Raw genomic sequence first — 43,864 nt, 5'->3', positions numbered from 1 at the left:
ACAGGCGGTGGAGCGGGCTTTTATTGAGTATATTATTTAGGGTGGATGGCTATAAACGTGGGCTTGCAAAAACACCGAACGCACCGCCAGTAACCCCACCCCGGCCCTCCCCCACGGGGGAGGGGGCAGTTCGGCGCAAGCCCCGCTGTTTGATGCGCAATCACGGTGGGGCAAGCCCCACCCTACGACGGCTACCACAAACGCCGTCTGTTTACATACACCTGAGCGCTCTTGATGTATGTAAACGTGGGCTTGCAAGAACACCGTGCGCACCGCCAGTAACCCCACCCCTGCCACCGCCGATGCGGCATGGTTATCCATTTTTATTCATTCATCCAAACCCGGTCTTCTCGCATGAAATCTTTTCCCGCGTGGCTGAAATGGCTGCTGCCGCCCGTCTTGCTGGCGGCGCTTTGTTTGTATGCGGCCTGGCTTTTTTTGCCGAAAGGCTCTGGCGTGGGCGCGGTGCTTGCCGCGCTCGCCCATCCTTCCGCCGCCGATTTGTCGCTCGATCAGCGCGTGGTGCTGGCGGTGCGGCTGCCACGTATTTTGACCGCGCTCCTGGTCGGCGCGGTGATGGCGGTCAGCGGCCTGCTCCTGCAAACGATGACGCGCAATCCGCTCGCCTCGCCCTCGCTGCTTTCCATCAATGCCGGTGGGTATCCGGGCGGCGGTTGGCAGATGGTTTGCAGGTTTGGTTTCCGGTTTACATACACTTTGAGTGCTCAGGTGTATGTAAGTGGTGATAGGCAGTGGGACAAGTTCCGGCTTGCAATGTTTGGCAGACGACGCTGCCTTGATGTGAAATCGCTGACGCCCCTCCCCAGCCCTCCCCCGCTGCGGGCTTCGCCCTGCAGGGGAGGGGGCAGTCCGGCGGGCATTCGGGCAGCGGCGGACGGGTTTTGGTTTCCGGTTTACATACACATTGAGCGCTCAGGTGTATGTAAATGGCTTTCTGTAAAACACCGTGCGTGCCGCCAGTAACCCCACCCCGCTCTCCCCCACAGGGGGAGGGGGCAGTCCGGTGAGGGTTTGGGTTTACGGCAAATCGTCAATCGGTTTTTGTGCGCGCGGCATCAGGTCTTCGTGTTTGACGCCCATGTGATCGACGATGGCGCTGGCGACGAAGATGGAGGAGTAGGTGCCGAAGACGATGCCGATGATCATCGCGGTGGAGAATCCGGTGAGGATGGTGCCGCCGAAGAGGGCGAGGGCGATGACCGAGAGCAGGGTGGTGAAGCTCGTCACCATCGTCCGTGCCAGCGTCTGGTTGATGGAGGTGTCGATGACGTCGCGCGGGGTGACGGCGGGCAGTTTGCGGAAGTTTTCGCGGATGCGGTCATAGACGACCACGGTGTCGTTCACCGAGTAACCGAGGATGGCGAGTAGCGCCGCCAGCACGTTGAGGTCAAACGGCCAGTGCATCAGCGAGAAGATGCCGGCGGTGATGATGACGTCGTGCAGCTGCGCCAGTACCGCACCGATGGCGAATTTCCACTCGAAGCGCAGGCCGAGGTAGATGATCATGCCGATGCAGGCGAGGCCGATGGCGAGCAGGCCTTTGCTGACGAGTTCTTCTTTGTACTGGCCGCCGACTTTGGATTGTCCGGTGAGTTTGGCGTCCGGCGCGTCGGCTTGTAGTGCGGCGACCATGTCGCTCATGGTCTGGTCGATGTTGGCGCCTTCTTGTTCGGCGAAGCGGATTTGTACGTCGCGCGAGGAGCCGTATTGGACGACGCCCGCGTCCGGCACGATTTTTTCGGCGACGCTGCGCACGTGGTTGATGTCCGCCGATTGGGCGTATTGCATTTCGATGGTCGCGCCACCGGTGAATTCGAGGCCGAAGTTGAAGCCGCGGAAGGTGATGAGCAGGATGGCTGCGATGGTGAGGATGGCCGAGAGCCAGAGGCCGTCCCGGCTGTATTTCATGAAGTGGATGTAGGGCAGTTTGATGTGCATGGCGGTGTTCTCAGAGGTTTATCTTCGGGTTGGCTTTGCGCAGGGTGAAGTATTCGACCAGCGCGCGGGTGACGAAGATGGCGGTGAACATGGTGGTGAGGATGCCGAGCGAGAGGGTGACGGCAAAGCCTTTGATGGGGCCTGCGCCGAAGCTGAACAGCAGCACCGCGACAATCAGCGTGGTGATGTTGGCATCGACAATGGTGGAGAGCGCGTTGGCAAAGCCCATGCGCACCGCTTGGTGGATTTCGATGTGTTCGTGCACTTCTTCGCGGATGCGTTCGTAGATGAGGACGTTGGCATCAACCGCCATGCCCAGCGTCAGCACAATCCCGGCGATGCCGGGCAGGGTCAGCGTCGCGCCCAACAGCGACATCAGCGCCACCAGCAGGATGAGGTTGACGACGAGGGCGATGTTGGCGTACAGCCCCAGTTTGCGGTAGTAGGCGAGCATGAAGATGATGATGAGGGCGAGGCCGAGCAGCGAGGCGTTGATGCCCTGGTCGATGTTCTTTTTCCCGGCGTTCGGGCCGATGGTGCGTTCTTCGATGATGTACACCGGGGCGACGAGCGAGCCGGCGCGCAGGGTCGCCGCCAGTTTTTGTGCGCGCGAGTACGGGGTGATGCCGGTGATTTGGAAGCGGTCGGCGAACTGGCTCTGGATGGTGGCGGAGTTGACCACGGTTTCGCGTTTTTCGACGGTGGTGACGGGTTTGCCGTTTTCGTCGTTTTTGGTAACGGGGATGTATTCGACGTAGATGGTCGCCATCGGTTTTTTCAGGTTTTCGCGGGTGACTTCGGCCATTTGCGCGCCTCCGGCGGAGTCGAGGACGACGTCCACCGCGATGCCCTGCTGGCCATTGCCGGCGGCGGCATCGACGATGTGTTCGCCGCTCATCACCACTTTGCGTTTGAGGAGGATGGGGTTGCCGTCTTCAAAGTACGCGAGTTTGCTGCCGAAGGGCGCGCGTTTCATCCGCACTGCCTGGGCGAGGTCGCCCTGTTCGTCCACGATGTAGAACTCCAGCGTCGCGGTGGAGCCGAGCATTTCTTTGGCTTTGGCAACGTCCTGGATGCCGGGGAGCTGGATGAGCAGGCGGTCGTCGCCGACAACCTGAATGGAGGGTTCGGCGACGCCGAGGCTGTTGACCCGGCTTGCCATGCGCATCCGGTTCTGGTCGGCGGCGCGGCGTTTGAGTTCGCTGATGCCTTGTTCGCTGTATTGCAGGCGGACGCGGTACTGGCCGTTTTCTTCGAGGTTTACTTGTTCGAGGTTTTGCGGCAGGACTTTGCGCAGTTCGTCCAGCGCGCGCTCGCGGTCGGCGTCGCTGCCATAGCTGATGAGCGCGCCGCCGTTGGCCGCGGCTTCGGCGCCGAGCAGCGGGATGTTGTTTTTTTCGCTGGTGGCGGTGGCGAGGTCAATGAGTTCGGCGGATTTGCGGGTGAAGAGTTCGTTGCTGTCCACTTGCAGCAGGAAGGAGATGCCGCCGCGAAGGTCAAGGCCGAGGTTCATCGGCGCAAGGCCAATGCTTTGCAGCCAAGTCGGGGTGTTCGGCAGGAGGTTGACCGAGACGGCGTTGTCCGGGTATTTGCTGGTGAGCAGGTCGCGTGCCTGGATTTGCACGTCGGTCTGCGGGAAGAAGAGGTTGAGGTTTTCGCCCTGGACTTTCCAGCGCTCAGGGGCGATGTTGGCGTCGCGCAGCTGGTTGGTGATTTCTTGCGCGGCGGCGGTTGCCGCTTCCGGCGAGGCGAATTGCATTTGTACGGTCGGGCTTTTGCCGTACCAGTTCGGCAGGGCAAGCAGCGCACCCAAGAGGGTGACGGCGATGATGAGGGCGTATTTCCAGCCGGCGAAGGCTTTGTTCATGGTGGTGTCCGGGTTTCGGGGGGCTGTAAGTGAAAAAGGCTGCCCTGCGGCAGCCTGTGGGCGGGTTCAGGCTTTGTCGGCGCTGTCGTCTTCCGCTTTGTCGCCGTCTTCGGCGGGCTTGTCCAGTTTGACGTTTTTGTCGTCGTTGGCGGCCTTGTTGCTGCCCAGCGTCGCCTTGAGCGAGCCTTTCGGCAGGACTTGTACCACCACGCCGCGCTGGATGCGGATGATGGTGTTTTTCGCAATTTCGAGGTCAATGGCGAAGTTGTCCAGGTCGATGATGCGTCCCATGATGCCGCCGTTGGTCATCACTTCGTCGCCTTTTTTCAGGTTGGTAATCAGCTGTTGGTGCTCTTTCATTTTCTTTTGCTGCGGGCGGAACATGAAGAACCACATCACGCCAAAGAGCAGCACCATCATGATGATGGAGGTCATGCCGCCGCCTGCTTGCGGGGCGGCCTGTTGGGCGTAAGCGTCCTGGATGAAAAACATGGTTGTTTCCTCTCAAGTTTAAGGGTTAATGGAAGCGCGGCATTATATAGCGCCGCTGTTGCGCATGGCATAAAAATCGGCGGCAAAGCCCGCGAACTGCCCGGCTTCTATCGCCGCGCGCATGGTGTGTATCAGGCGGATGTAGTAGCGCAGGTTGTGGATGGTGTTCAGGCGCGCGCCGAGCATTTCGTTGCATTTGTCGAGGTGGTGCAGATACGCCCGGCTGTAATGGCGGCAGGTGTAGCAATCACAACCCTCTTCCACCGGACGCAGGTCGCGCTTGTACTGGCTGTTGCGCAGCTTGAGCGTGCCGAAGCGGGTGAAAAGGTAGGCGTTGCGGGCGTTGCGCGTCGGCATGACGCAGTCAAACATATCAACGCCACGGCGCACGCCTTCGACGATGTCTTCCGGTTTGCCGACGCCCATCAGGTAACGCGGCTTGGTCGCGGGCAGGTGCGGCAGGGTGTGCTCCAGCGTCGCATTGCGCAGCTCAACCGGTTCGCCGACCGCCAGCCCGCCGATGGCGTAACCGGGCAAATCCAGCGCGACCAGGCCGTCTGCCGATTCGCGCCGCAAATCGGGGTAAACGCCGCCCTGGACGATGCCAAAGAGATGGTTCGGATTGTCCGCGTGCGCCGCCTTCGAGCGTGCCGCCCAGCGCAGCGACAGGCGCATGGATTTCGCCGCCTCATCATGTGTCGCCGGGTAGGGCGTGCATTCATCGAGCTGCATGACGATGTTGGAATTGAGCGCGCGCTGCACCTGCATCGAGCGCTCCGGCGAGAGGAACACCTCGCTACCATCGACCGGCGAGCGGAAGCGTGCACCTTCTTCGCTCAGCTTGCGGATTTTGGCGAGGCTGAACACCTGAAAGCCGCCGGAATCGGTGAGAATTGGCTTGTCCCAGTGCATGAACTGGTGCAGCCCGCCGTGGGCGGCGACGATGTCCTCGCCGGGACGCAGCATCAGGTGGAAGGTGTTGCCGAGGATGATTTCCGCGCCGAGCGCGTCCAGCTCCTCCGGGGAAAGCCCCTTGACCGTGCCGAGGGTGCCGACCGGCATGAACACCGGCGTTTCCACCGTCTGCCCGTTCGGGAAAGTAATGCGGCCGCGCCGCGCGCTGCCGTCTTGAGTAATAAGCTGATATTGCATGACAAAAAAGGAAGGCTTGCGCCTTCCTTGAGATGCGTGGCGGCAGGATTACTGCTCGATGCCCATGGCCTGCAACGTTTCGCGGGTGACACCGCCCACGCCGAGGTTGTGCTTGCGCTGATAGGCTTCCAGCGCCTTCATCGTGCCGGGGCCAAGCGAACCGTCAACGCTGACCTTGTAGCCTTCCTTCTTCAGCGCGCTTTGTACCGCTTCGATGGTCTTGCTGTTCACGGTGTCATTACACAGCACGCTTTCCCAGCGCACCTGCGCATCGGCGACCTTCTCGAACTTGGTCACTTCCGCATATTCGGCCGGAATTTCCTTCTCGCGCTGTTCGGCTTCTTTCACCAGCTTCTTCACCTTGACCGTCTTGTATTCGGCAGGCACTTCGATTTCGCGGGTGGTTTCCTCGCTCACCAGTTTTTGCTTCTTCACCGTTTCAAACTTGGCTTCGACCTGGGTCGGGTTCAGGCGGGCTTCTTCCTGCACGGTTTGCTTGGTGATGGTTTCCATCTGCGCCGGGACTTCCACCATGCGCAGCGCTTCGCCAGCGGAGGAGAAGGTACGCGCCGGGCCTTCGCTGCGCGCGGTCATGTACGCCGGTTTGGCGACCACTTCTTCCTTCACTTCGGCATATTGCGGCGGCACGACTTCCTGCGTGGTCATCGCCGGTTCGACTTCAATCTGCTCCTCGACGGTTTCAAAGACGGCGGGGACGATTTCCAGTTTCTTGCTGGCGGGCTTGATCACGACCTGCTCTTCCGTCCACTCGTATTCGGCGGGAACAATCTCGTAGGATTTGGCGGCATCCTTGATGACGACCTGCTCGGTGCGCGGCTCGAACTTGGCCGGAACCACGACCAGCGCCTGGCATTCGCCCGGCTTCACTTGCGGCACGGTCAGGGCGACGCTGTCGGCGGGGGCAGAGGCGGCCGCTTCCTGCGCTTGGGCGGCGTTGTCATCTTGTGCCTGCGCCAGGGCGGCGATTGCGACGGAAGTCAGCAGCACAGAAATCTTGCGTTTCATCATTCAAAATCTCCTGAGTTACGAGGATTCACATAAAAAATTGACGTTTTGAACAAGTTAGCCGTCCAAAAATCGTCACATACTTTAGCGCAACCCGCCGACGGTCGGCAAACGATTCCTGCAAAAAAATGCGGGATTTGCGCGATGCGGGAGCGATGCGACCATTTGCGTCAGTCGGCGACTTCGACCAGCGTCACCTGAATGCCACGCTTGTCCAGTGCCTCGACAAAGGCGGGGTCGGCATCGCTGTCGGTGATGAGATGGCTGATTTGCGCCAGTTCGCCGGAAACAAAGGTGCTGTCGCGTCCCAGCTTGCGGCTTTCCACCACCACCAGCACCTTTTCCGTGGCGCGGCGCAGCATCATTTCATTGATGGCGACTTCATCGACATTGGACGTGGTCAGCCCGGCCTGCAGGCTCACCCCGCTGAATCCCATAATCGCCTTTTGCGCCGTCACTTTTTCCAGATTGCGCAGCGCGAACTCGCCGGTCAGCGCTTCTTTCGGGAATTGGGCATGGCCGCCGGAGAGAATCAGCTTGATGCGCGGGTCAAGGTCAAGATGTATCGCCTTGCCGTTGTTGGTGATGGTGGTGATGCGCCGCTCCTTGACGTAATCCAGCGTCAGCAGCGCGGTGGAGGATGAATTGATGAAAATGGTGTCGCCTTCGTGGATGCAGGCGGCGGCACGCGCGGCAATGGCGTGTTTGCAGCGCTCCTGCCGCGGGCTTTCGCGGCGCACGGTTTCGGCCAGCGCCGCCCCGCCGTAAAAGCGCTTCAGAAAACCGCGCCGCGCCAGCGCGTCCAGGTCGCGGCGGATGGTGAGGGTGGAGACGTTCTGCGCGTCCGCCAAGTCCTGCACCTTGCATTCCGGGTTCGCCGCCAGCGTTTCCAGGATTTTCTGGCGGCGTGCTTCCACAAAGGCCATCGAGCGTTTCATTTGAGTCGTTCATCCTTGTTTATGTATGAGGTGTGGTTATTGTAGCGCCAGAGGCGCGAAACATTCAATCAGTTCATAAAATCTGCCGCTTACCGCGTAAAAGCGGTGGTTTCGTACAAAACATTCGCACTTGTCGCTGTTTTTATGTCCGTTTTGGATTTTTTATATTGCACTTTGAACATCTTTGGCGTTACCATACGCTGGTGCGGACGGAAACCGTTTCCGTTTGCCAGCCCTTCACGTCCACCGGAGTTCATCCATGAGTAAAGTTAGTGAAATCACAAGAGAAAGCTGGATTCTCAGCACGTTCCCCGAATGGGGTACCTGGCTCAACGAAGAAATCGAGCAGGAGGTCGTCCCCGCAGGCAACTTTGCCATGTGGTGGCTCGGATGCGTCGGCATCTGGCTGAAGACGCCGGGCAACGCCAACATCTGCATGGACTTGTGGTGCAGCCGCGGCAAAAGCACGAAGAAAGTGAAAGACATGGTGCGCGGCCACCAGATGGCGAACATGGCCGGGGTGCGCAAATTGCAGCCGAACCTGCGCGCGCAGCCGATGGTGCTGGACCCGTTTGCGATTAACGAAGTCGATGCCATCCTCGCCTCGCACTTCCATAGCGACCACATTGACGTCAATGTCGCCGCCGCCATCGTCAATAATCCCAAGCTGAACCACGTCAAATTCATCGGCCCGTGGCATTGCACCGAACTGTGGAAAAAATGGGGCGTGCCGGAAGACCGCCTCGTCACCGTCAAACCGGGCGATGTTGTCAAAATCAAGGATATGGAAATCCACGCGCTCGATTCATTCGACCGCACCTGTTTGGTAACGCTGCCGGTCGAAGGTGCGGAAGCACAAGGCGGCGAGCTGAAAGGCCTTTGCCCCAGCGATGAAGAAATGGGGCGCAAGGCGGTCAATTACGTCTTCAAAACGCCGGGCGGCACCATTTACCACGGCGCCGATTCGCACTATTCCATCTATTTCGCCAAACACGGCAAGGATTACGACATTGACGTCGCCCTCAACAATTACGGCGAAAACCCGGTGGGCATTGCCGACAAGATGACTTCTATTGATTTGCTGCGCATGGCGGAAGCATTGCGCACCAAAGTCATCATTCCGGTGCATCACGATATTTGGACGAATTTCATGGCAAGCACCGATGAAATTCTCGCCCTGTACCGGATGCGCAAAGACCGCCTGCAATACAAATTCAAACCCTTTATTTGGGAAGTGGGCGGCAAATACGTCTATCCGCGCGACAAGGATTTGACCGAATACCACCACCCGCGCGGCTTTGATGATTGCTTCGAGCAGGAGCAAAACATCCAGTTCCGCTCCATGCTCTAAGGAGGCACCATGTTACTGAGCAAAATGCTGGATGCGGGACACGTCAATTTTGAAACCCGCTTCCCCGACTGGCAAAGCGCCATTCATGGCGGCTGTAAACCGCTGGTTGCCGACGGTACCGTGGATGCGAGTTACGCCGATGAAATCATCGCCTGCATTGAAAAATACGGCCCCTATATCGTCATTGCGCCGGACATTGCCATGCCGCACTCGCAGGAAAATGCCAAGGGCGTACACAAAACCGCGATTTCTTTCATGAAAGTGGCGGAAACCGTCGCCTTTGACGCCAATGACCGCGAAAAAGACGCGCGCCTGTTCTTTACCCTCGCCTCGCAGGATCACGAACAGCATCTGGAGAATATGTCGGCACTCGCCACCATGCTCGACAATGACGCGCTGATTGGCGAATTGTTGCAGGCGCAGAATCACGACGATTTGCGCGTCATTGCGGCGAAATACGGTATCTAGGAGGCCACATGGAATTTTTCTATGCCATTTGGGGATTCTTTTCCAAAAACGTCTTGCAACAACCGGCCTTCTTTATCGGCCTGATTGTCCTCGTCGGCTATATCCTGCTGAAAAAACCCTGGTATGAATCCCTTGCCGGATTTATTAAAGCCAGCGTCGGTTATCTCATTCTGACCGCGGGGGCGACTGGCCTCGTTTCCAGTTTCAAGCCAATTATCGGCGGATTGAAAGAACGCTTTAACGTTTCCGCCAGCATGATGGATCCCTACGCCGGGCAGGCGGCGATTGAAGATGCGCTCGGTCATATTCAGCGCTCATTCAGCTCCGTCTTGACGCTGCTGCTGCTCGCCTTTGTCTTCAACATTCTCGTTGTCCGCTTCCAGCGCATTACCAAAATGCGGGCGCTGTTCACCACCGGACACGTTCAGGTGCAACAATCCGCCACCGCCTTCTGGCTGCTTTTGGTCTGCTTCCCCGAACTGGGCGACACCGGACTGCTGCTGATGATGTCGCTGGCGCTTGGTCTCTACTGGGCGGTCGGCTCCAACCTGACCATCGCCCCGTCGCAACGCCTCACTGATGGTGCCGGTTTCTGCATCGGCCACCAGCAAATGTTTGGCGTGGCGCTCTTCAGCAAACTTTCCGAAATCTTCTTCAAACCCAAGCCGGGACAGGAAACGAAGAAACTGGAAGACATCAAGCTGCCGGGCTGGCTCTCCATCTTCAACGAGAACATGGTCGCCACCACCATCCTCATGACCTTCTTCTTTGGCGTCATCCTTGCCGCCCTCGGTCAGCAGTTCGTGCTGGAGCACAGCTCCCAATATCTCTCCAAAAACATGGAGCAAAAAGAGTATTTGGGACTGCTTGCCGCCGGCCTCGTCTTTGACTACAAGGAAGGTACGCCATTCTTCACCTACATCCTGCTGACGGCGATGAAATTCACCGTTTACCTCTCCATCCTGCAACTGGGGGTACGCACCTTCGTCGCCGAGCTGACCGAATCCTTCCACGGTATTTCCGGCCGCTGGCTGCCCGGCGCGGTACCGGCGATTGACTGCGCCGCCACTTACGGCTTTGGCTCGCAGAACGCCATCACCCTCGGCTTCATGTTCGGTGCGCTCGGCCAGTTCCTTGCTCTCGGTGTCCTCCTGGCGATGAACAGCCCGACCGTCATCATCGCCGGATTTATCCCGATGTTCTTCGATAACGCCACCATCGGCCTCTACGCCAACCGCCACGGCGGCTACAAGGCAGCGCTCATCATGCCGTTTTTCTCCGGCCTGATGCAGGTCTTCGGCACCGCCTTTGTCGTCAGCTATGCCATCTACGCCTACAACGGCATGAATGTCGGCCTCGAAGGCGGCTACCTCGGCATGTGGGACTGGGCAATTCTCTGGCCGGGATTCACCTTCCTCATGAAGAACCTGCACTACATCGGCTTCGCCATCGTCATCCTCGTGCTGATTGCCATCCCGCAAATCCAGTACCGCTGCAACCGCGAAGGCTACTTCCTGATGACGGAAGACTACGAAGCCTACAAGGCCAAATTCCCGGAAAGCCACTAACGGCTGTTTATAATTGAAAAATCTCCCTCCCCTGCAGGGCGAAGCCCGCAGCGGGGGAGGGTCGGGGAGGGGGTGAGCGATATTATTGACGCGCTGAAATTCCAGTTTTTCAGTCGTTTACTGCCCTCACCCCAACCCCTCTCTCGCTGCGCGAGCTGTCCCAGTCTCAGAGGGAGAGGGGCTTATCCGCCGAATTGTAAACACACCCTAAGGGCAGCCCCCGCGCGGGGCGGGCAACCCCAACCGATTCACTGACAACAGGAGCAAACCATGAAAGTCCTCGTCTCATGCGCCAACGGCGCCGGCACCAGCCTGATGATGAAAATGAAAGTGCAGCAGGCGCTGAAAGACCTCAACGTCAACGTGGAAAAAATCCACCACTGCTCGATTTCCGAAGGCAAATCCTCGGCGAAACAGTTTGACGTCGTCTTCTGCTCGGCCAACTTCGTCGATATGTTCAAGGATGCCGCCGCCGCAGGCGTGACCGTCATCGGCATGAAGAACATCCTCTCCGTTGATGAAGCCAAAACCCGGATGCAGGAAGCCGGGCTGGTCTGATTCGTATCTGGAGTCTGTTGGCAAAACAGAAATCCCCCTCCCCTGCGAAGCGGGGAGGGGCGGACTTCCCGCGAAAAATGCGACTGCATTTTCGCGGGTGTCCGGGGAGGGGGTGTGAAGCGCCGCGCAGCGGCCGCCAAAAAGCGGAACAGCAATTTACGAGCTGTATCGCTACCCCCTCCCCCGCTGCGGGTGCTGGCGCACCCTGCAGGGGAGGGGGCTTTCCGGTTCAGGCGACACGGCTTGGATGTTGAAACAGGCACCGTCGCACGCCACGTTTCTTTTCAAATTCACACAAAAACACAAAAAACCACAGCCGCCGTTGTTCTGTCCTCACACCATTCCTATAATGCCCGCTTTCCGTTCATAAACCGCAGAGGAATCCCGCCATGCAACTCACCTACGACGCACTCAAGGCCGAATTCAAGCGCGTGCTGCTCGCGCGCAAACTCCGGGAGGACACCGCCGAGGCGGTCGCCACCCTCTTTGCCGATACCACCCTCTCCGGCATTTACTCGCACGGCGTCAACCGCTTTCCCCGCTTCATCTACCAGCTTGACCAGGGGCATATCCACCCCGAAGCCGAGCCGGAAAAAGTGCTGTCGCTGGGCGCGATAGAGCAATGGGACGCGCATCAGGCGATTGGTAACCTCACCGCGGTGAAAATGATGGACCGCGCCATCGCCCTTGCCGATACACACGGCATCGGCGTGGTCGCCCTGAAAAACGCCAACCACTGGATGCGCGGCGGCAGCTACGGTCTGCAAGCGGCACAAAAGGGCTACGTTGGCATCTGCTGGACCAACTCGCTCGCGGTGATGCCGCCGTGGGGCGGCAAGGAACCGCGCATCGGCACCAATCCGCTGGTGATTGCCGTGCCGGGCAACCCGCCGACCTACGTCGATATGTCCTGTTCGATGTTCTCCTACGGCAAGCTGGAAGTTACGCGGCTGGCGGGCAAACAGACGCCGATAGACGCCGGTTTTGATGACGACGGCAACCTCACCCGCGACCCCGCCACCGTCGAGAAAAACCGCCGCCTGCTGCCGATGGGCTACTGGAAAGGCTCCGGCCTCTCCATCGTGCTGGACATGGTCGCCACCCTGCTCTCCGGAGGGTTGTCGGTTGCCGAAGTGAGCGAGGATTTGGACGACGAATACCGCGTTTCGCAAGTCTTCATCGCCATCGAAGTGGATCGCCTTATTGACGGCAAGACGCGCGACGAAAAACTGCGCCGCATCACCGACTACGTCCTCTCGGCCACGCCGTCGCAGGAAGGCGTGCCGGTACGTCTGCCCGGCCACAACCTCGAAAAAACCATCGCCGAACACCGCAAAAACGGCATTCCGGTCGATGACAGCGTCTGGCAAAAAATCCTGGCGCTGTAAGCGGAGCCTGCCATGAAAGCGCTCGCCAACATCAACAAACTGCTGGAAATCTTCGTCGTCTTCAATCTGGCGCTGATGAGCTTCCTCATCTTCCTCAACGTCATCCTGCGCTACACCCTGAACTCCGGCCTGACCTTCACCGAAGAAGCCTCGCGCTATATGTTCGTCTGGCTGACCTTCATGGGCGCGGTACTCGCCTTCAACGGCGACGAACACGTCTCCGTCCAATTCCTCGTCGCCAAACTGCCGGTGAAACTGCGCGCGTGGTGGACGGTCGCGACCGACATCATCCTCCTCGCCTGCTGCCTGCTGCTCTTCCTCGGCTGCTGCAAACTGACCGCGCAGAACATGAGTAACCTCTCGCCCATCACCGGCATCCCCACTGGCATGAACTTCCTCGCCGCCGCCATCATGAGCGGCCTGCTGCAAATCCTGCTGCTGGTGCGCATCGGCGTCAAAACCTCCGCCATTCTCCGGGGGCACATCGCATGATTATCGCCACCTTCCTCGTTGTCCTCCTCGCCGCCATCCTCGCGGGCATCCCGGTCGCCTTCGCCCTCATCCTCTGCGGCATCGCGATGATGCTGCACCTCGGCGAGTTCAACACCCAAATCCTCGCCGAAAACCTCATCAGCGGCGCCGACAGCTTCTCGCTGATGGCCATCCCCTTCTTCATCCTTGCCGGGGAAATCATGAACGCGGGCGGACTGTCGCGCCGCATCGTGGACCTGCCGATGAAACTGGTCGGCCACAAACGCGGCGGCCTCGGCTACGTCGCCATCATGGCGGCGATGATCATGGCGAGCCTCTCCGGCTCGGCGGTCGCCGACACCGCCGCCGTCGCCGCCATGCTCATCCCGATGATGAAAACCACCGGCTACCCGGAAGAACGCTCCGCCGGGCTGATTGGTGCGGCGGGCATCATCGCTCCCATCATCCCGCCGTCCATCCCCTTCATCATCTTTGGCGTGACCAGCGGCGTCTCCATCACCAAACTGTTCATGGCGGGCATCATCCCCGGCGTCATGATGGGCGTCTTCCTCGCCCTGCTCTGGGGCTGGCAGGCCAAACACCTTGACATCCACACCTTCCCCAAGGCGAGCCGCCGCGAACTCGCCGCCTCCTTCAAAAACGGCATCTGGGCGCTGCTGTTGCCGGTCATCATCATCGGCGGCTTCCGCCTCGGCGTCTTCACCCCGACCGAGGCGGGCGCGGTGGCGGCGTTCTACGCGCTCTTCGTCTCCACCATCATCTACCGCGAGCTCAAACTGCCGCAGCTCTACGACATCCTGCTGGCGAGCGCCAAAACCACCGCCGTAGTAATGATGCTGGTCGCCGCCGCAGGCATCTCCGGCTACCTCATTACCATCGCCGAACTGCCGCAGATGATTACCGAACTGCTTGAGCCGCTGCTGGATTCGCCGCGCCTCCTGCTCGCCGTCATCATGATTGCCGTCTTCATCATCGGCATGGTGATGGATCTGACGCCGACCGTGCTCATCCTCACCCCGGTGCTGATGCCGCTGGTGCAAGAAGCGGGCATTGACCCGGTGTACTTCGGCGTGATGTTTATCCTGAACACCTCCATCGGCCTCATCACCCCGCCGGTCGGCAACGTGCTCAACGTCATCACCGGCGTCACCAAATTGCCGTTTGACCGCGCCGCGCGCGGAATGCTGCCCTACGTCGGAATGCTGCTGCTCCTGCTCATCCTCTTCCTCATCTTCCCGCAACTGGTGATTGCGCCCTACCGCTTCATCATGAGCTGACCCCATCCCTCAACACAACAAGGCAAACCCCATGAAAAACAAACTGCTCTCCGCCCTCATCGCCGCTGCCGCCTTAGGCGTTGGCCTCGCCCACGCCGCCACCAGCCTCCGCTTCGGCTACGAAGCGCCGCGCAGCGACACCCAACACATCGCCGCGAAAAAATTCGCCGACATCGTCAAAGAAAAAAGCGGTGGCGAGCTGAAAATCTCGCTCTTTCCCGACAGCACCCTCGGCAACGCGCAGGCGATGATTAGCGGCGTGCGCGGCGGCTCGATTGACATCGAAATGTCCGGCTCGCCCAACTTCACCGGCCTCGCCTCCAACCTCAACATCATCGACATCCCCTTCATCTTCCGCGACAAGGCGCACGCCTACCGCGTCTTGGACGGCGACATCGGCCAGGGGCTGATGAAAGAACTCGAAGACAAAGGCCTGAAAGGATTGGGCTTCTGGGAAGTCGGCTTCCGCGCCGTCTCCAACTCCAAACACCCGGTGAAAACCCCGGACGACATCAAGGGGCTGAAAATCCGCACCAACCAGAACCCGATGTACGTCAAAGCCTTTGAACTCCTGGGCGCCAACCCGGTACCGATGCCGCTCTCCGAACTCTACACCGCGCTCGAAACCCGCACCGTGGACGCGCAAGAGCACCCGATCGGCATCCTCTACTCGGTCAAACTCTACGAAGTACAAAAACACCTGAGCCTGACCAACCACGGCTACACCCCGCTCTTGGTGGTGATGAACAAGGCCAAATTCGACAGCCTGCCCGCTGAGCAACAACAAATCCTGCTCGATGCGGCGAAAGAAGCGGGCGCCTACCAGCGCGAGCTTAACGCCGAAAAAGAAGCGGCAATGCTGGAAGAAATGGAAAAAGCGGGACTGGAAATCGTGCGCGACATCGACACCGCCCCGTTCCGCGCCATCATCGAACAGCCGGTACGCCAATTCTTCATCGAAAAAAACGGCGACGAACTGCTGAAAAAAGTGGACGCACTCGCCGAAGAGAAAAAATAACCTCACAAAAACGTAGGGTGGGGCTTGCCCCACCACGCTTTGCGCCATGCAGGGGCGCTCAGGCGAAGCCCTGACTGCTCGCACTGGCACATTACCCCCGCCAACGTAGGGGCGGTTAGGGCGAAGCCCGTAACCGCCCGCATAACCGGGTTATCCCCGCCACCTGCCCCCCACCCGCGAGAACCCCATGAAGCACCACATCCTCATCGCCGCACCAATACGCCAACGCTTTATCGACAAAAACGGCGACAGCGGCAGTGCCCTGCTGCAACAAGTGGACGCACGCGCCAAAGAGAACCCATAAGGAGCGCCCATGACCTGCTGGCTTGGCATTGACTGCGGCGGCACCTTCATCAAGGCGGGGCTGTTCCGCGAAGACGGCAGCGAAATCGCCGTGGTGCGGCGCAATCTGCCCGTGCTCAGCCCGCAACCGGGCTGGGCGGAACGCGACCCGGAAACCCTCTGGCAAACCTGCGCTGCCGTTATCCGCGAAGCCATCGCCACGACCGACCCGGCGACCATCGCGGGCATCGGCATCTCCGCCCAGGGCAAAGGCCTCTTTACCCTTGACCGCGACGGCGCGCCGCTTGGCAACGGCATCCTCTCCTCCGACCAGCGCGCGCTGCCAGTAGTCAAACGCTGGCAGGCGGAAGGTATCCCCGCCCGCCTCTACCCCGAAACCCGACAAACGCTGTGGACGGGGCATCCCGTCTCTATCCTGCGCGCGCTGAAAGAACAGGCGCCTGCGCGCTACCAGCGCATCGGCAGCATCCTCATGTCGCACGACTACCTGCGCTACCGCCTGACTGGCGCCATTGCCTGCGAAGAAACCAACATCTCCGAATCCAACCTCTACCACTTCGGCGAAGGGCGCTACCAGCCCGCACTCGCCGACACCCTCGGCATCGCCGAAATCGTCCCCACCCTGCCGCCCATCGTCGGCGCGAGCGCCATCGCCGGACACATCAGCGCGCAAGCGGCGGCAGCAACCGGCCTGCGCGCGGGAACCCCCGTCGTCGGCGGCCTCTTTGACGTCGTCTCCACCGCGCTCTGCGCCGGACTGCACGACGAAACCATGCTCAACGTCGTCCTCGGCACCTGGTCGGTGGTAACAGGCTTCACCGACCACATCGACGACAGCCAAACCATCCCCTTCGTCTATGGCAAATCGGCCACGCCCGGCCAGTACATCGTGCATGAAGCCAGCCCGACCTCGGCGGCAAACCTCGAATGGATCACCGCCCTCCTTGGCGAACACGACTACCGCGCCATCAACGACAGCATCGCCGCCCTGCCGCCCGCCGCCAGCAGCGTCTATTTCGTCCCCTTCCTCTACGGCAGCAACGCCGGACTGGGAATGCAGGCGGGACTGTACGGCCTGCAATCCTTCCACGGCCGCGCCCATATCTACCAGGCGGTGTACGAAGGCGTCATCTACAGCCTGATGCACCACCTGGAGCGGATGCGGCAACGCTTCCCGGCGGCGCGCGTGCTGCGCGTCACCGGCGGCCCCGCCAAATCGGCGGTATGGATGCAAATGCTGGCAGACATCAGCGGCAATACCGTCGAAACGCCGCGCATCGCAGAAACCGGCTGCCTCGGCGCCGCGCTGGTGGCGATGGTCGGCACCGGCGCCTATCCCGACTGCCCCGCCGCCTGCGCCGCGCTCAAACCGCCGCTGGACAGCTACCGCCCCAATCCCGCGCTGGCCGACGCCTACGCCACCAAATACCGCCATTACCGCGAGCTGATAGCGCAACTGCGCGCCTTCAACGACACCCTTCACCCCTAAACCCCCGAAAGGAGCCAACCATGAGCAAACCGCTGTTACAAATCGCCCTCGACCAAACCAGCCTCGCCGAGGCGCTCGAAGTCGCCGCCGTCGCCGCGCCGCACGTGGACATCATCGAAGCAGGCACCATCCTCTGCCTCAGCGAAGGCAAAACCGCCGTCGAAACCCTGCGCCAGCGCTACCCCAAGCACATCATCGTCGCCGACTACAAAACCGCCGACGCCGGCTCAACGCTGGCCGACATCGCCTTCACCGCCGGCGCCGACTGGTTCACCGTGATGTGCGCCGCCTCGCTCGCCACCATCGAAAAAGCGCACGAAGTCGCCGTCGCCCGTGGCAAAGAAGTGCAAATTGAGCTGTTCGGCAACTGGACGCTGGACGACGCCAAAGCCTGGGTCAAAATGGGCGTCAAACAGGCCATCTACCACCGCAGCCGCGACGCGCAGGCGAGCGGCCAAACCTGGGGCGAAAAAGACCTGCAACTGTTGCGCGCCCTTTCTGACCTCGGTCTGGAACTCTCCATCACCGGCGGCATCGTCCCCGAAGAAGTCGGTATCTTCAAAGACATCAACGCTAAATGCTTCATCGCCGGGCGCGCACTCGCCAACCCGCAAACCGGGCCCGCGACCGCCAAAGCCTTCCACGAAGCCTTCGCCCGTTACTGGGGCTAAACCATGCGCCAGCACAAACTCGGCATCTACGAAAAAGCCCTGCCCGGCAACTTAAGCTGGGCAGAGCGGCTGGCGCTCGCCAAAGCCTGCGGCTACGACTTCGTTGAAATCTCCATTGACGAAACCGACGCCCGCCTCGCCCGCCTCGACTGGAGCAAGGCAGAACGCCTCGACCTCGTCCGCGCCTGCCTCGACACCGGCATCACCGTCCCCTCGATGTGCCTCTCCGGCCACCGCCGCTACCCCTTCGGCAGCCACGACCCCGCCATCCGCGACGAAGCCCGCCGCGTCATGGAAAAAGCCATCCGGCTCGCGGTGGACTGCGGCATCCGCACCATCCAGCTCGCCGGCTACGACGTCTATTACGAAGCGCAGGACGACGGCACCATCGAACGCTTCAGCGAAGGAATGCAATGGGCGACCGCGCTCGCTGCCAGCAACGGCGTCATGCTCGCGGTGGAAATCATGGACACCGCCTTCATGAACAGCATCAGCCGCTGGAAACAATGGGACGAACTTGTCGCCTCGCCGTGGTTCACCGTCTATCCCGACGTCGGCAATCTGAGCGCCTGGGGCAACGACGTCCCGGCAGAGCTCGCGCGCGGCATCGACCGCATCGCCGCCATCCACCTGAAAGACACCTACCCCGTCACCGCGACCAGCAAAGGCCAGTTCCGCGACGTCCCCTTCGGCGACGGCTGCGTCGATTTCGTCAAAGTCTTTGAGACCCTCGCCCGCTTGAACTACCGCGGCGCCTTCCTCATCGAAATGTGGACGGAAAAAGCCGCTGAGCCTGTCGCCGAAATCATCCACGCCCGCCGCTGGATGGAAGAACAAATGCAAAAAGGAGGATTCCCATGCTAGAAACCCTGAAAGACGAAGTCCTTGCCGCCAACCTCGACCTGCCGCGCTACGGCCTCGTCACCTTCACCTGGGGCAACGTCAGCGGCATCGACCGCGAACGCGGCCTCATCGTCATCAAACCCTCCGGCGTCGAATACGATGTCATGACCGCCGCCGACATGGTCGTGGTCGATTTGGCCAGCGGCAAAACCGTTGAAGGCAACAAAAAACCCTCCTCCGACACCCCGACCCATCTCGAACTCTACCGCCGCTTCGCGGACATCGGCGGCATCGTCCACACCCACTCGCGCCACGCCACCATCTGGTCGCAGGCGGGCAGCGACCTGCCCGCGCTCGGCACCACCCACGGCGACTACTTCTACGGCGCCATCCCCGCCACCCGCCGCATGACGCCAGAAGAAATCGCGGGCGAGTACGAACTCGAAACCGGCAAAGTCATCGTCGAAACCTTTGCCAAACGCGGCATTGACCCGAAAGCCGTTCCCGCCGTACTTGTCCACTCGCACGGCCCGTTTGCCTGGGGCAAAGACCCGCACAACGCGGTACACAACGCCGTCGTCCTCGAAGAAGTCGCCTACATGAACCTCTTTACCTGCCAGCTCAACCCGCGCATCCCGCCGATGCAGCAAGAGCTGCTGGACAAACACTACCTGCGCAAACACGGCAAGAACGCCTACTACGGCCAATAAACCGGGGTTTCGCCCACTAAAAAAGCGCCACAACGGCGCTTTTTCGTTGAACTATCCTTTGATTTGTAGCCATCCACCGAAAGCCTCATACGGTGGATGGCTATATTTTGGAATCAAAGAAAGTAGGGTGGGGCTTGCCCCACCGTAAAGAGACAGGCTGCGCTTCAGCGCGCCGTCCATCTGAACAAACAAGAAATTCTTTTAACGGTGCGCCAAGGCGCACCCTATCGCTAAAATTATGAGGCAGCACAAGACGATAGTTCGTAGGTTGGGTTAAGGGCTGTTTACAATTTAGGCCTCCCTCCTTCGCAGGGCGAAGCCCGCAGCGGGCGGGTTCCGTGCGTAGGGTGTGTGGCGGCGTAGCCGACACGCACGCGGGAATTTGACATCGGCAAACGCGTGCGTGCCTGCGGCACACACCCTACAAACTAATGATGTAGCTCGCAAAATCGTCGCCACGCAACCGCATTGGCTTGGGCGTGTTTACGGCTGAATGGTAAACAGGCCTTAACCAAACCTGCTAATGAAATCATCATGTTATGGCCAATTGTAAACAGCCCCTAGTGTGTATGTAAACGTGGTTTGGCGCGTTTACATACAGGGTAGCGCCTAAGGTGTATGTATATTTGTGGCGGATGCGGTTCGGCGGGCGGCGGCAAGGAGTGCGATGCCAAAGGCGAGGGCGGTCGCATCCACCAGCGGCAGGAGGCGCGGGGTGAAGGGCAACAGTCCGGCGGCGGCGAGCAGGGTGCTGGCCGGGATGGCGCAGAGCAGGACGGCCGCGCTGCGCATCAGCGGGATGCGGCTGGCGGCGCCTTTTGGGTGGGCATAGGCGATGGCAGCGAGGAAGGGCAGGTAGTAGCTCGTCCAGGCGAGGGTTTCGCGGGCGACGGGCAACGGCAGGCGGGCGGTGAGCAGGATGAGGGCGATGCCGCTGATGCTGCCGTAGGTGCAGCCTTCGGTCAGCGCGGCGAGAATGCGGACATCGCGCCGCGCGCCGCCGCGGGCGCGTTTGTCCAGCCAGAGGCGGTTGCCGCTGTAGAAGAGCAGCGCGCCGCCGAGGCCGAGGGCGAAGTAAAGCCAGCGCAGCGGGTAGCCGCCGTAGTTGCCAAAGTGCAGCTCGTGCAGGATGTCGCGCGCGCGGGCGTAGTGGTTGCCGCCGTGGTTGCGGTAGCGCAGCGCGCCGCTGTAGGGATGCAGCGCAAGGTAGAGCTGGCGGCCACCGCCGGGTTGTTCGCCGACGACGACCGCCAGCGCCTGTTCGCGGTCGGCGAGGCTGTCGAAGGCGAGGAAGCGTACTTGCAGGTCGGGGATTTCGTGTTGTGCGGCGGCGATGAGGGCTTGCGGCGGCAGGAGGGGGCGCGTGTCGTCGATGGTGTGGTTTTTGACGGCAGGCGGCGGCGGGGCAAGCGGTTGCAGGAGCGCCGAGAGGGGGGCGGCGTAGATGAAGAGGATGGTGGTGATGGCGATGATGAGGTGAAAGGGCAGGGCAGTCAGGCCAAGGAGGTTGTGGATGTCGAGCCAGGCGCGGCGGCGGCTGTGGTTGAGGCGCAGGGCGAGGCATTGTTGGCCAAGTTTCGGCAGGGCGAGGAGGGTGCCGCTGATGAGTGCCAGCAGGTAGAGGATGGCGACGATGCCCATGCTGTATTCGCCAGCGATGGTGGGGATGCCCGCAGTGCGGTGCAGTTCGTCAAGGACGTGTCCGGCGGCGGTAGCCGGGCGGGTGTGGCTGTGCAGGGTGCCGTCGGCGTCAAGGTAAGCCCAGGTTTCGCTGTCGCCGGTTTCCCAGTGCAACGGCGCGGGAGCGTTTTCGTCGGTGTGCAGGTAGAGGAGGAAGCTGGAGGTGTGTTCGGGGTGCTCTGCCATATGCTGCATCAGGCGCGCGAGCGCTGCCATGTCGGCGGCGGGGCGGATTTCTGCCGCGGGCGGGCTTGCCCAGCGGCTGATGTCTTCGCTGAAGACGGTCAGGCTGCCGCTGATGAAGCTGATGGTGAGGAGGATGGCGCTGCTGATGCCGACCCAGCTGTGCAGGGCGAGCTGGTGTTTCAGGGTGTGGGCGGGGATTTTCATGCGGTGAGGGCGTAGTGCAGCGCGGCGATGAGGTTGGCGTAGAGGAGGACGCGCCAAGCGCTTTTGCCGTTGCGCAGGAGATAGGTGCCGCCGAGGATGGCGAGCCAGCTGATGGTGAGGAGGTAGGTGTAGTAGCCGTGGGCGTCGCTGTACTGTGTGGCCGGGCTGTGGCGCAGGTAGGGCGCCCAGATGAGGGCGGCGAGCGGCAGGCCAAGGAGGAGGGCGGCGGCGGTTTTTTGAATCCAGTCCGGGCGCGGGTCGCCGCTGTTGAGGCAGGCGAGCCAGCGGGTTTTGTCGCGGCGGTGGGTGCGGGGGGACTGGTGGCGCGCGAGTAGTTGGGGGAGGAGGGGGTGGATAGAGAGGAACGCCATGTAGGCGGCGAGGGTGATCGGGATGGCGTAGCCGCCGTGTTGGCTGGCGAGAAGGAGAAACCCGCTTGCTGCTGCGCGCCAGGCGATGTCCCATGCGTAGCGGGTAGGCAGGCGGCGCTGTGAGGGGGCGCCGTGGTAGCTGTAGGCGGCGGCGATAAGGATGAGGAGGTAGGCGAGGGCGGTGATTGGCATGGGGATGGAAAAGGCGCGGCTGTTGCCGCGCCTGTGGTTTGGGCGGGTTCAGAACTCGTAGCGGAAGGTCGCCATGATGCTGCGCGGTGCGCCGTAGGAGAGCATATTCGGCACGGTGCGGTATTCCTGGTTGAAGAGGTTGTTGGCGTGCAGGCCGATACGCAGCTTTTTCATCGGGCGGTATTGCGCCATGAGATCCACGGTGGTGTAGGCTTTTTGTTGGCTGGCGGCGATGCCTACTTCGCCCGGGATTTCCGGCTCGGCGTAGATTTTGCTTTGCCAGTTCAGCCCGCCGCCCACGGTCCATTGGTCGTTGATGTCGTAGCTGGTAAAGGCTTTGATGAGGTGCAGCGGCACGTCGGTTTTCAGGCGCTGGCCGTTTTTGCCGTCGATTTTGGTGCGGGTGTAGGAGGCGTCCATATGCCAGGCGGGCAGCGGCTCGCCGGAGAGGGTCAGCTCCCAACCGCGTCCTTTGGTGTCGTCTTCGGCGCGGTAGTAGTCGCTGCCGTCCGCGTGTTCGCCCGCCTTAACGGCGAGGTTGTCCTTGCGCACTTCATAGATGGCGGCGGAGGCGTTGAGGCGGTCTTCAAACCAGGCGCCCTTGACGCCCAGTTCGTAGGTCGCGCCTTTTTCCGGGTCAAGCGCGTTGTGGTTGATGTCTTCGTTGTCCTGCGGGCGGAAGATGGTGCTGTAGCTGGCGTAGGCGGTGAGGTTTTGGTTGAAGTCGTAGGTGAGGCCGAGGTAGGGGGTCAGCACGCCGTTTTCTTTGCGCACGCGCGGGATGTAGTCGTTGCGGAAGTCGTAGCCGGTGCGTTTCCAGTGGGTCAGGCGCGCGCCGGCAAGGACTGCCCAGTCGTCGGTGAGGTGGATGCGGGTCGCGCCGTAGAGCGAGCTGGTTTGTTTTTTATTGGTGCCGTAGCCGAGTTGTTCGTTTTCCGGGCGCGCCACGTTACCGTCGCGGATGAAGCGGTAGAGGTCGGGGATGTTGCCTTCGCCGACGTAGGTGTCGTATTTGGCGTTTTTGCCGTCGCGGTAGGCGTTGTGGCTCACGCCAATTTGCATTTCGTGCTGGCGGCCAAAGAGCGGGTATTTGCCGTCGAGGTGCAGGTCGAAGCTGTGTTCTTTCGGGTGGAATTGTTCTTTGAGGGCGACGAGCGCGGTGCTGCCGTCGACGTTGATGGTGGATGTGCCGCCCATGCCGTAGTGGTTGTGGGCTTTGCCGAAGCGGTAGCTGTAGGCGGCGCTCAGGGTCCAGTCGTCGTTGAAGTGGTGCTCCAGGCGGGTGAAGATTTCGTTTTTGCGGCGTTTGCCGTATGACCATTGCGCGGCAAGGTTGTCGCGCGCGCCGAGCGGGGTCAGGCGGTAGCCGCTGTCTTCGTCGCCGTAGTAGGCGGTGAAGGAGCCGGTGGCGGAGTGTTTGCTGTGGATGTCGCTCCATTGCAGGCCGACGGTCGCCACCGTCTGCGGGGTGATGTCGTATTCGAGGATGCCGTAGAGGGTTTTGCCGTCCTGGCGCGCGCGCCGCTGCCACAGTCCGCCCCGGTCGTACACGGCGACCATGCGCCCGCGCAGGGTGCCGTTGTCGTTCAGGCTGCCGCCGCCGTCCAGCACGGTGCGGTAATGTCCCCATGAGCCCGCGCCCGCGTCGATGCTGAAGCGCGGTTCGGCGGTCGGGCGTTTGCGCTGCATCTGGATGTTGCCGCCCGGGTCGCCGAGGCCGTTGCGCAGGCCGGTCGAGCCGCGCACCACGCTCATGGATTCGTAGATGGCGCTGTCCGTGTTGTGCAGCGAGAGGCCGTAGCCGGAGCCGTCGCCGCTGGCATCCAGCCCGTCGATGTTGACGTTGTCTATCGCGTAGCCGCGCGAGATGTAGTAGTGGTAGCCGTCGGCGCTGTTGCCGTATTTCTGGAAGTAGATGCCGGGGGTGTGGGCAATGGCGTCGCTGACGCTGTTGAGCTGCTGTTCTTCCATGCGCTTCTGCGTGATGACCGAGATGGATTGCGGTGTTTCGCGCAGGGAGAGGTCAAGCCCTGTGGCCGAGATGCTGGCGGGGATGGTGTAGTTGGTTTCTTGCGAACGCTCGGCGCTGATGACGACGGGTTTCAGCGTTTCGTCCTGCTGCGCGATGGCCAGCGGGCTGGCGGCGGCAAGGGCGACCAGGCTGGCCAGTTGGCAGCGCAGGGTTTTGGGGTGTTGCGGCATATTGGCTCCCATATAAATGTTAAGTTAATTGCGAATAAATCTTAACATTTCCGTAGGCGGACTGCCGGGCTCTGACCAGGCAGCCCAATCCGCGCATCCTGCCGAAGCAGCAGACAACAAAAAGCCGGTCATCATGACCGGCTTTTTTGCACCGCGCGCTTTCAGAAATTGAAAAACGCCTCGTGTTCGCCGCTCGCCGTCTTGCTGACAAGCGCCGCTTTCAGCACGGCGATGACTGCCTCATCGGCGGCAGGCACGGCTTCCTTCAGCTTGTACAGGGTGATGCGTGCCGACGGCAACGGTTCCGGTTGCAGCAGGAAGCGGAAATAGCGCCCGCCCGCGCGCAGGTAGTAGTGCCAGAGGAAATCGCGCGGCGCGCTACCGGCGGCGGGAGTCGCCCACAGGGCGGCGTCGCGGTCGGCATCCGCCCACCATTCCTCAGGCAGGGCATCCAGCGGGAAAGGCAGGCTGCCGCTGGCAATGGCGGCTTGCAGATGGGCGTGGTCGGCGGCTTCAGGCGGGGTTTTGCGGAAGGTCATGGCAGTCTCCGGTGGCTTAAAGGAGGCGGCAGTATAACGCGCCCGCCGCTTTCCGTATCTCGCCGCGCCGCCATTACGGCACAATATGCGCCGTCAGCGCTGCAAAGGAGTCAAATATGCTGTTTTCTGATCTCGCAAGGTATTTCCGGGATTTGTTCTTTGAACGCAAAAGCGTGCTTAAAGATATACGGTTTTCTGTTCGTCTGAAAGACGGGCCAACGAATCCGCGCAATTATCCGAAAAATTATTATCCGATGGTGGAATGGTGCACCATTAACGACGACCGTATTACGGCCATTCCGCCTGCCATTGCGTTATTCAGCAATGTGGAAGAACTCTATATCCGCGGGAGAAATATCACGACCCTGCCGCCGGAAATCGGGCAACTGACGAAGCTGCAGCGACTTCACATCAAGAATACGCAAATCACCACGCTTCCTGCCGAGGTAGTCTGTCTTTCCCGCCTGGAAGAATTGCATTTGGACAATAACCGTCTCGATACCCTGCCCGCACATTTTTCCATGTTGAAATCTTTGGAAGAGCTGTCGCTATGCGGCAATGCCTTTACAGCACTGCCCGATGCGATAGGTCATTTGCCACACCTGCAAGCGCTCCATTTGGATAATAATCCGCAATTAAAAACTTTGCCCGCTGCCATAGGGGAACTCCACCACCTGAAGAAGCTGACACTCTCTCATAGCCAACTGGAATCCCTGCCCGCTACATTCGCTGCCTTGCAAGCGCTGGAAATACTGGATTTATCTCATGGAAAATTTACATCTTTCCCGGAAGAAATTGGCAAGCTGCCGGGATTAAGATCTCTGGATTTTTCCTGTAATAATTTGTGCGAATTTCCGCAGTCTATTTTGGCATTAAGCAAATTGGTAAAACTTGACCTGGGATATACCCAAATTGCCTCGTTGCCTCCCGGAATTGCGCAACTACAAAATCTGGATACTCTCTCGCTAGGCGGAAATCAAATTACCGAGTTTCCGCCGGAAAGCGGGGCACTAGAAAATAATTTGCGCTATCTCGATGTTAGCGGTAATCCGCTGCGCAGCTTGCCAGAATCCTTTCTAAAAAAGAGTCTTCGCCGTACCTGTTGGGCGGATGACGATCCGTAATTAAAAATAATCGGCTTTAGTCCCGAAACTTAAAACCATACCCCGCCGCGCCACGAATGGGGCACAATACGCGCCCGTTTGAACCCGCACATTCCCATGCCCACACCCACCGCGCCACAAGAGGCGCAAACCGCGAAAGTCGTCCTCCTCGGCGTCCTCGGCAACATCATCCTCGCCCTGGTCAAGGGCGTCGCCGGTGTCGCCGGCCATTCCTACGCGCTGATAGCCGATGCCATCGAATCGACCACCGACGTTTTCTCCTCGCTCTTGCTCTATCTCGGCCTGCGCGTCGCCAACCAGCCGCCGGACGCCAACCACCCCTACGGCCACGGCCGCGCCGAATCGCTCGCCACCTTCATCACCGTCGCCTTCCTCCTCGCCTCGGCGGGCATCATCGCCTACAAAAGCATCGCCCACATCATCACCCCGCATAAAAACCCAGCGCCGTTTACCCTCGTCGTCCTCATCGCCGTGGTCGCCATCAAGGAAGGGCTGTTCCGCTACTACCAGCGCAAAAGCGGCGAAACGGCGAGCGGCGCGCTGGAAGCGGAGGCGTGGCACCACCGCAGCGACGCGCTGACCTCGTTTGCCGCCTTCCTCGGCATCAGTGTCTCGCTGGTCATGGGCAAGGGCTGGGAAAGCGCGGACGACTGGGCGGCGCTGGTCGCGGCCGCCATCATCACCTACAACGCCTGGCGCATCTTCCGCCCGGCGCTGGCCGACATCATGGACGAAGACCGCTTCGGCGAACTGCGCCAGCGCATCGAAGCCACGGCCACCGCCGAGCCGGGCGTGCACGCGGTGCAGGAATGCCTGGTGCGCAAACTGGGCAGCGAATACCACATTGACCTGCATCTGCTCGTCGGCAAGGGGCAGACGATTGAGAGTTTGTGCGAGCTGAAACGCCGCCTGCGCGCCCGCCTGCACGCGCAGGAAGCGCGGCTCTGCCGCATTTTTATCGAATGCGACTGCTGCGAGCGTTGCCCGCACCGCGAGGCATAAATCATGCACTGGCTTGTCCTCACCCTGTTCGCCGCCTTCATGCAGGCGTGGCGCAACGCCTTCCAGAAGCAGCTCAGCCAACACGCGCCGGTGCTGGGCGTGACGCTGGCGCGTTTCCTCTTCGCCTGGCCGCTGGCGCTCCTCTGGCTTGGTCACTATTACCTGCAAGACGCCACCCTGCCGCGACCCGCCTTCACCCCGGCGTGGTGCGGTTACATCGGCGGCGCGGCCAGCGCGCAAATCGCGGCGACGGCGCTGCTGGTGCAACTGTTCCGCCGGAAAAATTACGCCATCGGCGTCGGCCTGGCGCGTAGCGAAGCCATCCTCGCCGCCATCCTCGGCGTCGCCTGCTTCAGCACGCATTTGAGCGCGGCGGGCTGGCTCGGCGTCCTCACCGGCGCGGTTGCCGTCTTCATCCTGAGCGGCGCCAGCCTGCGCCAGCTTTCCGCGCACGTCCTCGCGCTCGGCCTCGGCAGCGGCCTCTGTTTCGCCCTGACCTCGCTCTGGATACGGCAGGCGGCACTTGCCCTGCCGTTGCCCGCCCTGCCCGCCGCTGCGTGGGTACTGGCGAGTGTTCTCATCCTGCAAACCGTGCTGCTCCTCGGCTGGCTCATCGCCCGCGACCGCGCCGCGCTGCGCCAACTCCTTGCGCAGCGCAAACTGGCACTCGCCACCAGCACCGCCTCTTTTTTCGGCTCTCTCGGCTGGTTCAGCGCGATGCGCCTGCAAGACGTCGCCATCGTCAAAACCGTCGGCCAAATCGAAGTGCTGTTCATGCTCGCCATCTCCATCTGCTACTTCCGGGAAAAACTGCAAAAACAGGACGGCCTCGGCCTCGCACTGATTGTCATCGCCGCGCTGCTGGTGGTGTGGGCATGAGCCGCCCGCCGCGCACAACAAAATAAAAAATACCGAATATCAAACGGGTAGAATCCAAGCTCCAACACAACCTAACCGGAGTATCCATGAAAAAAACCCTGCTCACCCTCGCCCTCTGCGCCGCCGTAATCGCCCAGGCGCATGACCACGGCGCTGCCAAAGCCGACGCAAAGACCCTTACCGTTGAAATCAAGCTGCTGGACGGCGGCAAGGCGGCGGGCAAAGTCACCGTCAGCGAAAGCAACTACGGCCTCGTCTTCACCCCGGCGCTGCACGGCCTCACCCCCGGCCTGCACGGCTTCCACATCCACGAACACCCCAGCTGCGACGCGGGCGAAAAAGACGGCAAAACCGTTTTGGGACTTGCCGCCGGCGGCCATTGGGATCCGAAAAAAACCGACCGCCACGGCCAGCCGTGGGAAGACGACACCCACCTCGGCAACCTGCCGGTGCTGTATGTGGACGGCGACGGCAACGCCAGCGTGCCGGTACTCGCGCCACGGCTGAAATCGCTCGACGAAATCAAGGGGCATTCGCTCATCATCCACGCGGGCGGCGACAACTACGCCGAACACCCCGCGCCGCTCGGCGGTGGTGGCGCCCGCCTCGCCTGCGGCATCATTCAGTAACCGCCCACGAAAAACCCCGCCGCAGCGGGGTTTTCTTTTTACAACGCCGCCAGCAGTTGCCGTGCCGCCGGAACGTGCAGGCGTATCAAATAAACAGCTTCATCGCGGCAACCACTGCGCCGACCACTACGGCAAAGAAAGATGCCCCGGTGACGAAGGGGTAGAAAAATGTTTCCATCCCGATTTTGCGCGGCGTTTCCCGCGTCTGTTCCGTTTCCGTCTTCATCTTGTTTATTTCCGCGTGCATCAAATACACCTCGGCGCGGATTTTCTGAATTTCGGCCATCAGTCGGCTTTGCTCAAGCTGTTCGCGTGCTTCTGCGGTTGCGGTAGTCATTTTTTTGGCTCCTTGTTTTTGGATGATGTCGGGTTGCTGATGGTATAGCCGTTCACTGAAAGTTTCAGACAAGGCGCGCCGCTGAAGACAGTACACGGTTGTACGGCGCGGGTTTCCCCAAAAAATGGCTCCGCCATTTTTTAGGGTGCCCGGTTAGCGGCGCAACACCGTATGAGGCTTTCGGTGGACGGCTATAGTCGATGACCAGGCTGGACGCAGTATAAATACAAGTATTTTTACCGCAACCTGCCTTTATGCCGCAACGGGGTTTTCTTTTTACAACGCCGCCAGCAGTTGCCCCACCGCTGGCACGAGTAACAGCAAAAGCAACACCAGCAGCGCGATTTCGCCCGCTTTCAGGCGCGGAAAACGCCCGTGGAAGCGGGTTTGCGCGTAGAGAAAGAGGGCGACGCCGGGGACGTAGAGCAGTACCGACAGCAGCAGGTAGCTCATCCCCGCCGCGTAGAGTATCCACACCGCATAGAGCGTCGCCACCGCGCCGACGGCGACGATATGCGGCGCAAGGCGTTCGCGCAGCGCGATTTTCAGCAGATACGCGCCAATCAGCAGGTACGGCACGAGGATCATCGAGGTGGAAATTTTGAGCAGCGCGTTGTAACTCTCGCCGGTGAGCAGCACCAAGAGCAGGCAAATCTGCACGGTGATGGCGGAGAAACGCAGCGAATGGTGCGGCACGCCGTTCGCGTTCAGCGCGGTGAGGGTGCGCGGAAAGGCGCCGTGCTGCGCGCCGTAATATGGCACTTCCATCGAGTACAGCGTCCAGCTCAGATACGACGCCAGCACCGAGACAATCAGGCAGACGCTGATGATGATGCCGCCCGCGCTGCCCATCATCGCCTGCAACACCCCCGCCATGGACGGGTTCGCCATCGCCGCGATTTCCGCGCGCGGCAGCACGCCCAGTGCCAGCACGGTAATGGCGACGTAGAGCGCGAGCGCAATCAGGATGCCGAGCACGGTCGCCAGTCCGACATCGCTGCGCTTGCGCGCGTGCGCGGACAGCACCGCCGCGCCTTCCACCCCGGTGAACACCCACAGCGTAATCAGCATGGTGTCTTTCACCTGGGTGAGCGTCGTCGTTTGCAGCGATGCGCCGTGCCAGTCGGCGGCAAACGTCTCGCCCCGGAAAAACCACAGGGCGAGGCCGATAAAGAGCAACAGCGGGAAGACTTTCACCAGCGTCGCCACCAGATTGACCCCCGCCGCTTCCTTGACGCCGCGCGCGGCGAGCCAGTACACCGCCCACACCAGCGCCGATTCGCCAATAAAAGCGGCGAGCGTATTGCCCTTGCCAAAGATGATATGCCCCGGCGCATCGGTGAAGCCGCCGAGCGCCTCAAAGGCGACGACGAGATAACCCGTCACGCCGATGGTGGCGCAGAGCCAGTAGCCCCAGGCGGAGAAAAAGCCGACGAGTTCGCCGAAGCCGTCGCGGGCGTAGGCGTAGATGCCGCCGTCCAGCGTGGGGCGCAGCCGCGCCAGATACCAGAAGGAAAGGCCGAGGGCGATGATGCCGACGCCGGTAATCGTCCAGCCGATGATGAGCGCTTCCGCGCCCGCCACTTCCGCCATGTTCTGCGGCAGGCTGAAGATGCCGGAGCCAATCATCGAGCTTAAAACGAGGGCGGTGAGGGCGGTCAGGCCAATTTTTTGCGGGGTCATGGGAGTCCTTTTTTGGAGATTGCGATGGCGTGTGTCGTAAACAGCGATGACGCGATTTTATAGCCATCCACCGAAAGTTTCAGACAAGGCGCGTCGCCGAAGACAGTACGCGGTTGTACGGTGAGGCGACGCAACACCGTATGAGGCTTTCGGTGGATGGCTATACCGCCAAGTCTGCGGCGAATGCCCGGCACTTCGCGGCGCGTCAAAATTCATCGCAATGCGAGCGCTTATGGCCGACAATGCGCCTGCCTTATGACCCTTCAACCGGAGCCACCATGAAAAAACCCCTGTTCGTTGCCTTCATCCTCGCCGACATCGCCATTGCGCTCATCGCCCTTTATTTCTTCACCCGGCACAGCCCCGACACGCCGCTACCGAAAACCCGCATTGCCGACCGCGAAAAAATCCTGCGCACCGCCAACGCCAAACTGCCAATGATGGTCGATGCTGAAACCCGCCTCGACAAGATTGACCTGAACGACGACGGCTTCGTTTACTACTACTGTCTGCCCGAACAAGACGGCGCGGCACTGCCGCCCGACTGGCAGCGCGAGCTGACCCGGCGCGTGCAAAAAGGGCTGTGCAACAGCCCGGAAACCCGCTCGCTGCTGGACGGCAACCTCAATTACACCTACCACTACGCCGACAAGGGCGGCGCGGAAATTTTCATCCTGACCGTGCGCAAGGGCGACTGCGATTGAGCGGCGGTGCGCCTCATGCGGGCATTGGTGCCGTATAGCCATCACCGGATGGTGCACCGAGGCGCACCCTATGGCGGATTCTGGGTGTAGCAACCGTAGGTCGGCCATTTATGGCCGACATCAACAAAATGTCGGGCATGAATGCCCGACCTACGTTTTATGATGCAGCGAGCAGGTTAGGCCAGGCGCAGCCGACTGAAACAGCTTGCGTAGCAAGAAACCCAACAAACCACGTCCGCAGGGGCAGCGCCGTTGGCTTACGCTCGCACCTCCGCAGATTACGACTGCGATGGCGCAGCGGTACGCGCCATTTTGCGCTGGTCGGCGAGGTCGGCGGCGGCGGTAAAGAGTACGTCCGAGGAGGAGTTGAGCGCGGTTTCGGCGCTGTCCTGCACCACGCCAATCAGCACGCCGATGGCGATGACTTGCGCGGCGGTGTCGCCGTCGATGCCGAGCAGCGAGCAGGCCATCGGGATGAGCATCAGCGAGCCGCCGGGGACGCCCGATGCGCCCGCTGCGCCGAGGGTGGCGAGGAAGCAGAGCAGCAGCGCGTTCAGCGGGTGTACCGGCACCTGCATGGTGTGGGCAGCGGCGAGCGAGAGGACGGCGATGGTAATCGCCGCGCCGGCCATGTTGATGTTGGCGCCGAGCGGGATGGAGATGCTGTAGGTTTCTTCGCGGATGTGCAGTGCTTCGCAGAGGTCGAGGTTGATCGGGATGTTGGCGGCGGAGCTGCGGGTGAAGAAGGCGGGGATGCCGCTTTGGCTGAGGCAGCGCCAGACGAGCGGGTAGGGGTTCTGCCGCAGGATGCCCCAGGTGAGCAGCGGGTTCACAATCAGCGCGACCACTGCCATGCTGCCTAGCAGCACCGCGATGAGGCGGGCGTAGGTGTGGAAGGTGGAGAAGCCGGTGGTGGCGACGGTGGCCGTCACCAGGCCGAAGACGCCGTAGGGCGCGATGCGGATGACGAGCGAGACGATGTAGTGGATGACGCGCGCAGCGTCGTCGAGTACGGTTTTGGTGTTGGCGTGGGCGTGGCGCAGGGCGATGCCGGCGAGCATCGACCAGGCAAGGATGCCGATGTAGTTGCCGTTGGCGGCGGCGCTGATGGGGTTGTCGGTGATTTTGAAGAGCAGCGCGGTCAGCACTTCTTTCAGGCTGCCCGGCGCGGTGACGGCTTCGGGGTTGCCGCTGAGGTAGAGTGTGGTGGGGAACCAGGTGCTGGCGACGACGGCGACGGCGGCGGCAAAGGTGCCGGCGACATACAGGGCGATGATGGTCTTCAGGCCGCGCGCTTGTCCCTGCTGGTGGCGCGAGATGGCGTGGGTGATGAGGACGAAGACGAGGATGGGCGCGACGGCGCGCAGTGCCTTGGTGAAGAATTCGCCGAGGATTTGGAAGTATTCGGCGGATTGCGGCATTTCCGCCTTGAGCAGGATGTAGCCGATGAGGATGCCGAGCAGCATGGCGCAGAGGATTTGGCGGACGAGCGATTTGCCGAGCCAGCGGAGGAATTGCATGGGGTTTCCTTGTGATGGTTGAAAGGGCGGCTATGGTAATGCCGCACCTGTCTTTCCGGCAATGTTGCGGTAGTGGTTTTTGCGGGGCGGGGGTTATGGGCGGAAATCCGCCTGCCACCGGGTTGGTCGGGTTAGCCGGACAGCATGGCTGCGGCTTCGGCCACGTCCGGCATGGCGGCGAAGCGGCCGCGCATGATGCCGCTGTGGTGCTCGTATACTTCCTGCGCCGACCATTTGCCGTTGGCGAGCGTGCTGTTGCCGCCTTCGGGCAGCACCACGTCAAAATCCAGATAGTTGGCAGTGCGCACGGTGCTTTCGATGCAGTATTCGGTCATCATGCCGACGACAATCAGGCGGCGGATGTTGTTTTGGTGCAGGTAGTCCAGCAAATCCGTGCCTTTGAAGGCGCTGCTGTATTGTTTGTCGATAATGCGCTCACCCGGTTGCGGGGCGATGCGCGCGGCAATCTGCCAGCCGGGGCTGCCGGGCTTGAGCTGCGGGTCGTTTTCATCGCCGTGGCGCACGTAAATTACTGTGCGGCCGTGGGCGCGGGCGGTGGCCAACAGCTGCCCGATGACGGCGAGCATTTCTTCGGCGCGGTAAGGCTGCATATCAAGTAGCGACTGCTGGGTGTCGATCACCAGGAGGGCGGTTTTCATGAGGGGTTCCTTTTGGATTGGGATTGTCTGAACCGGGGTTTCCACAGCGGGAAACGCGACGGCTTCGGGCGGCGCTTTTTCGCGGGACGGGGTTATGGGCGGAAATCCGCCTGCCAGCGCCACGGCAGGGCAAGGGCGATGAGATTGAGCAGGCCGATGCTGAACGGGTTGGGGTAGAGGAAGATGCCGTACGGGTGGCCGTGCAGACCGTCGTAGGCGGTGATTTTCAGCGGGATGAAGCCGGTGAGCCAGCCGGTGAAGCAGGCGAGGTTGAGCGCGAGCAGCAGCCAGCCGAACGGGCGGACGCGCAGCGGCGGTTGCCACGCACCGGGCGTGGGCGGGGTGCCGTCGCAGGCGGCGTTGGCAGTCGCGGCGATGTCGCAGATGGCCGCGTAGTCGCACAGACGCTTGGTGTTGATGCAGCGGTGGCTGCGCGCCAAAGTGAAGTCGCAGATATGGAATTGCAGTTGTTCCGGGAAAATGCCGTATTCGGCAACGGCATGGACGCCCAGCAATTCCTGCCAGACGATGTGGCAGTTGCGCGCGCCGCTGTAGAGTTTGCCGCCCGTAATACGTTCAGCGCCAAAGCGCCTGTAGGCGGGGTAATCGGCGGGCAGGTCGGCCAGACTGCGCTGGCGCGGATTGGCGAGGGCGAAACGCAGGCCGTAGCGGTCGGCGCTGGCAAAGGGTTCGGCGGGCGCGAGGAAACCGTGACGGAAATTGCGCCACAGGACGCGCAGCACCAGCGCCATCAGAATGAGGTCAAGCAGCGCCCAGCCGGGATGCGCCAAATACCAGCGCGGCGCGGTTGCGGTCGTGCTGGTCAGCAGGAACAGGGCAAGCAGCAGCCAGAAATAGAGGCGAATGTTGCAACTGCGCACGACGCGCGGGTGTTTGTACCAGTAACGCGTGTTTTCCGCCTCCGGCGGTGGTGCGGGCGGGGCGGGCAGGTCGCCGCGGTACGCCTGGCGGCGGTAGTCGGCAAAGCTATGGAGACCGTGATGCAGGCCGTAGAGGATGAGCGCGGCGCAGATGCCGGTGAAGAAGGTCATGGCAGCGTTGCTCAAGAGTGCCAGCAGCGGCAGGGCGAGGGCGGTGGCGAGGTTGAGCGCGAGCAGCAGCCAGCCGAACGGGCGGATGTGCGGCGGGGCTTGGGTACTACTGGCGGCGAGTTCGGCGAGGTCGGCGGCAAATGCTTCGCGGTGTATCTGCTCCAGCTCGGCGGCAATGGTGCGGTCGGCGGCGATGTATGCGGGCAGCGGTTCGGTGTGGCCGTGCAGGCGGCTGAGGGCAAGGTAGAGGTCGTGGTTGTCTTCTTCGTCCAGCACCGGGGCGGTACGGATGTATAGCCATCCCCCCAAAGCCTCATACTCTCTTCGGCGGCGCGCCTTGTCTGAGGCTTTGGGGGTATCGCTATATTCGCTGTTGCCGTCGCGGTATTTGAGGACGAGCTGTTGCGGGTCATAACGGAAATCGACGTCTTGCAGTTCCGGCCAGTACCGTTGCCAGTTGAGGCGGCCTCCGCCGAGGTGGCCGGCGGGACGGGCGCGGGCGAGGGCGAGACCGTCGTGGTCAATGCGCGCCACCGGTGCTTTCGCGCCGATGAAGGCGTTGCCGATTTCACGCCCGGCCAGCGCGACGAGGACGGGCAGGAATACGGCGGCGGGCAGCGCGAGTGTCAGGGACGCGCCGCACACGAGGATGATGGCACAGAGGGTGGCAGGGATGAGCAGCCAGAAACAGCGGCGGTTGGCGTGCTGGATAAGACGCGGGTGTTTGTACCAGTAAAGGGCAGGGCGGTCGGACATGGGGCAAATGGTTAGTGTGGATGGCTATTTTTCAAAGTGTGGGTGGAGGCGGGTGCGGTGCCAGTTTCAGGTATCGGGATGGAAGCCGATGATTTGCAATGCCGGAATATCGTTATCCGTCCAGCTGATACCGCGCCGGTTTTTGTCCAGAAATGCTTGTGGCAAGCTGCGTATCGGGTTGCCGCTTATATCGAGATGGCTTAATTCTTCTGCCAATGCTTCACTCTCAGGCGGAAATTCGCTGATCAGGTTTCCGGCCAAATAAAGTCCATACAGTTCTTTTAAGCGGGCTATGCCGGGTGGCAGTGCAGTAAGTTGAGTGTACTCCAAATGAAGCGACCGCAATCCGCTTAATGCCAGGATTTCTTCAGGGAAACGGGATAAGGGATTGTGGGTGTATTTCAGTTTTTTCAGTCCGGCCAGTTTGCCTATTTCCTGCGGAAAAATGTCAAATTCGCAGCATGATAAATCCAGTTGTTCTAGCCCTTGTAGTGTTGCAAATGTTTCAGGCAGTTGTTGCAACGGATTGTTTGACAGCAGCAGGGTTTTCAGTTTTTGCAGTGCGCCTGTTTCTGCGGGCAGGTTTTGTAACTGTGCATCGCATATCTCCAGCTCCTGCAAGGCGGCAAGTCCGGCAATGCCTGCGGGTAACCGGGAAATGTTGGTATTGTTCAGCGTCAGTTTTTCCAGTTTTTTGAGCTGGCCAATTTCGTCCGGCAATGTGACCAGCGGGGTATTATCCAGGCATAGTTGCTGTAGCGCGTGCAGTTGGCCGATGCTTGTTGGCAAGGTTTTTAACCGGGTATTTTCAAGGTCGAGCGCTTGCAGGTGTTGTAATTGGCCAATTTCGTCCGGCAGTTTTTCGAGCGGGGTATTTTTGAGTTTTAATTCACATAAATTTGTCAATTTTCCGATCGCTGCAGGCAGGGTTTTCAACCGGGTTTCCCGCAAATCCAGTTTCCATAGTTGGGTGAGCTGCGCCATTTCGTCCGGCAGTTTTTCCAGCGGGGTATTGGTAAGTTCCAGCTCCTGCAGGCCGGCCAGCCCGCCAATGACTGCGGGTAGTCCGTTTAATCGGGTTTCCCGCAAATCCAGTTTGCATAATCGAGTAAGTTGCGCCATTTCGTCCGGCAATTTTTTCAGCGGATTTCTGAGCAGCAAAAGTTCTTCCAGATTCGCGAGCCGTCCGATTTCTTTCGGCAGTGTGGTAAATTCGCAGTCATTGATATGCAGGGAACGCAGATTTTTCAGCTTGGCGATTTCTGGCGGCAGTGTGCTGATTTGGGTCATATTGAGCTGGAGTTCTTGCAGGGATTGCAGTTCGCCAATTTCGGCTGGAAGACGGTTCAACCATTGTTTGGGTCTGTCTTTGTCGCCCAACTGAAGCGTCCACAAATAGCCGAACAGATCTCCGGCAAAGATGGTGATTTTCCGCAGCTTTCGGCATTGCGCAATTTCTGGCGGCAGGGTTTCGATGCGCCAGCCGCCCACCCACAGTTCTTCCAGGTTTTCAAAGCGGGCGATTTCCGCCGGGACGATGCTGATGGTGTAATCGGAGATGGCGCATCTGCGTACCCGCTGGTAATCCCCGGTGGTCAGTTTGCGCAGGTCGTTGGCGATGTCGTCCAGTTCAATGGCGGCAGGGTCTGTTTCCCAGCGGTAGATGTATTTGCTCATGAGTGTCTCCTGACGGGTTGGTTTTTCGGGCAATGTGCAAGGTATGCGCTGTAAGGCGGCTATGCGGATGGTGATGGCTTCGCCGGACCGCTCCTGCGCGCCGTTTTTTGGGCGGATACGGTTATGAAAACACCCGCCGGGGCGGGTGTCTGTGTCAGGTAGTGGTGAACTGGCCGTAGGCGCGGATTTTTTCTTGTCGCTTTTGCAGCCGTTCGGCGCTGTCGAGTGCTTCGAGGGTTTCGAGTTCGCGGGCGAGGGTATCGCGCAGGGTCTGCGCCATCGCCGCCTTGTCGCGGTGTGCGCCGCCCAGGGGTTCGGCGATGACGGCGTCTATCAGGCCGAGTTTTTCCAGTTTGCCTGATGTCACCTGCATGATTTCTGCCGCTTCCGCCGCTTTTTCGGCGCTGTGCCAGAGGATAGAGGCGCAGCCTTCTGGTGAGATGACGGAGTACATGCTGTATTGCAGCATCAGCACGCGGTCGGCAACGCCGATGGCGAGTGCGCCGCCGCTGCCGCCTTCGCCGATGACCACGGCAATGGTCGGGATGTCCAGTTTGCTCATCTCGTAGAGGTTGCGCGCGATGGCTTCGGACTGGCCGCGTTCTTCGGCGCCGATGCCGGGGTAGGCGCCGGGGGTGTCGATGAAGGTGATGAGCGGCAGGCGGAAGCGTTCGGCCAGTTTCATCAGCCGCAGCGCCTTGCGGTAGCCTTCGGGGCGGGGCATGCCGAAGTTGCGCCGCACTTTTTCTTTGGTGTCGCGGCCTTTTTCGTGGCCGATAATCATCACCGGGCGGTCGTTCAGCCGTGCCAGTCCGCCGACGATGGCGTGGTCGTCGCCGTAGTGGCGGTCGCCGTGCAGCTCGCGGTAATCGGTGAAGGCGGCCTTGATGTAGTCCAGGGTGTAGGGGCGCTGCGGGTGCCGCGCCAGTTGGGCGATTTGCCAGTCGTTGAGGCCGGCGAAGATGTTTTCGGTGAGGGTTTTGGTTTTGGTTTCGAGGCGGCTGATTTCGTCGCCGAGGTCAACTTCGGTCTGGCTGCTGAATTGGCGCAGTTCGGCGAGTTTGTATTCGAGTTCGGCGATGGGTTGTTCAAATTCGAGGTAGTTGGGGTTCATGCGTCAGCTCATGGTCAGTTCGGCTTCCAGTGCCATCAGGTTGGGGAGGACGATACGTTTGCCGTCTTCGTGCCCGGCGAGGGTGACGTAGCGCGAGATGTAGCGGTGGCTGCCTTTGCCCAGCGGGCGGATGTCGTCTTCGCTGGCGTTCATGATCAGCGGTTCGCCGTGCGCAAGGATAGCATATTGGCGGTAGCGCCCTTGCGGGTTGACGGCGTTGACGAGTACGGTGCGGTAGTTGCTGCGGTCTTCGTCTTTGCGTTCGGCGAGCGGTTTGTTGCTGAAGTAGTCCACCAGCGGGATTTTGTCGTTCTGGATGAGCAGGCCGCCGATGATGTATTCGCTGCCGCTGTCAATGAGCAGCGGCGGCGCGTAAGGGAAGACGTGCGCGATGAGTTCGGCCGGCAGGATGAGGTAGTCCTGCGCGGTCGGCACGAGCATGATGTTGATTTGGTTCATTTAGAGTTCTCCCCGTTTTTTCAGCAGGTGCTCCAGGGTCTGGATGAGGACTTCTTCGCTGTAGGGTTTGCCGAGGTAGCCCTGGACGCCGATGGCGTCCGCGCGTTCGCGGTGTTTGTCGCCGGTGCGCGAGGTGATCATCACGATCGGCACGTCGCTGACGGCGCTGCTGTTGCGGACGTGGCTGGCAAATTCAAAGCCGTCCATGCGCGGCATTTCGATGTCGAGCAGGATGATGTCCGGGGTGAAGTTCGCCAGCACTTCGATGGCGTCGAGGCCGTCTTTGGCGGTGGCGACGTTGTAGTGGTGGCGTTCGAGCAGGCGCGTGCTGACTTTGCGCATGGTGACGGAGTCGTCCACCACGAGGACGTTCGGGATGCGCGCTTCTTCGGCGGCGGCGACTTCGTCGTGGATGGGCGTCAGGTTGGCGATGCGGCGAGACAAATCGAGCAGTTCGAGTACCGGCACGACGCGGCCATCGCCAAGGATGGTGGCACCGGAGATGCCGGGGATGTTCAGCACTTGCCGGTTGACGTTTTTGACGATGATTTCGAGGCGGTTGAGGATGCGGTCCACGTGGAAGGCGACTGGTTCGCCGCCTGCGTTGATGAACAGCACCGGCGCGCTTTGTTCTTCCACGGCGAAGGTGTACTGCTCCGGTTTGAAGTAGGCGCCGAGGATGTACTGGCGGTAGTCCTGGTCGTTGTAGTGCTGGTACACGGTTTCGCCGTCGAAGCTGCGTTGCAGGCTGTCGCGGTCCACCTGGCTGATGGCGGCGATGGAGGACATCGGCGCGGCGAAGGTTTGTCCGGCGATTTCAACGAGCAGTACTTCGGCGATACTCATCGAGAACGGCATACTCAGCGTGAACTGGGTGCCTTTGCCGCGCAGCGAATACACGCCAATCTGGCCACGGCGCTGTTTGACCATTTCGTTGACCACGTCCATGCCGACGCCGCGCCCGGCCAGTTGCGACAGGGATTCGGCGGTGGAGAAGCCGGAGCGCAAGATGAGGGTGCTGAGGTAGGCTTCGTCGTGGGCGCGTTCGGGGTCGAGCAGGCCTTTGGCTTCGGCTTTTTCGCGGATGCGGTCGTAGTTCAGCCCCTGGCCGTCGTCGATGAGATCCACCGAGAGTTCGGCAGCGTGGACGGAGACGACCAGTTTGATGGTGCCGGTTTCGGGTTTGCCTGCGGCAAGCCGCTCTTCCGGTTTTTCGATGCCGTGCGCGAGCGAGTTGCGGATCATGTGTTCCAGCGCGGGCAGGATGTCTTCGAGCAGGCGGCGTTCGACTTCAACGTCGCCGCCTTCGAGGACGAAGTTGACGTCTTTGCCGACGCTTTTCGCGGTCTGTTTGACCAGGCGACGCAGGCGCGCTTCGTGGACGTCAAACCGCATCAGCTGCGTGGTGAGGAGGTGATCCTGGATGCCACGCTGGATGATGCCCTGCTGCGTCGAGAGGTTGCGCAGGATGATGTTGTCCTGGCTCAGCGTGTCTTGCAGGTTCTTGAGGTCGTCGATGGCCTCGGAGATTTGTCGCGACAACTGCTGGATTTCGGTGAAGCGGTCCATTTCCAGCGGGTCGAAGTGGGTGTCGTCTTCGCCCTGCTGTTCACGGCGGTAGAGCAGTTGCGCTTCGGTTTCGCCGTCAAGGCGGCGCATTTGTTCGGCGATGCGGGCGGCGACGCGGGTCAGTTCGTTGAGGTTGAACTCTGCTTCGCTGATGACGTTTTCCATGCGTGAGCGCATGATGGCGGTCTCGCCGGTCATCGCGATCATTTCGTCGAGCAGTTGCGCATCGACGCGGACGTAACGCGGCAGGTTGTCGGCGTTGGCGCTGTCTTTGTCTTTCGCGGCTTCGGGTTTTTTCTCTTCTTTTTTCTCTGGCTGTTCGTTGCCGTATTCGATGACGGATTCGACGCCTTCCGGTTTGCCGTCAAAGCCTTTGTCTTTGGCCTTGTCGTGTGCGTCGTGCGCCTGTTCCGCCGGACGGTCATCGTGATGCGGCGCATCGTGGTGATGGTCGTCGTGCGGATGCGCCTCATGCGCGGCGGCGGGGGCATGGCTGTCGCCCGCGCCTGCACTGGCGGCACTTTCGGCGTGCGCGGCATGGTCGCTGTGTGCGGCGCTGCTGCTGGTGGATGCGGCGGCAGGTTCGCTGGCGGGCGTGCTGCTGGCCGGGGCGGGCGGGGCGCTGAAGGCGCTGCTGTCGCCACCGCTGTGGGCAGGGGCTTCGCGGGTGTCGGCGGCATCGGTCATGCTTTCGTCGCCCGATGGCTGCGCTGCGGCGTCCGCCGCTTCGCCTGCGGGCTGCTGCGGCTGTTCCGCGTTTTCCGGGGCGGTGTCGCCGCTTTCCGCTGCCGTATCGGCGTTGTCGCCCGCTTTTTGTGATGGCGGGCGGTACACGCCGCTGTCGGCAAAGGTCTTCAGCGATTCGTTTACTTCCAGCGCCGGTTGTGGCATTTCGTGGCGCAAGACGCTGTCGAGCATATCGTAGTGGGCGTCGAGGCCGAAGTGGAGCAAGGTTTTCGCTTGGCGCACTTTGCTCTCGGCCAGCTCCGGCACTTTGTCGATGACGGATTCCATCAGGTGCGCGGTGTCGCCGATGGCGGTGAAGCCGACGAGGCGCGCGCCCCCCTTGAGGGTGTGCATGGTGCGCTGTAGCTCTTCCACCACTTCTTTTTTGCTGAAGTCGTCTTCGAGCAACTGGCTGGTGGTTTGCAGCAGCTCCTGCGCTTCGTCGGTGAAGATGTCCACCAGCACCGGGTCGATGTTGTCGTCGAAGTCGGTGGCAATCGGCACTTCCTCCACCACCGGCTCTTCCACCGGCGGCGCGTTTTCTGCCGCTTCAGCCTGCTGTTGTTGCGCGATACGCGCCGCTTCGGCTTCTTCGGCCACGTCCGGGTAGGGCAGCGGCTGGTTGAGGTAGCTGTGGATGTTGTTGAGGATGTAGGGGTCGGTCTGCGGCAGGTAGCCGTCGCGGACAGAGTCCAGCATCAGCATTCCTTGCCACATCGCGCCAACGAGGATGCTGGTCGCCTTGCTGCTCGGCTCGGCCTGGCCGTTGACGATGCCGTCAATCAGCGATTCCACGCCGTGAGTGAGGTCGCCGATGGCGTTGTAACCGGCCATGCGCGCGCTGCCCTTGAGGGTGTGCATATCGCGACGGATGGCGTCGAGACGGCTCAACTGGCTGCGGTTTTCGTCCCAGCGCTCGGCTTCTTCCTGACTGTGGGCGAAGAGCGACATCGCTTCGTCAATGAAGGTTTCCGCCAGCATGGTGTTGGCGTTCGGGTCTTCGACCAGCTCGCTGCCAAGCGGGTCGCCGCTGTAGGGCATGGAGGCCGGGTCACCGTTCCATTTGCTGCCGCCCAGCTCGCGCCGCGCGTTCAGCAACGAGTTGATGGCTTCGATGGCGTCGTCTTCGTTGCCTTCTTCTTCGTAGTTTTCGATGAGGTTGGCGCTTTGGCGCAGCACGGCGGCGCAACTGAGGCTGACCGGCGTGCCTTCCTGTTTGTGGGTGAGCAGCAGTTGTTCGATGGAATCAAGCAGGCGCCAGACCCACGGCGGGGCGGCGTCGCTGTCAATGCTGTCTTCAATGTCATAAACGGCGTCAATCAGGTCGTCAACCAGCTCCGGCGATTCGGTTTTGTCCGCCATTTGCGACAGGGTGTCGAACTGGTCCACCGCACGCAGGAATCCGGCGCGGCTGGCGGCGGCGCTGCTTTCGCTGCTTTTTTCCTGGTTGATGGCGTTTTCCAGCCCCGGATGTTGCGCGAGCGAGGCCAGCTCCTGGCTCAGCCGCTCTGCCGGATTGGCACGACGCGGCATATTGGCGAGGATGTTGTTCAGGTCGCCAATGGAAACGGCTCCGGCGACGGCTTGCGTCGGTTTGCCCGCGGCGCTGCCACCCAGCGGACGGCCGGCGAACGATACCGGAACGTCAACGATGTCGGCGTCATTGAGCGGCGGATGGTCGCCGGGGACGGTGGCGGTGTCGATGAAGCCACCCTCGCCGGTCGCCGCATCGGCGGGCAGGTTTTCGGGATAGACTTCGGCGTCGCCCGCCGCCTGTTCGCCTGCCGGGATGTCAAAGAATCCGGCATCGACCACTTCCGGCGTGGCATCAACGAATCCGCTCTGGTCGCCGTGAGCAGGCATTGCCGCGTCGGCAGATACTGCGTCGTCCGGCGACAGCACTGCTTTGACCAGCGTCGCCGGCGGTTCGGTTTGCAGCCCGGCGTCGGCAAAGACCTGCGCCACCTGTTCCGGGGCAAAGCCCTGTACCGCCAGCGAATCGCCCAGATGCTGCTGCACCGCGGCAATCGCCGCCGGTTCCTGCGGCAGGCCGTTTTGCTGCCAGTGGCGTTGCAGGGTCGCGGCGAGTGCGGCCTGGGTGTCGGCGTCGCCATCCTGCAAGCCGCGGCGCAGCATACCGAGCAGGCGGTTGTACACCTCCGGCGGAAATTCCTCCGGCAACACCGCCGGCCCCGCCGCCTTCTCCGCGGCGCGACCCAAAATCGCTTCTATCGTCGCCGCATCCACCTTGTCGCCCAGCGATGCGCTGATGCGCGCGGCAACCGTGGCGCGGGTCGCTTCGTTATAGATGGAATCGGTTTCCTTCCATTGCGCGCCGATGCTGGCGGCAAGCATTTCCTGGGCGACGGCACTGTCGCTATGCGCAGCGGTAAGACCGGCGTGCAGCGTTTGCAGCATCTCGCTGTAGGCTTCGTGCTCAACCCCGGCGGGCAGGGCGGCGGCCTGCACCGCAGCGCGATTGAGGATACCTTCGACCGTCGCGGTATCCACTTCACCACCGAGGGCAGCGCTGATTTGTTGGGCGACGGCGGCACGGGCAGCCGCATCCTGCAACGAATACGGTTCCTCCCATTGCGCGGCGAGCATCGTTGCCAGCGAATCCAGCGCGGCCTCATCGCCCTGGGCTGCGACAAGGTCAGTACGCACCGTTTGCAGCATTTCACCGTAGGCTTCGTGTTTGACGCCTGCGGGCAGCGCGGCGGCCTGCACGGCGGCGCGATTCAAAATGCCTTCGATGGTGGCGGCATCCGCTTCACCACCGAGGGCGGCGCTGATTTGTTGCGCCACGGCAGCGCGGGTGCTGGCGTCTTGCAATGAATGCTGTTCTTGCCATTGCGCGCCGATGGTGGCGGCGAGCGCTTCGGCGGCGGCTTCGTTGTGTTGCGCTTCGCCAATGCCGGCACGCAGCGTTTGCAGCATCGCGCCATAGGCTTCGTGTTTGACGCCTGCGGGCAGCGCGGCGGCTTGCACGGCGGCACGGTTCAAGATGCCTTCAACCGTGGCGGCATC

At 61.2% G+C, this 43,864-nt stretch carries 37 protein-coding genes; 18 read left to right on the top strand and 19 right to left on the bottom strand.

Annotated features, from left to right (window positions below; translation table 11 throughout):
* Nucleotides 1-354: 354 nt before the first annotated feature.
* A complete protein-coding gene (locus ACO54Z_RS05270; protein ID WP_485996075.1) occupies nt 355-984 on the top strand; it encodes an iron chelate uptake ABC transporter family permease subunit in 630 nt (209 codons plus the stop codon).
* Nucleotides 985-1,038: 54 nt separating this feature from the next.
* Here ACO54Z_RS05270 and secF read toward each other — a convergent pair whose 3' ends face one another.
* The 6 genes from secF to ACO54Z_RS05240 all read right to left on the bottom strand — a co-directional run bounded on the left by secF (nt 1,039) and on the right by ACO54Z_RS05240 (nt 7,434).
* Nucleotides 1,039-1,959 (bottom strand): protein translocase subunit SecF, encoded by a 921-nt coding sequence (gene secF, locus ACO54Z_RS05265; RefSeq protein WP_485996074.1) that lies wholly within the window; start codon nt 1,957-1,959, stop codon nt 1,039-1,041.
* A 10-nt stretch (nt 1,960-1,969) separates the two neighbouring features.
* Nucleotides 1,970-3,826, bottom strand: coding sequence for a protein translocase subunit SecD (gene secD / locus ACO54Z_RS05260; RefSeq protein WP_485996073.1), 1,857 nt, complete (start codon nt 3,824-3,826; stop codon nt 1,970-1,972).
* A gap of 66 nt (nt 3,827-3,892) precedes the next feature.
* Nucleotides 3,893-4,318 carry a preprotein translocase subunit YajC gene (yajC, locus tag ACO54Z_RS05255; protein WP_485996072.1) on the bottom strand — a complete coding sequence of 142 codons (426 nt, stop codon included), beginning with the start codon at nt 4,316-4,318 and terminating at the stop codon, nt 3,893-3,895.
* 42 nt (nt 4,319-4,360) lie between these two features.
* Nucleotides 4,361-5,470, bottom strand: a complete 1,110-nt coding sequence (tgt, locus tag ACO54Z_RS05250; protein WP_485996071.1) for a tRNA guanosine(34) transglycosylase Tgt — start codon at nt 5,468-5,470, stop codon at nt 4,361-4,363.
* A gap of 48 nt (nt 5,471-5,518) precedes the next feature.
* Complete coding sequence (locus tag ACO54Z_RS05245) at nt 5,519-6,499, bottom strand: peptidoglycan-binding domain-containing protein (RefSeq protein ID WP_485996070.1); 981 nt, start codon at nt 6,497-6,499, stop codon at nt 5,519-5,521.
* A 167-nt stretch (nt 6,500-6,666) separates the two neighbouring features.
* Nucleotides 6,667-7,434, bottom strand: coding sequence for a DeoR/GlpR family DNA-binding transcription regulator (locus ACO54Z_RS05240; protein ID WP_485996069.1), 768 nt, complete (start codon nt 7,432-7,434; stop codon nt 6,667-6,669).
* A gap of 259 nt (nt 7,435-7,693) precedes the next feature.
* Here ACO54Z_RS05240 and ulaG point away from each other — a divergent pair, with 259 nt between their 5' ends.
* The 12 genes from ulaG (at nt 7,694) to araD (ending at nt 19,570) form a co-directional block, all read left to right on the top strand.
* Complete coding sequence (gene ulaG / locus ACO54Z_RS05235) at nt 7,694-8,785, top strand: L-ascorbate 6-phosphate lactonase (RefSeq protein ID WP_298079919.1); 1,092 nt, start codon at nt 7,694-7,696, stop codon at nt 8,783-8,785.
* Nucleotides 8,786-8,794: 9 nt separating this feature from the next.
* Complete coding sequence (locus ACO54Z_RS05230; protein ID WP_485996068.1) at nt 8,795-9,253, top strand: PTS sugar transporter subunit IIA; 459 nt, start codon at nt 8,795-8,797, stop codon at nt 9,251-9,253.
* Between the two features lie 8 nt (nt 9,254-9,261).
* Nucleotides 9,262-10,821, top strand: a complete 1,560-nt coding sequence (gene ulaA, locus ACO54Z_RS05225) for a PTS ascorbate transporter subunit IIC (RefSeq protein WP_485996067.1) — start codon at nt 9,262-9,264, stop codon at nt 10,819-10,821.
* A gap of 270 nt (nt 10,822-11,091) precedes the next feature.
* The gene (locus ACO54Z_RS05220) at nt 11,092-11,379 is read left to right on the top strand and encodes a PTS sugar transporter subunit IIB (RefSeq protein ID WP_298079922.1); all 288 of its coding nucleotides are present in this window, start codon (nt 11,092-11,094) and stop codon (nt 11,377-11,379) included.
* A gap of 389 nt (nt 11,380-11,768) precedes the next feature.
* Nucleotides 11,769-12,767, top strand: coding sequence for a 3-dehydro-L-gulonate 2-dehydrogenase (yiaK, locus tag ACO54Z_RS05215; protein ID WP_485996066.1), 999 nt, complete (start codon nt 11,769-11,771; stop codon nt 12,765-12,767).
* 12 nt (nt 12,768-12,779) lie between these two features.
* Complete coding sequence (locus ACO54Z_RS05210) at nt 12,780-13,259, top strand: TRAP transporter small permease subunit (RefSeq protein ID WP_485996065.1); 480 nt, start codon at nt 12,780-12,782, stop codon at nt 13,257-13,259.
* The gene (locus tag ACO54Z_RS05205) at nt 13,256-14,536 is read left to right on the top strand and encodes a TRAP transporter large permease subunit (RefSeq protein WP_485996064.1); all 1,281 of its coding nucleotides are present in this window, start codon (nt 13,256-13,258) and stop codon (nt 14,534-14,536) included. Before ACO54Z_RS05210 ends, ACO54Z_RS05205 begins: the two co-directional genes overlap by 4 nt.
* Before the next feature lie 31 nt (nt 14,537-14,567).
* Nucleotides 14,568-15,554 carry a TRAP transporter substrate-binding protein gene (locus tag ACO54Z_RS05200; RefSeq protein WP_485996063.1) on the top strand — a complete coding sequence of 329 codons (987 nt, stop codon included), beginning with the start codon at nt 14,568-14,570 and terminating at the stop codon, nt 15,552-15,554.
* A gap of 313 nt (nt 15,555-15,867) precedes the next feature.
* Nucleotides 15,868-17,346 (top strand): FGGY-family carbohydrate kinase, encoded by a 1,479-nt coding sequence (locus ACO54Z_RS05195; RefSeq protein ID WP_485996062.1) that lies wholly within the window; start codon nt 15,868-15,870, stop codon nt 17,344-17,346.
* 20 nt (nt 17,347-17,366) lie between these two features.
* Entirely contained in the window at nt 17,367-18,017 is a 651-nt protein-coding gene (ulaD, locus tag ACO54Z_RS05190) for a 3-keto-L-gulonate-6-phosphate decarboxylase UlaD (RefSeq protein ID WP_298079928.1), read from the top strand.
* 3 nt (nt 18,018-18,020) lie between these two features.
* A complete protein-coding gene (locus ACO54Z_RS05185) occupies nt 18,021-18,881 on the top strand; it encodes an L-ribulose-5-phosphate 3-epimerase (RefSeq protein ID WP_485996061.1) in 861 nt (286 codons plus the stop codon).
* Entirely contained in the window at nt 18,875-19,570 is a 696-nt protein-coding gene (gene araD / locus ACO54Z_RS05180) for an L-ribulose-5-phosphate 4-epimerase (protein WP_485996060.1), read from the top strand. The genes ACO54Z_RS05185 and araD overlap by 7 nt, the downstream gene beginning before the upstream one ends.
* 609 nt (nt 19,571-20,179) lie before the next feature.
* On the opposite strand, the gene ACO54Z_RS05175 is transcribed toward araD, so the two are convergent.
* The 4 genes from ACO54Z_RS05175 to ACO54Z_RS05160 all read right to left on the bottom strand — a co-directional run bounded on the left by ACO54Z_RS05175 (nt 20,180) and on the right by ACO54Z_RS05160 (nt 24,944).
* Nucleotides 20,180-21,640 (bottom strand): PepSY-associated TM helix domain-containing protein, encoded by a 1,461-nt coding sequence (locus ACO54Z_RS05175; RefSeq protein WP_485996059.1) that lies wholly within the window; start codon nt 21,638-21,640, stop codon nt 20,180-20,182.
* Complete coding sequence (locus tag ACO54Z_RS05170; RefSeq protein ID WP_485996058.1) at nt 21,637-22,203, bottom strand: hypothetical protein; 567 nt, start codon at nt 22,201-22,203, stop codon at nt 21,637-21,639. The genes ACO54Z_RS05175 and ACO54Z_RS05170 overlap by 4 nt, the downstream gene beginning before the upstream one ends.
* A 48-nt stretch (nt 22,204-22,251) precedes the next feature.
* Nucleotides 22,252-24,405, bottom strand: a complete 2,154-nt coding sequence (locus tag ACO54Z_RS05165) for a TonB-dependent siderophore receptor (protein ID WP_485996057.1) — start codon at nt 24,403-24,405, stop codon at nt 22,252-22,254.
* 161 nt (nt 24,406-24,566) lie between these two features.
* Nucleotides 24,567-24,944 (bottom strand): hypothetical protein, encoded by a 378-nt coding sequence (locus ACO54Z_RS05160; protein ID WP_485996056.1) that lies wholly within the window; start codon nt 24,942-24,944, stop codon nt 24,567-24,569.
* A gap of 116 nt (nt 24,945-25,060) precedes the next feature.
* Between ACO54Z_RS05160 and ACO54Z_RS05155 the strand changes: the two genes are divergently transcribed.
* The 4 genes from ACO54Z_RS05155 to sodC all read left to right on the top strand — a co-directional run bounded on the left by ACO54Z_RS05155 (nt 25,061) and on the right by sodC (nt 28,578).
* Entirely contained in the window at nt 25,061-26,068 is a 1,008-nt protein-coding gene (locus tag ACO54Z_RS05155; RefSeq protein WP_485996055.1) for a leucine-rich repeat domain-containing protein, read from the top strand.
* Between the two features lie 96 nt (nt 26,069-26,164).
* Nucleotides 26,165-27,070: a cation diffusion facilitator family transporter gene (locus ACO54Z_RS05150; RefSeq protein ID WP_485996054.1), complete on the top strand. Its 906-nt coding sequence runs from the start codon at nt 26,165-26,167 to the stop codon at nt 27,068-27,070.
* 3 nt (nt 27,071-27,073) lie between these two features.
* On the top strand, nt 27,074-27,949 hold the full coding sequence (locus ACO54Z_RS05145) for an EamA family transporter (RefSeq protein WP_485996053.1): 876 nt from the start codon (nt 27,074-27,076) through the stop codon (nt 27,947-27,949).
* An 86-nt stretch (nt 27,950-28,035) separates the two neighbouring features.
* Nucleotides 28,036-28,578 (top strand): superoxide dismutase [Cu-Zn] SodC, encoded by a 543-nt coding sequence (gene sodC, locus ACO54Z_RS05140; RefSeq protein WP_485996052.1) that lies wholly within the window; start codon nt 28,036-28,038, stop codon nt 28,576-28,578.
* Nucleotides 28,579-28,663: 85 nt separating this feature from the next.
* Here the strand turns inward: sodC and ACO54Z_RS05135 are convergent, their stop codons facing one another.
* Both ACO54Z_RS05135 and ACO54Z_RS05130 read right to left on the bottom strand, forming a co-directional pair.
* Entirely contained in the window at nt 28,664-28,915 is a 252-nt protein-coding gene (locus tag ACO54Z_RS05135; RefSeq protein WP_485996051.1) for a hypothetical protein, read from the bottom strand.
* Between the two features lie 276 nt (nt 28,916-29,191).
* On the bottom strand, nt 29,192-30,598 hold the full coding sequence (locus tag ACO54Z_RS05130) for a basic amino acid/polyamine antiporter (protein WP_485996050.1): 1,407 nt from the start codon (nt 30,596-30,598) through the stop codon (nt 29,192-29,194).
* Nucleotides 30,599-30,876: 278 nt separating this feature from the next.
* Between ACO54Z_RS05130 and ACO54Z_RS05125 the strand changes: the two genes are divergently transcribed.
* Nucleotides 30,877-31,302, top strand: a complete 426-nt coding sequence (locus ACO54Z_RS05125; RefSeq protein ID WP_485996049.1) for a hypothetical protein — start codon at nt 30,877-30,879, stop codon at nt 31,300-31,302.
* 278 nt (nt 31,303-31,580) lie between these two features.
* On the opposite strand, the gene sstT is transcribed toward ACO54Z_RS05125, so the two are convergent.
* From sstT to ACO54Z_RS05090, 7 genes are all read right to left on the bottom strand, one after another.
* Nucleotides 31,581-32,822, bottom strand: a complete 1,242-nt coding sequence (gene sstT, locus ACO54Z_RS05120; protein WP_485996048.1) for a serine/threonine transporter SstT — start codon at nt 32,820-32,822, stop codon at nt 31,581-31,583.
* Between the two features lie 131 nt (nt 32,823-32,953).
* Nucleotides 32,954-33,481 carry a cysteine hydrolase family protein gene (locus tag ACO54Z_RS05115; protein ID WP_298081554.1) on the bottom strand — a complete coding sequence of 176 codons (528 nt, stop codon included), beginning with the start codon at nt 33,479-33,481 and terminating at the stop codon, nt 32,954-32,956.
* Between the two features lie 92 nt (nt 33,482-33,573).
* Nucleotides 33,574-35,289, bottom strand: a complete 1,716-nt coding sequence (locus ACO54Z_RS05110) for a hypothetical protein (RefSeq protein ID WP_485996047.1) — start codon at nt 35,287-35,289, stop codon at nt 33,574-33,576.
* Nucleotides 35,290-35,355: 66 nt separating this feature from the next.
* Nucleotides 35,356-36,966, bottom strand: a complete 1,611-nt coding sequence (locus ACO54Z_RS05105) for a leucine-rich repeat domain-containing protein (RefSeq protein ID WP_485996046.1) — start codon at nt 36,964-36,966, stop codon at nt 35,356-35,358.
* Nucleotides 36,967-37,120: 154 nt separating this feature from the next.
* Entirely contained in the window at nt 37,121-38,080 is a 960-nt protein-coding gene (locus ACO54Z_RS05100; RefSeq protein WP_485996045.1) for an acetyl-CoA carboxylase carboxyltransferase subunit alpha, read from the bottom strand.
* Between the two features lie 3 nt (nt 38,081-38,083).
* Nucleotides 38,084-38,539: a hypothetical protein gene (locus ACO54Z_RS05095; RefSeq protein ID WP_298081558.1), complete on the bottom strand. Its 456-nt coding sequence runs from the start codon at nt 38,537-38,539 to the stop codon at nt 38,084-38,086.
* Nucleotides 38,540-43,840 carry a hybrid sensor histidine kinase/response regulator gene (locus ACO54Z_RS05090; protein WP_485996044.1) on the bottom strand — a complete coding sequence of 1,767 codons (5,301 nt, stop codon included), beginning with the start codon at nt 43,838-43,840 and terminating at the stop codon, nt 38,540-38,542. It abuts the gene before it with no gap.
* Nucleotides 43,841-43,864: the final 24 nt, after the last annotated feature.

Source organism: Cardiobacterium sp., assembly GCF_057314735.1.
This window is presented reverse-complemented; position numbering and strand designations above follow the sequence as displayed.

Coding starts and splice junctions, on each gene's coding strand:
- ACO54Z_RS05100 (WP_485996045.1), bottom strand. CDS start 38,080: ATGAACCCCAACTACCTCGAATTTGAACAACCCATCGCCGAACTCGAA.
- ACO54Z_RS05130 (WP_485996050.1), bottom strand. CDS start 30,598: ATGACCCCGCAAAAAATTGGCCTGACCGCCCTCACCGCCCTCGTTTTA.
- ACO54Z_RS05245 (WP_485996070.1), bottom strand. CDS start 6,499: ATGATGAAACGCAAGATTTCTGTGCTGCTGACTTCCGTCGCAATCGCC.
- ACO54Z_RS05195 (WP_485996062.1), top strand. CDS start 15,868: ATGACCTGCTGGCTTGGCATTGACTGCGGCGGCACCTTCATCAAGGCG.
- ulaG (WP_298079919.1), top strand. CDS start 7,694: ATGAGTAAAGTTAGTGAAATCACAAGAGAAAGCTGGATTCTCAGCACG.
- ACO54Z_RS05125 (WP_485996049.1), top strand. CDS start 30,877: ATGAAAAAACCCCTGTTCGTTGCCTTCATCCTCGCCGACATCGCCATT.
- ACO54Z_RS05105 (WP_485996046.1), bottom strand. CDS start 36,966: ATGAGCAAATACATCTACCGCTGGGAAACAGACCCTGCCGCCATTGAA.
- tgt (WP_485996071.1), bottom strand. CDS start 5,470: ATGCAATATCAGCTTATTACTCAAGACGGCAGCGCGCGGCGCGGCCGC.
- ACO54Z_RS05160 (WP_485996056.1), bottom strand. CDS start 24,944: ATGACCTTCCGCAAAACCCCGCCTGAAGCCGCCGACCACGCCCATCTG.
- ACO54Z_RS05155 (WP_485996055.1), top strand. CDS start 25,061: ATGCTGTTTTCTGATCTCGCAAGGTATTTCCGGGATTTGTTCTTTGAA.
- ACO54Z_RS05095 (WP_298081558.1), bottom strand. CDS start 38,539: ATGAACCAAATCAACATCATGCTCGTGCCGACCGCGCAGGACTACCTC.
- ulaD (WP_298079928.1), top strand. CDS start 17,367: ATGAGCAAACCGCTGTTACAAATCGCCCTCGACCAAACCAGCCTCGCC.
- ACO54Z_RS05115 (WP_298081554.1), bottom strand. CDS start 33,481: ATGAAAACCGCCCTCCTGGTGATCGACACCCAGCAGTCGCTACTTGAT.
- ACO54Z_RS05150 (WP_485996054.1), top strand. CDS start 26,165: ATGCCCACACCCACCGCGCCACAAGAGGCGCAAACCGCGAAAGTCGTC.
- ACO54Z_RS05185 (WP_485996061.1), top strand. CDS start 18,021: ATGCGCCAGCACAAACTCGGCATCTACGAAAAAGCCCTGCCCGGCAAC.
- ACO54Z_RS05210 (WP_485996065.1), top strand. CDS start 12,780: ATGAAAGCGCTCGCCAACATCAACAAACTGCTGGAAATCTTCGTCGTC.
- ACO54Z_RS05200 (WP_485996063.1), top strand. CDS start 14,568: ATGAAAAACAAACTGCTCTCCGCCCTCATCGCCGCTGCCGCCTTAGGC.
- secD (WP_485996073.1), bottom strand. CDS start 3,826: ATGAACAAAGCCTTCGCCGGCTGGAAATACGCCCTCATCATCGCCGTC.
- ACO54Z_RS05205 (WP_485996064.1), top strand. CDS start 13,256: ATGATTATCGCCACCTTCCTCGTTGTCCTCCTCGCCGCCATCCTCGCG.
- ACO54Z_RS05175 (WP_485996059.1), bottom strand. CDS start 21,640: ATGAAAATCCCCGCCCACACCCTGAAACACCAGCTCGCCCTGCACAGC.
- sodC (WP_485996052.1), top strand. CDS start 28,036: ATGAAAAAAACCCTGCTCACCCTCGCCCTCTGCGCCGCCGTAATCGCC.
- ACO54Z_RS05135 (WP_485996051.1), bottom strand. CDS start 28,915: ATGACTACCGCAACCGCAGAAGCACGCGAACAGCTTGAGCAAAGCCGA.
- sstT (WP_485996048.1), bottom strand. CDS start 32,822: ATGCAATTCCTCCGCTGGCTCGGCAAATCGCTCGTCCGCCAAATCCTC.
- ACO54Z_RS05240 (WP_485996069.1), bottom strand. CDS start 7,434: ATGAAACGCTCGATGGCCTTTGTGGAAGCACGCCGCCAGAAAATCCTG.
- secF (WP_485996074.1), bottom strand. CDS start 1,959: ATGCACATCAAACTGCCCTACATCCACTTCATGAAATACAGCCGGGAC.
- ACO54Z_RS05230 (WP_485996068.1), top strand. CDS start 8,795: ATGTTACTGAGCAAAATGCTGGATGCGGGACACGTCAATTTTGAAACC.
- ACO54Z_RS05110 (WP_485996047.1), bottom strand. CDS start 35,289: ATGTCCGACCGCCCTGCCCTTTACTGGTACAAACACCCGCGTCTTATC.
- yajC (WP_485996072.1), bottom strand. CDS start 4,318: ATGTTTTTCATCCAGGACGCTTACGCCCAACAGGCCGCCCCGCAAGCA.
- ulaA (WP_485996067.1), top strand. CDS start 9,262: ATGGAATTTTTCTATGCCATTTGGGGATTCTTTTCCAAAAACGTCTTG.
- ACO54Z_RS05270 (WP_485996075.1), top strand. CDS start 355: ATGAAATCTTTTCCCGCGTGGCTGAAATGGCTGCTGCCGCCCGTCTTG.
- ACO54Z_RS05170 (WP_485996058.1), bottom strand. CDS start 22,203: ATGCCAATCACCGCCCTCGCCTACCTCCTCATCCTTATCGCCGCCGCC.
- ACO54Z_RS05220 (WP_298079922.1), top strand. CDS start 11,092: ATGAAAGTCCTCGTCTCATGCGCCAACGGCGCCGGCACCAGCCTGATG.
- araD (WP_485996060.1), top strand. CDS start 18,875: ATGCTAGAAACCCTGAAAGACGAAGTCCTTGCCGCCAACCTCGACCTG.
- ACO54Z_RS05165 (WP_485996057.1), bottom strand. CDS start 24,405: ATGCCGCAACACCCCAAAACCCTGCGCTGCCAACTGGCCAGCCTGGTC.
- yiaK (WP_485996066.1), top strand. CDS start 11,769: ATGCAACTCACCTACGACGCACTCAAGGCCGAATTCAAGCGCGTGCTG.
- ACO54Z_RS05145 (WP_485996053.1), top strand. CDS start 27,074: ATGCACTGGCTTGTCCTCACCCTGTTCGCCGCCTTCATGCAGGCGTGG.